The organism is Bilifractor sp. LCP21S3_F8 (assembly GCF_052117805.1).
In the GTDB taxonomy this organism is placed as follows: domain Bacteria; phylum Bacillota; class Clostridia; order Lachnospirales; family Lachnospiraceae; genus Bilifractor.
Window position 1 is genome coordinate 1 of the sequence record NZ_JBQKIK010000008.1, and the last position, 57,671, is coordinate 57,671.

General features: G+C 50.6%; 43 protein-coding genes and 2 riboswitches (1 of these 45 running past the window's edge). Of the genes, 31 read left to right on the top strand and 12 right to left on the bottom strand.

What is annotated here, in order from left to right; translation table 11 throughout:
• Window positions 1-270: 270 nt before the first annotated feature.
• Together dapB and dapA are read right to left on the bottom strand one after the other, a co-directional pair.
• Complete coding sequence (dapB, locus tag ACTQ3A_RS05510) at window positions 271-1,029, bottom strand: 4-hydroxy-tetrahydrodipicolinate reductase (protein WP_441098934.1); 759 nt, start codon at window positions 1,027-1,029, stop codon at window positions 271-273.
• A gap of 62 nt (window positions 1,030-1,091) precedes the next feature.
• The gene (gene dapA, locus ACTQ3A_RS05515) at window positions 1,092-1,985 is read right to left on the bottom strand and encodes a 4-hydroxy-tetrahydrodipicolinate synthase (RefSeq protein ID WP_441098914.1); all 894 of its coding nucleotides are present in this window, start codon (window positions 1,983-1,985) and stop codon (window positions 1,092-1,094) included.
• A gap of 419 nt (window positions 1,986-2,404) precedes the next feature.
• Window positions 2,405-2,578, bottom strand: a riboswitch (Lysine riboswitch).
• A 144-nt stretch (window positions 2,579-2,722) separates the two neighbouring features.
• On the opposite strand from dapA, the gene ACTQ3A_RS05520 reads away from it, so the two are divergent.
• Together ACTQ3A_RS05520 and typA are read left to right on the top strand one after the other, a co-directional pair.
• Window positions 2,723-2,974, top strand: a complete 252-nt coding sequence (locus ACTQ3A_RS05520) for a hypothetical protein (RefSeq protein WP_441495260.1) — start codon at window positions 2,723-2,725, stop codon at window positions 2,972-2,974.
• Entirely contained in the window at window positions 2,946-4,781 is a 1,836-nt protein-coding gene (typA, locus tag ACTQ3A_RS05525; RefSeq protein WP_441098913.1) for a translational GTPase TypA, read from the top strand. Before ACTQ3A_RS05520 ends, typA begins: the two co-directional genes overlap by 29 nt.
• 301 nt (window positions 4,782-5,082) lie before the next feature.
• Here typA and ACTQ3A_RS05530 read toward each other — a convergent pair whose 3' ends face one another.
• From ACTQ3A_RS05530 to murC, 4 genes are read right to left on the bottom strand one after another with little or no spacing between them, the layout of a single operon-like run.
• On the bottom strand, window positions 5,083-6,270 hold the full coding sequence (locus ACTQ3A_RS05530) for a ribose-phosphate pyrophosphokinase (protein ID WP_441098912.1): 1,188 nt from the start codon (window positions 6,268-6,270) through the stop codon (window positions 5,083-5,085).
• Between the two features lie 40 nt (window positions 6,271-6,310).
• Window positions 6,311-7,345 carry an ATP-binding protein gene (locus ACTQ3A_RS05535; RefSeq protein WP_441098911.1) on the bottom strand — a complete coding sequence of 345 codons (1,035 nt, stop codon included), beginning with the start codon at window positions 7,343-7,345 and terminating at the stop codon, window positions 6,311-6,313.
• A 54-nt stretch (window positions 7,346-7,399) separates the two neighbouring features.
• A complete protein-coding gene (locus ACTQ3A_RS05540; RefSeq protein WP_441098910.1) occupies window positions 7,400-8,503 on the bottom strand; it encodes a DnaD domain protein in 1,104 nt (367 codons plus the stop codon).
• Between the two features lie 15 nt (window positions 8,504-8,518).
• A complete protein-coding gene (gene murC / locus ACTQ3A_RS05545; protein ID WP_441098909.1) occupies window positions 8,519-9,898 on the bottom strand; it encodes a UDP-N-acetylmuramate--L-alanine ligase in 1,380 nt (459 codons plus the stop codon).
• 411 nt (window positions 9,899-10,309) lie between these two features.
• Here murC and ACTQ3A_RS05550 point away from each other — a divergent pair, with 411 nt between their 5' ends.
• The 4 genes from ACTQ3A_RS05550 (at window position 10,310) to ACTQ3A_RS05565 (ending at window position 14,768) form a co-directional block, all read left to right on the top strand.
• Window positions 10,310-11,587 (top strand): glucose-1-phosphate adenylyltransferase, encoded by a 1,278-nt coding sequence (locus ACTQ3A_RS05550; protein WP_441098908.1) that lies wholly within the window; start codon window positions 10,310-10,312, stop codon window positions 11,585-11,587.
• Complete coding sequence (glgD, locus tag ACTQ3A_RS05555) at window positions 11,584-12,699, top strand: glucose-1-phosphate adenylyltransferase subunit GlgD (RefSeq protein WP_441098907.1); 1,116 nt, start codon at window positions 11,584-11,586, stop codon at window positions 12,697-12,699. Before ACTQ3A_RS05550 ends, glgD begins: the two co-directional genes overlap by 4 nt.
• A 31-nt stretch (window positions 12,700-12,730) precedes the next feature.
• Complete coding sequence (spoVG, locus tag ACTQ3A_RS05560) at window positions 12,731-13,003, top strand: septation regulator SpoVG (RefSeq protein WP_441098906.1); 273 nt, start codon at window positions 12,731-12,733, stop codon at window positions 13,001-13,003.
• 157 nt (window positions 13,004-13,160) lie between these two features.
• A complete protein-coding gene (locus tag ACTQ3A_RS05565) occupies window positions 13,161-14,768 on the top strand; it encodes an RsmF rRNA methyltransferase first C-terminal domain-containing protein (protein WP_441098905.1) in 1,608 nt (535 codons plus the stop codon).
• A gap of 528 nt (window positions 14,769-15,296) precedes the next feature.
• On the opposite strand, the gene ACTQ3A_RS05570 is transcribed toward ACTQ3A_RS05565, so the two are convergent.
• Window positions 15,297-16,286, bottom strand: a complete 990-nt coding sequence (locus ACTQ3A_RS05570) for a tyrosine-type recombinase/integrase (protein WP_441098904.1) — start codon at window positions 16,284-16,286, stop codon at window positions 15,297-15,299.
• Window positions 16,287-16,960: 674 nt separating this feature from the next.
• Here ACTQ3A_RS05570 and pyk point away from each other — a divergent pair.
• From pyk to ACTQ3A_RS05595, 5 genes are all read left to right on the top strand, one after another.
• A complete protein-coding gene (gene pyk / locus ACTQ3A_RS05575; protein WP_441098903.1) occupies window positions 16,961-18,388 on the top strand; it encodes a pyruvate kinase in 1,428 nt (475 codons plus the stop codon).
• A 174-nt stretch (window positions 18,389-18,562) separates the two neighbouring features.
• Window positions 18,563-23,278 (top strand): EAL domain-containing protein, encoded by a 4,716-nt coding sequence (locus tag ACTQ3A_RS05580; protein WP_441098902.1) that lies wholly within the window; start codon window positions 18,563-18,565, stop codon window positions 23,276-23,278.
• 112 nt (window positions 23,279-23,390) lie between these two features.
• A riboswitch (cobalamin riboswitch) is annotated at window positions 23,391-23,576 on the top strand.
• A 157-nt stretch (window positions 23,577-23,733) separates the two neighbouring features.
• Window positions 23,734-24,786, top strand: a complete 1,053-nt coding sequence (locus tag ACTQ3A_RS05585) for a FecCD family ABC transporter permease (RefSeq protein WP_441495261.1) — start codon at window positions 23,734-23,736, stop codon at window positions 24,784-24,786.
• A complete protein-coding gene (locus ACTQ3A_RS05590) occupies window positions 24,787-25,920 on the top strand; it encodes an ABC transporter ATP-binding protein (protein WP_441098900.1) in 1,134 nt (377 codons plus the stop codon).
• A 123-nt stretch (window positions 25,921-26,043) separates the two neighbouring features.
• Window positions 26,044-26,691, top strand: coding sequence for a hypothetical protein (locus ACTQ3A_RS05595; protein ID WP_441098899.1), 648 nt, complete (start codon window positions 26,044-26,046; stop codon window positions 26,689-26,691).
• 350 nt (window positions 26,692-27,041) lie between these two features.
• On the opposite strand, the gene ACTQ3A_RS05600 is transcribed toward ACTQ3A_RS05595, so the two are convergent.
• A complete protein-coding gene (locus tag ACTQ3A_RS05600) occupies window positions 27,042-28,094 on the bottom strand; it encodes an aldose epimerase family protein (protein WP_441098898.1) in 1,053 nt (350 codons plus the stop codon).
• Between the two features lie 508 nt (window positions 28,095-28,602).
• Between ACTQ3A_RS05600 and ACTQ3A_RS05605 the strand changes: the two genes are divergently transcribed.
• The 8 genes from ACTQ3A_RS05605 to ACTQ3A_RS05640 all read left to right on the top strand — a co-directional run bounded on the left by ACTQ3A_RS05605 (window position 28,603) and on the right by ACTQ3A_RS05640 (window position 41,130).
• Window positions 28,603-30,084, top strand: a complete 1,482-nt coding sequence (locus ACTQ3A_RS05605; protein WP_441098897.1) for an ABC transporter substrate-binding protein — start codon at window positions 28,603-28,605, stop codon at window positions 30,082-30,084.
• 214 nt (window positions 30,085-30,298) lie between these two features.
• Window positions 30,299-31,156: a carbohydrate ABC transporter permease gene (locus tag ACTQ3A_RS05610; RefSeq protein ID WP_441098896.1), complete on the top strand. Its 858-nt coding sequence runs from the start codon at window positions 30,299-30,301 to the stop codon at window positions 31,154-31,156.
• Window positions 31,157-31,173: 17 nt separating this feature from the next.
• Window positions 31,174-32,088 (top strand): carbohydrate ABC transporter permease, encoded by a 915-nt coding sequence (locus ACTQ3A_RS05615; RefSeq protein ID WP_441098933.1) that lies wholly within the window; start codon window positions 31,174-31,176, stop codon window positions 32,086-32,088.
• A gap of 57 nt (window positions 32,089-32,145) precedes the next feature.
• Window positions 32,146-33,636, top strand: a complete 1,491-nt coding sequence (malQ, locus tag ACTQ3A_RS05620) for a 4-alpha-glucanotransferase (RefSeq protein ID WP_441098895.1) — start codon at window positions 32,146-32,148, stop codon at window positions 33,634-33,636.
• A 286-nt stretch (window positions 33,637-33,922) separates the two neighbouring features.
• A complete protein-coding gene (locus ACTQ3A_RS05625) occupies window positions 33,923-34,960 on the top strand; it encodes a LacI family DNA-binding transcriptional regulator (RefSeq protein WP_441098894.1) in 1,038 nt (345 codons plus the stop codon).
• 18 nt (window positions 34,961-34,978) lie between these two features.
• Window positions 34,979-36,595, top strand: coding sequence for a 4-alpha-glucanotransferase (malQ, locus tag ACTQ3A_RS05630; RefSeq protein WP_441098932.1), 1,617 nt, complete (start codon window positions 34,979-34,981; stop codon window positions 36,593-36,595).
• A 129-nt stretch (window positions 36,596-36,724) separates the two neighbouring features.
• The gene (locus ACTQ3A_RS05635; protein ID WP_441098931.1) at window positions 36,725-38,992 is read left to right on the top strand and encodes a glycogen/starch/alpha-glucan phosphorylase; all 2,268 of its coding nucleotides are present in this window, start codon (window positions 36,725-36,727) and stop codon (window positions 38,990-38,992) included.
• Between the two features lie 260 nt (window positions 38,993-39,252).
• Window positions 39,253-41,130 carry an LCP family glycopolymer transferase gene (locus tag ACTQ3A_RS05640; protein WP_441098893.1) on the top strand — a complete coding sequence of 626 codons (1,878 nt, stop codon included), beginning with the start codon at window positions 39,253-39,255 and terminating at the stop codon, window positions 41,128-41,130.
• Between the two features lie 170 nt (window positions 41,131-41,300).
• Here the strand turns inward: ACTQ3A_RS05640 and ACTQ3A_RS05645 are convergent, their stop codons facing one another.
• On the bottom strand, window positions 41,301-42,059 hold the full coding sequence (locus tag ACTQ3A_RS05645) for a DUF3786 domain-containing protein (RefSeq protein ID WP_441098892.1): 759 nt from the start codon (window positions 42,057-42,059) through the stop codon (window positions 41,301-41,303).
• Window positions 42,060-42,394: 335 nt separating this feature from the next.
• Between ACTQ3A_RS05645 and ACTQ3A_RS05650 the strand changes: the two genes are divergently transcribed.
• The 11 genes from ACTQ3A_RS05650 to recN all read left to right on the top strand — a co-directional run bounded on the left by ACTQ3A_RS05650 (window position 42,395) and on the right by recN (window position 53,751).
• Entirely contained in the window at window positions 42,395-43,987 is a 1,593-nt protein-coding gene (locus ACTQ3A_RS05650; protein WP_441098891.1) for a peptide chain release factor 3, read from the top strand.
• 245 nt (window positions 43,988-44,232) lie between these two features.
• Entirely contained in the window at window positions 44,233-44,622 is a 390-nt protein-coding gene (locus tag ACTQ3A_RS05655; protein ID WP_441098890.1) for an Asp23/Gls24 family envelope stress response protein, read from the top strand.
• Between the two features lie 204 nt (window positions 44,623-44,826).
• The gene (gene nusB / locus ACTQ3A_RS05660) at window positions 44,827-45,276 is read left to right on the top strand and encodes a transcription antitermination factor NusB (protein WP_441495262.1); all 450 of its coding nucleotides are present in this window, start codon (window positions 44,827-44,829) and stop codon (window positions 45,274-45,276) included.
• A 6-nt stretch (window positions 45,277-45,282) separates the two neighbouring features.
• Complete coding sequence (gene xseA, locus ACTQ3A_RS05665; RefSeq protein WP_441494319.1) at window positions 45,283-46,566, top strand: exodeoxyribonuclease VII large subunit; 1,284 nt, start codon at window positions 45,283-45,285, stop codon at window positions 46,564-46,566.
• A complete protein-coding gene (xseB, locus tag ACTQ3A_RS05670) occupies window positions 46,567-46,785 on the top strand; it encodes an exodeoxyribonuclease VII small subunit (RefSeq protein WP_441098887.1) in 219 nt (72 codons plus the stop codon).
• Window positions 46,775-47,671: a polyprenyl synthetase family protein gene (locus tag ACTQ3A_RS05675; RefSeq protein WP_441098886.1), complete on the top strand. Its 897-nt coding sequence runs from the start codon at window positions 46,775-46,777 to the stop codon at window positions 47,669-47,671. Before xseB ends, ACTQ3A_RS05675 begins: the two co-directional genes overlap by 11 nt.
• Window positions 47,672-47,759: 88 nt before the next feature.
• Complete coding sequence (dxs, locus tag ACTQ3A_RS05680) at window positions 47,760-49,613, top strand: 1-deoxy-D-xylulose-5-phosphate synthase (RefSeq protein ID WP_441098885.1); 1,854 nt, start codon at window positions 47,760-47,762, stop codon at window positions 49,611-49,613.
• Between the two features lie 159 nt (window positions 49,614-49,772).
• Window positions 49,773-50,603: a TlyA family RNA methyltransferase gene (locus ACTQ3A_RS05685; RefSeq protein WP_441494321.1), complete on the top strand. Its 831-nt coding sequence runs from the start codon at window positions 49,773-49,775 to the stop codon at window positions 50,601-50,603.
• Window positions 50,604-50,617: 14 nt separating this feature from the next.
• On the top strand, window positions 50,618-51,478 hold the full coding sequence (locus ACTQ3A_RS05690; protein ID WP_441495263.1) for an NAD(+)/NADH kinase: 861 nt from the start codon (window positions 50,618-50,620) through the stop codon (window positions 51,476-51,478).
• A gap of 79 nt (window positions 51,479-51,557) precedes the next feature.
• Window positions 51,558-52,013 (top strand): arginine repressor, encoded by a 456-nt coding sequence (gene argR / locus ACTQ3A_RS05695; RefSeq protein WP_441494318.1) that lies wholly within the window; start codon window positions 51,558-51,560, stop codon window positions 52,011-52,013.
• A 58-nt stretch (window positions 52,014-52,071) separates the two neighbouring features.
• Window positions 52,072-53,751, top strand: coding sequence for a DNA repair protein RecN (gene recN, locus ACTQ3A_RS05700; protein WP_441098882.1), 1,680 nt, complete (start codon window positions 52,072-52,074; stop codon window positions 53,749-53,751).
• Window positions 53,752-53,840: 89 nt separating this feature from the next.
• On the opposite strand, the gene ACTQ3A_RS05705 is transcribed toward recN, so the two are convergent.
• From ACTQ3A_RS05705 to ACTQ3A_RS05715, 3 genes are all read right to left on the bottom strand, one after another.
• On the bottom strand, window positions 53,841-55,478 hold the full coding sequence (locus ACTQ3A_RS05705) for an ABC1 kinase family protein (RefSeq protein WP_441494317.1): 1,638 nt from the start codon (window positions 55,476-55,478) through the stop codon (window positions 53,841-53,843).
• A gap of 251 nt (window positions 55,479-55,729) precedes the next feature.
• Window positions 55,730-56,101, bottom strand: a complete 372-nt coding sequence (locus ACTQ3A_RS05710) for a phasin family protein (protein WP_441098880.1) — start codon at window positions 56,099-56,101, stop codon at window positions 55,730-55,732.
• Window positions 56,102-56,222: 121 nt separating this feature from the next.
• On the bottom strand, window positions 56,223-56,588 hold the full coding sequence (locus ACTQ3A_RS05715) for a diacylglycerol kinase family protein (protein ID WP_441098879.1): 366 nt from the start codon (window positions 56,586-56,588) through the stop codon (window positions 56,223-56,225).
• Window positions 56,589-56,924: 336 nt separating this feature from the next.
• Here ACTQ3A_RS05715 and hcp point away from each other — a divergent pair, with 336 nt between their 5' ends.
• Window positions 56,925-57,671: the 5' portion of a hydroxylamine reductase gene (hcp, locus tag ACTQ3A_RS05720; RefSeq protein WP_441098878.1), read on the top strand. 1,116 nt of this gene lie beyond the right edge of the window; 747 of the gene's 1,863 nt are visible here — the first part of the coding sequence; it begins with the start codon at window positions 56,925-56,927; its stop codon lies beyond the right edge, outside the window.

Sequence of the window (57,671 nt, forward strand, 5' to 3'; positions counted from 1 at the left end):
CCATCCTTATCAGCCCACTATCTGAAAGTTCGTGTAAACTATTGAACCGCCGTATACCGAACGGTACGTACGGTGGTGTGGAAGGGGAGGGTAAAATCTCCCCTATCCGATCGAACAGTGAGCCGCAGCCGAATGCGAAGTATTCGTGTGCGGCGAGCGTCGCGGTAGAGAGATAAAACTCGCGCAGCGTGTTTTATCTCGTTAATCATGTAAAGAGTTATCCGATTACTTCTGACGCAGGGATTTACCGATTACGCCTGAAGTACAGACTTACCCGATTACGTCGGACATGTCATACATGCCGGCGGGCTTTCCGGCAAGGAATTTGGCTGCCTCAACCGCGCCTTTCCCGAAGATGGCACGGGAGTAGGCGGTATGCCGGAATTCAATCACCTCATCCTGCCCTGCAAACATGACGGTGTGATCGCCGACGATGGAGCCGCCTCGAACCGAAGAAATACCGATTTCCTTCGGGTCTCTCTTTTCGTGGCGGTCATGACGGCTGAATACGAAGTGATATTCATTGTCTAGAGCCTCGTTCATGCTTTCGCCGAGCGCCAAAGCTGTTCCGCTCGGAGCATCGATCTTTCGGTTGTGGTGTGCTTCCACGATTTCCATATCGTAACCCGCGGGAGCCAGAAGAGCAGCAGCCTCCTTTACAAGCTTCATCAGCAGATTGATGCCGACAGACATATTCGCGGAGCGGAGGATCGGGATGATTTTGCTGCATTCGGCCACCTTCGCGAGGGTCTCCTCCGTGAGAGCGGTGGTGCAGAGAACCAGGGGAAGTCTGCGGTCTACACAGAAATCCAGAAGGGCGTCTGTTGCCCGGAAATTTGAAAAATCAATGACAGCATCTGCTTCAACGCTGCAGTCAGCAGGACTGGAAAAAATCGGATACTCACGGACATTATTTGCCGGAGCGATATCAATACCTGCTGCTATAACAGTCTCGGAATCTGCGTTCAGGATGTCAGTCAGAACCTGTCCCATATGTCCGTTGCATCCGCTCAGAATCACCTTTACCATTTCTTTCTCCTTTTTCACAGCTTATTCTTTCAGAACTTTTCCGTTTTCAGATCCAAAGAGATTTATTTTACCTTGATTCCGAAGTCAATCAATGATTTTCTGAGCCGCTCAGTGTCCGCCTCGGATCCCATACCGTAGAGCGGTCCGCGGAGAGGACCAACCTCTTTGCCCATCATGTTCAAGGCAACCTTAACCGGGATCGGGTTCACCTCACAGAAGAGAGAGTCGATCAGGTCGATGGCATTCAGCTGCATCGCACAGGAACCCTTGGTATCGCCGTTCAGGTATTTCCAGCACATCTCATGGGTATATCCGGGCGCGACATTTGAGAGAACGGAGATTACGCCGAGGCCGCCGAGAGACATAATCGGAACAACCTGATCGTCATTTCCGGAGTAAATATCCAGAGCATCACCGGCAAGAGATTTTGTCTTCGCAATCTGGGAAAGATTGCCGCTTGCAGCCTTGATTGCCACGATGTTCTTTACATTCTTTCCAAGGTAGGCTGCTGTCTCCGGGAGAATATTGCAGCCGGTTCTGGAAGGAACGTTGTACATGATGATCGGTGTGTGTACCGATTCCGAAACCTCAGTGTAATGGCGGATCAGGCCTGCCTGCGTCGCCTTGTTGTAATATGGGGTGACGACGAGAAGCCCGTCGACTCCGGCTTTTTCAGCTTCTGTAGAAAGGTAAATCGCGGTTTTGGTGCTGTTGGATCCGGTTCCGGCAACAACCGGAATTCTGTGATTGACGGTCTCCACACAGTGGCGGATAGTGGCGATATGTTCCTCCTCAGAGAGTGTAGCAGACTCGCCGGAGGTGCCGCAGATGACGATGCAGTCGGTTCCCTCCGCGATATGCCACTCGATCAGTTCATCGAGTTTATCATAATTAACAGTTTCGTCGTCATTCATAGGGGTGACGAGAGCGACACCGGCTCCTTTAAAAATTGCCATGACAGATCCTCCTTGATTTGGGTTAGAAATTGATTCTTCACGTTGCCAGTCTGTGTACTTGTAACTGCGTACACAGTTTCGCACAGTCGTGTCTGTACATCGATGTCTGTGCATCCATATCTATGCATCTATGTCAGTGCATCGATATCTGTGCATCCATGTCAGTGTGTTGATATCTGTGCATCTATGTCAGTGCATTGCTAGCTGTGCATCAATATCTGTGCATCTATGTCAGTGCATTGATATCCGTGCATTCATATCTGTGGGATAGATGCATCAGTGTATGTGAACAATGCCTTGAGACAAAAAATATGCGCCGCCGGAATGGCGCCGCCTGACATTCTGATGAAGCAGATCCGCCCGGGGCGTAAAAACCGTTACCGGAATGCAGCCGGCGATCATGATTCATCGTATATGTATCTGCGGATAGCGCTCCATCTGACGATGACAGTCATAAACCTGTTCGATTCATGCCCAAGAAAAAGAAAGCAGAGATCCCTTCCTTTCGGCGTATGTCCCTTTCTCCGCGTCTTCCCCTGCACTCTGCTGCATCGAACCGGATACTCTTGAGATACGCAACCTCTATCACATATAAAGCGATTATATCGTCTGCATAAATGCTTGTCAAGATAACGAAAAGACGATTATCGTTCAATCTGTTCAAAAAAGTTCGTGGAAACCGCATAAAATCAGACCTTTGCAGACTACACAAAGGGAAAATGTTGTGATATAATTTCGTGGTTGCAGATAGTGAAAAAATATACAGAGTTGCCCCGTTTCAGGGGTCAGGCAGTGAGATCTGCCCGGGTTCGGCAGAAGAAAAGCTTGAATATTTGAATCCGGAGGCAGGTTTTCCCAGGAACAATGTCCGCGAGACCGGGAACGGGTTTTCCAAGGGACAATGTCCGGGAGAGCAGACGAACGTTGATGCTGCCGGCATTAGATGTGAGGTTAAAGATTATGAAAATTACCAGAAACGATATCCGTAACGTTGCCATTATTGCCCATGTCGATCACGGCAAGACAACGCTGGTAGATAAATTGCTGAGACAGAGCGGAGTATTCCGGGATAATCAGCAGGTACAGGAAAGAGTCATGGACTCCGGCGCAATCGAAAAGGAGCGGGGAATCACCATTCTGTCCAAGAATACTGCGGTTCAATATAAGGACACCAAGATCAATATCATCGACACACCCGGACATGCTGATTTCGGCGGTGAGGTAGAGCGTGTACTGAAGATGGTAAATGGCGTTATCCTTCTGGTAGATGCGTTTGAAGGGCCGATGCCGCAGACACGTTTTGTCCTTGAGAAGGCTCTGGCACTGAATCTGAAGGTTGTGGTCTGCATCAATAAGGTAGACCGTCCGAACGCGCGCCCGACTGAGGTGGTGGACGAGGTCCTCGAGCTTCTGATGGATCTCGGAGCTTCCGATGAGCAGCTCGACGCTCCCTTCCTCTATGCTTCCGCGAGAGACGGATGGTGCACCAACGAGCTCGATGACGAGAGAAAGGACATGACACCACTGTTCGAGGCAATCCTGAAATATATTCCTGCTCCGACAGGTGACCCGGATGCCGGTATTCAGATGCTGGTATCTACCATCGATTACAATGAGTATGTCGGCCGGATCGGAATCGGTAAAATCGACAATGGAACATTGTCTCTGAATCAGGAAGTCCTTCTGATGAATCATCATGATCCGGACAAGAAGGCACGGGTAAAGATCAGCAAGATGTATGTCTTCGACGGACTGAAGAGAGTTGAGGTTGAAAAGGCAACGGTAGGAGAGATCGTAGCGGTATCCGGTATCGCGGATCTGCATATCGGAGATACGCTCTGCGATCTGGAGAACCCGCAGCCGATTCCATTCCAGAAGATTGAGGAGCCCACGATTTCCATGAATTTCGTGGTCAACGATTCACCTCTTGCAGGAACCGAGGGAACCTATGTTACTTCCCGGCACCTTCGCGACCGTCTGTTCCGTGAGCTGAACACCGATGTGTCGCTCCGGGTTGAGGAGACAGATTCTGCGGACTGCTTTAAGGTATCCGGACGAGGCGAGCTTCACCTGTCGGTTCTGATCGAGGAGATGAGACGTGAGGGCTACGAATTCGCGGTCAGCAAGGCAGAGGTTATTTACAGGTACGATGAACGCGGCAGGAAGCTGGAGCCGGTGGAGCTGGCATACATCGATGTGCCGGATGAGTATTCAGGGGCTGTGATTCAGTCGCTGAGCGAGCGGAAGGGCGAGCTTCAGGGAATGAGCGTCGGCGAGAACGGTATTACCCGTCTGGAGTTCAGCATTCCTTCGAGAGGCCTGATCGGTTTCCGCGGAAACTTCATGACGATGACAAAAGGAACGGGAATCCTGAACACGATTTTTGATGATTATGCACCGTACAAGGGTGATATTGTGTTCCGTAAACAGGGATCTCTGATCGCCTTTGAGCCAGGAGTATCCGTTGCGTACGGTCTGTTTGCGGCACAGCAGAGAGGAACGCTGTTCATCGGACCGGGTGAAAAGGTTTACGCGGGAATGGTTGTCGGTATGTCTTCCAAGCCGGAGGATATTGAGCTGAACGTCTGCAAGACCAAGCACCTGACCAACACCCGTACCTCTTCATCAGACGAGGCGCTCGTGCTGACGCCTCCGATGATTCTCTCTCTCGAGCAGGCACTGGAATTCATAGACAGTGACGAGCTTTTGGAGGTAACTCCGAAGAGTCTTCGTATTCGTAAGCGTCAGCTTGATTCCAGACTCAGAAAGCGCGAGGGAATCAGAAAGAACGGATAATAAGAGCCGGCCACAGATACAGGCAGGCAGCAGCAAAGAAAAACGAGACGGCCGGAACATTTTCCCGAGCAGGAAATGTTCCGGCCGTCTCGTTCTGTTTCTGCGTTTTGGACAGAAGACTGCTTTGCGCATTGTACCATTTGACGAATCCAGGAGCATCGATTTGTTGCTGTTTTCGCGCAGCTGACAGGGCGCGGTGCAGGCAAGCAGCTCAGGCGCTGACAGGGCGCCGCATTCGCAAGCACCCCCGATGCTGTGAGCTCGCTTATGACTATAGGAATGAGATGCATCTGGCCACGGATCAGATTTTCTCGTGATTCTCGAATTTTTTCAGAACCTTCTGGATACGGTCTACCGGGTCCAGAAGACTGCTGATGGAAGCGTCGTGATTCAGTGTATCGATCAGAAGTGCTATGTATTTGCTCATATCACAGCTGATATAATATGGCCGCTGCAGAAGCTCCGGTCTCTGGTATACGAGGTTTGTTGTGACAAGCTTTGTGAACACTCCCTTGCGGTAGGCCTCATCAAAGCTGTCGAGTCCGTTCGTGAACAGACCGAAGGTGGCACACATGTAGATGTTCTTCGCCCCGCGTTCCTTGAGCAGAGAGGCAACTTCAATCATGCTGTCTCCGGAGGAGATCATGTCGTCGATGATGATCATGTCCTTGCCCTTTACGTCAGCCCCGAGAAATTCATGGGCGACGATCGGGTTCCTGCCATCGATAATGGTGGAATAATCACGGCGCTTATAGAACATACCCATATCGACACCGAGGTTATTGGCGATGTAGATTGCTCTCGCCATGCCGCCCTCATCCGGGCTGATGCACATCAGGTGATCGGAATCGATTTTCATGTCAGGTTCCGCGTGCCGGAGGATGTTCTTGATGAACTGGTAGGATGCGGAGATGGTCTCAAATCCGTGAAGCGGGATCGCGTTCTGTACACGAGGGTCGTGAGCATCGAAGGTGATGATATTTTCAACGCCCATTCCGACCAGTTCCTTGAGACCAAGGGCACAATCCAGGGACTCACGGCCGGAACGCTTGTGCTGACGGCTCTCATAGAGGAAAGGCATGATCACGTTGATTCTTCTTGCCTTTCCGCCGATTGCAGCGATCGCCCGCTTAAGATCCTGAAAGTGGTCGTCCGGAGACATGTGATTGACATAGCTGCCGAGCTTATAGGTCAGAGAGTAGTTGCAGACATCAACGAGAAGGTAGATATCGTCTCCGCGGACGGACTCGCCGATGACTCCCTTTGCTTCTCCTGAACCAAATCTGGGAATGTCGCAGGGAATAATATATGAACTTCTCTCGTATCCCTCGACAGCTGATGAGGTCTTGTGATCCGATTCCCGGTCTCTTCTCCACTGCACGAGATAATCATTCACCTTGCTGCCGATCGTTGTACAGCTTTTTAACGGAATGATCCCGAGGCGTCCGACCGGAAGGGAGTCATAGTAATTGTCGTTTCTGTTTGCCATATCTGAAATTCCTCCTTAACACTGCAGGTTTCAATTCACATTATTCTGAAGTCTGATTCTGACGCCGGTCCGGACCTTCGGTGGAAAGCCTTTTGCGGATCCGGATGTCCTCTCCGGAAATATGAATCAGACGGTACGAACCCATTATACGTGAAAAAGTACGTTCTGAGAAGGCTTCCCGGACCTTCATAATGGAAAGGTTTGTGGAGATGATCGTTGATTTTTTCTGAAGAATCCGCTCGTTGACGATGAGGAAAAGCTCGGATGTCACAAAATTATTCAGCATTTCCGTGCCGAGGTCGTCTATGATCAGAAGATCACAGGCGTACACAGTCTCATACGTCTCCTTCAGATCTTCTTCAGAATGAAATTTGTATCTGCTCATGAGATCAAAGAGATCATATGCCGTCAGATACAGGACGCTGCACCCGAGATCCAGAACCCCCTTCGCAATGGCGTGGGAGAGATGTGTTTTTCCGACCCCCACATCGCCGTAGAAGAAAAGATTTTCCGGCGTGCCCCTTCTGTGGTTCTGCCGGAAGTCCCTCACAAAATTTCGGGAAACCGCGAGAGCATTCTCTGCTTCCCAGTAGAAGGATTTCTGATTTACCTTATTAAAGGAATCTGTCGGGTAGTATTTCAGTGAAAAATTATCAAAGGTGTCGGATTCCAGAACATCCTTGAGATTTGAGGCAGAATAGAGCAGATCAATCTCAAGCTGGCGGAAACAGCTGCATTTGCGGTCCCCGACATATCCGGTGTCGTGGCAGAGAGGACAGTCGTACCGTGGCTCCAGGTAGTCCTCGGGATAGCCGTTCGAGAGGAGGAGCGCACGACGCTCCTCGGCAAGATCCTGAATAGCCCGGTCGGTATCGAGATCACTGCCCTTCGGATCCCCCAGGAGAAAGAGGGCCTTACGGACCGATACGGAGGCAACTTCGGCATCGATCTCGGGGAGACGAGGGATCTTTGCATAAACCTCCTCTTTCCGACGGTCAAGGTCGCGCCGGCTTTTCAGCTGCTTCTGGCTGTAGATACGCATAATAGCATCATATTGTGAATTGGACAGAGGCATATTCCCTCCTCTCTGTGCCTGGCTTCAGGCGCGGATGCAGAGGAAGCCCGGAGATTACTCCGGTGTTTCCGACTGCTGGTTCAAAAGAAGCTCCTGCTCAAGACGGTCGAAGTCGTAATCGCGCTGGTGGAAGTTCTCGTTGAAGCGTGTCGAAGATTTTGCGGGCTCTCTTCCCTGACGGGTTTGCGATGGAGCCGCGTTCCCGGATTCGGAAGATGCATGGGACTGGCGATAGGCGGAATCGAGCTTCTGAATATCGTCCGGCGTGTGGACGCCTGCCTTGTTCCAGTCGGAGAGAATGCGGTCTGCGTAGGAAAAAGAAGGCTGTCCGGTCTGCCGGATGGTCCGGCTGGCTGCTTCGCGGATCAGATCCATCGGCATTGCGTATTCCTTCAGCCATTTGTCCATCATCTTTATCTCATCGGGAATCGGATTGCGGTTCCGGATGCCGAAGGCACGAAAAATCGCGAAGTACCTGTCCTTCCAGGAACTGGAATATTCCTTCGCGGCCTGTACGGTCGTGAGCTTCTCATCGTTCCATGCGAGCCCGACCTTTTCAATGTAATTCATGTTCCGGCCGCCCCGCGATACGCAGTATTCCACCAGGTAGTCGATCAGATCAACCGGAAAATGAAGAACATCGTAGAAATACAAGATCCGGCGCATATCTGTTGCACTCAGGGGATGACCGATATACTGTTCAGTGAAGAAAAGAATCTGCTGTACATCCTCATTGTCTTTGATTTCCTTTGCCCGGGCAGAGGAAATCTGTGCGGGAGCCGTTTTTTTCTCAGGGGGTTCGGGTGCTTTTCTCTCTGAGGGCTCCTCCGGTACATACTGAGTCTTCTGCAGTGAAGGCTGAAGGGGGAGAAGTTCGATCTTCTCAAGCTCCCGTTCTTTCCCCCGGTAAGAGAGATTTAGAAGCCCGGCCTGCTGCCAGTAGCGGAGCGCGCGGAGAACATCCTTTTCCGTGCACGAAAAAACATCTGCAAGGGAGGAGAGCGTAGGATTGAAATCCTGCCGGTGGACACTCCGGAGCAGATACAGATAGATTTTCACAAAGTCCCCATTGGCACGGGGCATATAATAATCGATAAAGTCGTCTGCCAGAAGTGTCATTCCGGCAAGACGACTGTCCTTAATGGTTAACAAACCCATAGTATTTCACCTGCGTCAGTCGATCAGATCCTCTCCGACCTGAACAATATTTCCCGCTCCCATGGTGATCACAAGATCGCCGTCCTTGACATTCGCGCGCAGGAAGTCTTCGATCTCCTCGAAGGACGGAAAATAGTCACAGTCAGTTCCCAACTTCTGGATCTCCGCCTGAAGATCCCTGGAGGAAACACCGTAGATGTCAAGCTCGCGCGCTGCGTAGATATCCGCGAGCACCACATGATCCGCAATGGAGAGTGCCTCTGCAAACTGCGGAAGAAGTGCCTTTGTCCTTGTGTAGGTGTGGGGCTGGAATACACACCAGATCGTTTCGTGGGGAACACGCTCCGCGGTGTGCAGGGTCGCTTTGATCTCGGTCGGATGATGTGCGTAATCGTCGATGACGGTGGCTCCGCACTTCATTTTGCCCTTGTACTCAAAACGACGGTTCGTGCCGTGAAAGCTCTCGAAGCCATTCTCGATGGTAGCGGCATCGATACCGAGCTCTCTGGCGAGGGCAATGGCGGCAAGTGCGTTGCTGACATTGTGCTGTCCGGGCACCTGAAGCGAGAAATTGCCGATGGGGTTGCCCTTGTACAGAGCACGGAAAGAGGCATTCCCCCGCTTGTCATAGGTCACGAGATCTGCGGTATACTCTCCTTTGTTGCTCATGGAGTAGGTGATGATCTTGCAGGTAAGCCCCTTGGTGATCATCTTGCATGCCGGATCATCGGCATTGATGATCAGCACTCCGTCGTCCGGGAGAAGCTCCGCAAACTTCCGGAAGGAATGACGGATATCGTCCAGATCCTTGAAAAAATCCAGATGATCCGCATCAATGTCGAGAATGATGCTGATCTTCGGGAAGAAACTGAGGAAGCTGTTGGTATATTCGCATGCCTCCATCAGAAATGTATTGTTGCTTCCGATTCTGTAATTGCCTTTGATCAGAGGCAGTATACCGCCGACGGAGATCGTCGGATCCATATCGGCCGCCATGAGAATGTGTGCAGCCATGGAAGTTGTCGTGGTCTTACCATGGGTTCCGGAGACGCAGATCGGAATCTTATAGTTCTTCATCATCTGTCCTAGGAGCTGCGCCCTGGTGAGGAGCGGGATTTTCTTCGCGACCGCAGCGGCATACTCCGGATTGCTCGGATGGATTGCTGCTGTGTATACAACGACATCAATGCCATCGGTAATGTTTTCGGCTGCCTGCTGATAAGCAATTCTGGCACCAGCCGCCTGCAGACGATCGGTCAGCTCTGATTCGTGGGAATCAGAACCGGAAACGACGAAGCCCTCCTTCAGGAGAATTGCGGCAAGTCCGCTCATGCTGATTCCGCCGATGCCGATGAAGTGGACATGTGACGGTTTATCAAAATTTATTTTATACATAGTATGGAAAACTCCTTTTATATGCGAGAGACGCATCCGGGGCAGAATACACCTCAGATCGGTTCTGCTTATATGCGAAAAGTAAGACGCATCCGGCCGCAGAACATCTCACAGATGATTTCTGTATATGTGCGAAAAATGAGAAGCACCCGACCGCAGAATCTATCAGATTATTTCTGCCGATACAGCGTATCAATTATACCCTTGCGCCCTTAATATTTCAAGCAGACGCCTGAGGTGATAATGACGAATTTCGCACAGCACATACAATACTGATATGCACTGTTTTCGGCAAAAGTTATAAAAAACCGACAAATAGAATTGGAAAATTATTTAAAATGTTCACTTTTGAAAATGACTATGATATAATCTTTTTATCGATATAATCTTTTCAAGACAAGAGGTGATTCCATGGTCAAAAAAGAAATGATCGCCATGATCCTCGCGGGCGGACAGGGAAGCAGACTCGGTGTGCTTACTTCGAAGGTTGCAAAGCCTGCGGTGGAATTCGGCGGTAAATACAGAATCATTGATTTCCCTCTCAGTAACTGTATTAATTCCGGAATCGATACGGTGGGTGTACTGACACAGTATCAGCCGCTTCGGCTGAACAGTCATATCGGAATAGGAATCCCCTGGGACCTGGACCGGAATGTCGGGGGTGTCACTGTTCTTCCGCCATATGAGAAGAATACAGATACGGAGTGGTACACAGGAACCGCAAATGCAATTTTTCAGAATCTGGCATATATGGAGTCTTATAATCCGGAATATGTTCTGATTCTCGGCGGTGATCACATCTACAAGATGGATTATGAGGTCATGCTGGATTTCCATCGCGCGAACAAGGCGGATGTTACGATTGCATGTATGCCTGTTCCGATGGAGGAGGCGAGCCGTTTCGGTATCATGATAACGGACGGAAAAGGGCGGATAACCGAGTTTGAGGAAAAACCGGAGCATCCGAGGAGCAACCTTGCTTCCATGGGAATCTACATTTTTTCCTGGAAAACCTTGAAGGAATCTCTGCTTGCGCTCAGAGATCAGCCCGGGTGCGATTTCGGAAAGCATATCCTGCCTTACTGCAGGGACAGAGGGAACCGGCTGTTCGCTTACGAATTCAACGGTTACTGGAAGGATGTCGGAACGCTGGGATCCTACTGGCAGGCGAACATGGAGCTGATCGACATCATACCGGAATTCAATCTGTATGAGGAATACTGGCGGATCTACACAAAGGGCGACATCATCCGGCCGGAGTACATCTCCGAAAGCGGTGCTGCAGACCGCTGTATCATCGGCGAAGGCTCGGAGATCTACGGGGAAGTTCACAATTCCGTGATCGGTCCCGGTGTCACCATACAGAAGGGAGCCGTTGTCAGGGATTCTATTATCATGAGGCGATCCACGGTCGGTGCGGGCACGAAGATTGAGAAGGCGATTATCGCCGAGCAGGTCCGCATCGGTGAGAACTGCAGCATCGGTGTCGGAGAGGAGGCTCCAAATGTCTTCAAACCGAATATTTACGCCTTTGGCCTTGCCACAATCGGTGAGGATACAGTGATCCCGGACGGTATCACAGTAGGGAAGAATACGGTGATATCGGGCAAGACCGTTCCCGAAGATTATGAAAACGGCATTCTTCCCGGAGGAGGAGCGCTGATCAGGGAGGACGGTGATATCCTATGAGAGCATTAGGGATTATTCTTGCAGGAGGAAACAGCAACCGGATGCGGGAGCTCTCGGAGAAGAGATGCATCGCCGCTATGCCGGTCGCCGGGAGTTACCGGAGCATTGATTTTGCATTGAGCAGCATGACGAATTCGCATATCCAGAAGGTCGCCGTACTCACACAGTACAATGCGAGATCCCTGAATAATCATCTGATGTCGTCGAAGTGGTGGGATTTTGGAAGAAAGCAGGGCGGTCTGTATGTCTTCACTCCTACCGTGACATCGACGAACAACTGGTGGTACAGAGGCACGGCAGATGCTATCTACCAGAACATACAGTGGCTGAAGGAAAGCCATGAACCCTATGTCATTATTGCCTCCGGCGATGGAATTTATAAGCTGGATTTTAATAAGGTTCTGGAATACCATATTGCGAAGCGTGCGGATATCACGATTGTCTGTACAGAATGTCATGACGATGACCCGAACCGGTTCGGCGTACTGAAGATGAACGAGGACTACCGCATAGAGGAGTTCGAAGAAAAACCCATGGTTTCAGATTCGAGCTTGATTTCAACGGGAATCTATGTTATAAGAAGGAGACAGTTAATAGAGCTCCTTGAGCGTTGTGCACAAGAAGGGCGGTATGACCTGGTTAAAGATATCTTTATCCGCTACAAGAACCTGAAGCGGATTTATGGATATAAAATAAATACCTATTGGAGTAACATTGCGACGGTGGAATCCTATTATCGAACTAATATGGATTTCCTTAAACCGGAGGTAAGGGATTTCTTCTTCAATGAATATCCCGAGATCTATTCAAAGATTGATGACCTCCCGCCGGCAAAATACAATCCTGGCAACATAGTGAAAAACAGTCTGATATCGAGTGGTTGTATCATTAATGGACAAGTTGAAAATTCTATTCTTTTCAAAGACGTATATGTAGGCAACAATTGTGTGATCAAGAATTCCATCGTCCTGAACAATGTGTACCTTGGGGATAATACTCACATTGAGAATTGTATCGTCGAAAGCCGCGATACAATAAGGGCGAACTCTTATTACTGCGGCGAAGACAGAATCAAGATCGTGGTCGAAAAGAACGAGAGATACGCGATCTGAAATGCCTGCTGAACGCGGGAGAAGGAGCCTTATGCAGATCACAGATGTCAGAGTACGTAAAGTAACAAAAGAAGGGAAGATGAAGGCGGTTGTTTCCATTACCCTGGATGATGAATTCGCAGTACACGATATTAAAATTATCGAAGGCGAAAAGGGATTGTTTATCGCAATGCCGAGCAGGAAGACAACAGACGGAGAATACAGGGACATCGCTCATCCAATCAATTCCGAGACACGGGACAGGATCCAGAAGATCATTCTGGAGAAATATGGAGAAGTTCTGGATCAGGATGAAGAAGAGTGATTGGTAATACCAATCACAGCTTGCATTATAATAGGAAGAAACAGAATTCTTCATCGCTCAGAACACGGACAAGAAAACAGAGAAAATCAGAAAGCACCTGGCAGTGACTGTCAGGTGCTTTCTGTCGAAATGCGGACGGGCGCAGAGAGAGGGAAAAATGAAGCTTCCATATGAGTTTGAGGAGAGAATGAAGAAAATGCTTGGCGATGAATATGACGATTTCATGGCCAGCTATGACAGACCTAGGCTTCGGGGCCTTCGTGTGAATACCATGAAGATTACGCCGGAAGAGTTCGAAAAGGCCGCCCCCTTTCCGGTACGAAGAGTTCCGTGGGTATCCGACGGGTTTATCTATCCGAATGATGTCTTTCCTGCGCGGCATCCGTATTATGCCGCAGGCGTCTATTATCTTCAGGAGCCAAGTGCAATGACGCCGGCGAGCCGTCTGCCGGTAGAACCCGGAGACCGGGTGCTGGATCTCTGCGCCGCACCGGGAGGAAAGGCGACGGAACTGGCCGCAAGGCTCAGAGGAACAGGGGTTCTTGTGGCAAATGATGCCAGCAATTCCAGGGCGAAGGCACTTCTTCGCAATCTTGAGCTGTTTGGTACAGAGAATATGTTCGTGACGAACGAAATGCCTGACCGGCTTGCCGATGTTTTTTCCGGCTATTTTGATAAGATTCTTGTGGATGCACCCTGTTCCGGCGAAGGGATGTTCCGGAAGGATCCAGATGTCGCTGAAACCTGGAGTCCGGAGCGCGTGAGGTATTTTGCGTCTCAGCAGCGGAATATTCTGGAAAATGCCAGAAAAATGCTGAAACCGGGAGGATACCTCATGTATTCCACCTGCACGTTTTCACCGGAAGAGGATGAACAGATGATCAGCTGGTTTATCCGTACATTTCCAGATTTTTCTCTCCAGGAGATGGAGGGCTATGCGGGATTTTCGGAAGGAAGACCTGACTGGGCGGACGGCAATCCGGAGCTCCGGAAATGTGTGAGAATCTGGCCGCACAGAATGGACGGTGAGGGACATTTTCTGGCATTGATGCGAAGAAATTTATCTGTGGATCCGGAGCTTGAAGCGGAATCGGGTCAGAGACAAGGCAATATCGCAGCTTCCGCATTGTCCGCATCAAGAGGACTTGCCGATGCCGTGACGGGATTCCCTGCAGGTGAAAGGGCAGGCTGTACGGAAGCCGGTTTATCAGTATTGGGAATAGGAGACCGTGCGCGGACGGACGACCGTACGCAGAGCGATTTGCTTAGCAGAAGGAAGAAGAAGACGCGCAGAGGCGGAGCCTCGGGAAAAGGCAGAGGAAGAGAAAATATGCCATCCGACATCCGTCCGGATCCGGAGCAGATGGAGCTTCTCAGTGAGTTTCTCCCACAGGCGGATACGGAGAAAATTGAGCGACGTGCGGGGAAAGGATATTATGTACAGGAGCTGCCCGATGGCGCGGGAAGGCTGAATTTTCTGAGAAACGGTCTTTATCTCGGGGAATGGAAGAAAAAAAGATTTGAGCCGTCACAGCCTCTCGCGATGGCGCTGAATCCGGAGAAATTCGGGAGGTTTTTTTCTATGAGACCGGGGGATGAAAGAATTGCCCGCTATCTTCACGGAGAGACAATTCAGGCAGATCCGGAGAGGGAGAAGATCAGCGACGGATGGAATCTCATCTGTGTGGATCGATTCCCGATCGGATGGGGAAAATATGCGAATGGTACGATAAAGAATAAGTACGCGGCTTCCTGGAGGAAGTGAGAGACGGAAAACCGAAAGCTGCAATTTGCGGCAATACAGAAGAAAATGTCGGAACATATAAATGACATACCGGAACATTCGTACAACATGGAAATGAGAGGTACACAGAAAATTATGTGCTGACCGGAGCAGAGTGAACTCCGGAACAAAACTACGGAGCCCGCGTACCTCTTTTTGAGCATTTCACGACACGAAGAAGCCCCGGAAGTGACTCGCGAAACGATTCTCGTCCGGAATCGGACGCGTTGTGGGTTAGTATCATGAGAATACCCGAGCATGCCGGATTATCGCCGGCAGCAAAGAAGTGAAATAAAAGCGGATTGAAACGGTAAAGAGTTCCGAGTGAAGACTGGCATAGAGGTTGATAAAATATCAGCAGAATTATTGTTTTGAAAAACTAAAAAGCAGTGGCATATTTCTATATCCTGAAGTATACTGATTATATCAAAACAGCCATAGAAAATAAAAACACCCCCGGACTGCAATATAAGAAATTATTATATTGCAGTTCTGGGCAAATAATGGCCATCAGGATGGTGGGATGTAAGTGTGTGTATACACCTGTTCCATGACCCGGCGTTTATCCTCAAGGCTCGGATGCACATACATCAGCATGGTAATATTTACACTCGCATGTCCAAGTATCATGCTTACCGTTTTCGGATCGGCGCCGTCTCTGATACACGCAGTTGCAAAGGTGTGACGCAGCGTGTGAAAATTTCTGGCAGGAATGTCAAGCTTCTTCAGCAGATTTCGGAAACGCTTACTGCAGGAAGAGGGCTCCATACATTTTCTCCTGCCCGTTAACAGGTACACATCTGACGGCTGCTGCTGTTTCCTCAAAAGATCAAGGATTTCCGGCGGCAGTGGAATGGAACGGATGGAGTTTCTGGTCTTTGGCGGAGCGATCACGAGATGTGTTCTGTGTCCATCTGTATCCGCATTCGGATTTGGAAGTCTGCCGAGAGATTTTGTAATCTGCAGCACTCCCTCATCGAGATTCAGATCACCCCATGTCAGTGCGCAAAGTTCCCCGATACGGATTCCACTCACCAGAGCCAGAAGGACACCGCTGTTATATGGTGTCAGGTTCTGTGTGAGATATCGAACCATCCTGCCTGTCTCTTCCCGGTTGAATATACTGATTTCCGGCTGATGAAAAGAAATATGTACCAGATCATTCATGTCCTGCACACAATAATGATTGCACTTCGCATATTTGAAGGCGGAGTTCAGGATCGTTCTCAACTCCGAAACGGTTGTGGGAGAAAGGCCTCCGGAATTATCCAGCCTTCCGTCTGATAATTTTTGCTTCAGGTAGCTGTTCAGAATATCAGAATCCAGCTCCGACAGCTGGTATTCTCCAAGATCATGGATGAGATGTTTTTCAATGAGGTATGAATATGTTGCAGGTGTTTTGCCTGACAATGCAGGATCCTCATCCAGATAGCGACGATAACTCTCCAGGAATTCATGTACCGTGATGATTTGATTTCGGTTTTCTTCTTCCCTATTCATATTCTCCTTTCCAACGATCATGCCAGTCCAGTAGCAAATTATAGCTCACCTTCCGGGGTTCTTTCCTGTATAATTATCTGAAAAGCCATGGGAATTTTGTTGGCATTCAGTTAACAGAACAGAAAATTCAAAATGTGGCTGTCGAGCATTGCCGGATGGCGGAAACTTCATCTGCAAATTTCACTTTTCGGAGTACGGTACAAACAGTAACAATATCTTCTAGTAATTAAACATATTTTCTTGCAATAATATACAGGATAATGTATAATATGATCGAAACGGAGATATTGACCAGAATATTTATATAATATATACAATTACAAAACTGAGTCAGAACTGCAATATAATAATTTCTTATATTGCACCTGATTATACTTATTGTAATATTATTCAGACAACTGTCGATGATGCATTACGAGGGCGCCATTGGAAACGATGTTTTCAAGGGTGCTTTTTTTCGCTAACATAAGGGAACGAGGGGGAAGTTTTGTATATTGTGCATAAAGCAACGATGGATTGTTTATGTTAAAATAGGAATGCCTGATTGAGCCGGGTGTGCGTGTTTGGGGATGAACAAACATCATCGGTTCATCGGTCTGACATTTCAGGACAGGGATACAATAGGTGGACTGGTCAAAAAACCTGTCATTTGCTTATCTGTGAAAGGAATAAATATGCGAAAAACAAAAATTATCTGTACAATCGGACCTGCAAGTGCTTCTGAGGAAATACTTAGCCGCATGGTGAAGGCGGGTATGAATGTCGCGCGGCTTAACTTTTCTCACGGAACCCATGAAGAGCACCTGGAGAAGATGAAGCTGATCAAGAAGGTTCGCAATAAGCTGCACCGGCCGATTGCAATTATGCTCGATACGAAGGGACCGGAATACAGGATCGGTGTATTCAAGGATCACAAAGTCACCCTCAAGGAGGGACAGGAATTTATCTTTACGACGGAAGATCTGATCGGAGATGAAACCATTGTATCGGTCAGCTACAAGGGGTTTGCAGACGAGCTGAAACCGGGAGATAAGATCCTTGTAAATAATGGACTCGTTGTATGCATTGTCGAGAGAGTAGAGGGAACGAAGGTCTTCACAAAAGTGGAAGCTGGAGGGGTTCTCTCGGACAGAAAGAGCATGAACTTCCCCGGGAAGCTGATGAAGAATGATTTCCTCAGTGAGCAGGACAGGGAAGATCTTCTGTTCGGGATCAAGAATGATGTGGATTATATTGCCGCTTCCTTTGTATCGACAAGGGAAGATGCGCAGGAAATGAGGGATTTCCTGAACGCGAACGGTGGCCAGGATATTGATATTATCGCAAAGATCGAGAACCGGGCCGGGGTGAATAATATCCGTGAGATCTCGGAAGTGGTTGACGGCATCATGGTTGCGAGAGGAGATCTCGGAGTGGAGATCCCGTATATGGAGGTGCCGGCTGTTCAGAAGGAGATTGCGCAGGAATGCAGACTTCTCGGGCGCCGCGTCATCATCGCAACGGAGATGCTGGAATCAATGATCAATAATATCCGCCCGACCCGTGCCGAAATTTCCGATGTAGCGAATGCGGTATATGACGGTGCGTCCGCCATCATGCTCTCAGGTGAATCCGCGGCAGGAAAATATCCGGTGGAAGCGGTTCAGACAATGGCGCAGGTTGCAGAGTTTACGGAGCAGCATATCAACTACCGGAAACGTTTCAAGAACACGGAATTTGTGCAGAAGAACATTCTGGACGCGATTTCGCACTCCACATGCTCCATGGCAATCGATGTAGACGCGAAATGCATCGTGGTAAGTTCAAAATCGGGAATGACGGCGCGGATGGTCAGCCGATTCCGCTGTCCGGTACAAATCATCGGTATGACGACGTCGGAGAAGGTTTACCGCAAGCTCTCTTTGAGCTGGGGCGTCGAGCCGATTCTCTGCGAGGAATTTGAGTCGATTGATGTTCTGTTCTATCATGCAATTCGCCAGGCGGTCAATATCCTCAACCTCAAGATGGGAGACAACATCGTTCTCACCGGCGGACCGGTCGGCGGAGGAAAAGGCGGAACAAATATGATTAAGGTGGAGACCATCCACAGAAATTATCAGTAATGGTACTGCAGGATTGCAAGAGTGCGGAGCACGGACTAATTCCGTAGCTTATACAGCATGTGACGCCCCGCCTGCGGGGCATGGGGCTGCTGAAGAAGCTCTTCGAAAACGCAGACAGACCGCCTGCCGCGAAGCGTGCGTGAGAGACAGGATGCGATTTCGAAGGTAACAGGTATGAGCATGAAAGGCGAGGACAAAATGGCTGAGATGATGCTTGATGAGAGAAGACAGTATGCTCAATATTTTAATCTTCTGCAGGGAGGCGTCTGCATGATTGCAGCCGACGGGTCGGAGCGCATCGTCTTTGCCAGCAGGCAGATGGCGCTTCTCTTCGAGTGCGAGGACGAGGAGGAGTTTCTGAAGAATTATCCTTGCTATCAATATCTGATGGATGGGAGAGATTACAAGCCTCTTCAAGAGTATGGCAATTTGCATCCGGAGCACTTTTCGGTGAATTTTCATTATCAGACGAAGAAAGGACACTTCCGTGAGGCAGAGGGAACGGGTGCTTTAAGGAATACTGCTTTCGGAAAAACCTATGTTCTGCAGATCTTCTCATCGGAGCAGATTTCAAATGACCGAAAAGTGGATGGGATAACCGAATTGCCGGGGATGCATGATTTCTTAAATGAGGCGTTACGACGTGCGAAGGAGAGAAAAGCCATCCACAGATTAAGAGACTTCTGTCCGGTCTGCTTTGATGTTACAAATTTTAAGGAATATAACCGGCAATACGGTATTCATCAGGGAGATCTGTGCCTGAAGAAGATCGGAGACACGATCACGGAAGTTTTCCCGGGTGCTCTCGTCGGCCATCTCGCGGCGGACCGATTTGTTGCGCTGCCGTCGGAGAAGAATCTTGAGGTAAAGCTTGAACAGATCTGCGATGAAGTGAATCACTATATCAATGATGACGGGATTCAGATAAAGGCCGGCGTCTACCGGGCGTCAGAGAACGACTCTCTGGAGGATCTGCGGAATGCGTTTGATCTGGCAAAAATGGCCTGTGACAGCATTAAGGAGGACGGCAACCGGATTGTGGCGTTTTACGAACCCTCTATGGGGGAAAGTGCTGCGAATAAGACCTATGTTCTCCGCCATTTCAATGAGGCACTGGAAAGGCATTATATCAAGGTATATCTGCAGCCTGTGATCCGCACAATGACAGGACGGGTGAGCGGATTCGAGGCATTGGCGCGATGGGAAGACCCGGAGCTTGGGATGATATACCCGAACGTGTTTATCCCTGTTCTGGAAGAGGCCCAGCTGATCAACCGGCTCGACCGGTATATTCTGGAGCATGTTCTCTACCTCAGCCGTGACCGGATGGAGAACGGACTTCCACTGCTTCCGATATCCATGAACCTTTCCGCCTATGATTTCGAGGTGGTGAACCCGCTCGATACGATTGAGAAGCTGGTCAGCCGTTACCATGTACCGAGGAGTGTCCTCTGCTTTGAGATCACGGAACGGATCATGCTCCGCAACCGTCACAGCATGGTCAGGACGATTCAAAGGTTTCAGCAGGCAGGATATCAGATCTGGATGGATGATTTCGGAAGCGAATACTCGTCCCTGAATTCTCTTCATAATTTCCAGTTTGATGTGATCAAGATTGACATGGGATTTTTCAGTCATTTTGATGATCGAAGCCGGCAGATTATTACCTCTGTTGTAACAATGGCGAAAATGCTCGGGGTGGAGACACTGGCAGAAGGCGTGGAGACGCAGGAGCAGGTTTCCTTTCTCAAAAAAATCAACTGCGGTCGGATTCAGGGATATTATTACGGACGTCCGATGCGCTACGAGGATAGCGTGACGTATATCCATGGCAGAGGCATGCAGATAGAGAGTCCGGAGGAAGCACATCTTCTCGACGCCGCAGAAGACATCAATATAATTTCGGATTCCCCTACTTCGCTTTTTAGCTTTGATGGGAAAAATATTGTTCTTCTGATCGAAAATGATGCGTACCGGAGGGAGCTGAGAAGTGCAGGTACGCAGAGTATGGAGGAGGCGAATGCCTACCTCAGCGATGAGGGATCTCCAGTGAGAGACAGGTTTGTCCAGCTTTTGCAGAGAGCATTGAAGTCACATGCGGAAGAGAGCATGGTGTACGCGGACAACGGCCAGTATATGAAGGTAAATGTCCGGTGGATTGCGGGAGATGCGCGGCGCTGGGTCGGGGTGGCACATATCTACAATATCAGCAATAATGCCTCACTGCAATTTGCGAAAACCCTTGACCATACGCTGCGGAACATCTTCCAGCTGTACGAGGGATTTTATCTGATTGATCGTGGATCAGAAGAGGTGAAAATTCTCCGGTCCAGCCATCCGGAGATAAAATCTCGGGATGGCTTTTCTTCGATAACAGCGTTTGTCCGGTACTTCAGGGATGAATTGATCTATCCGGACGACAGAGATCGTTTTCTTGCTTTTGTTCAGGCTGAGAATGCTGAGACGGAAGGTGGAAGTACAGATAAGGGGATCAGGGCAGAGATACTGCGTGTGCGGACCGCTGACGGGACATACAGGTGGGCGGTGTTTGAAGCGCTGGTGCTCTATAAGAGTAATGCAAAAAATCTTCTTCTCTGTGAGCGGGAGGATATATGGGAGAGGAAAAGAGATAGGGATGCTCTTCTTCCTGAATTTTGTCAGTCGTTCGGAGTGCCGGGATACGGCACAGATCCGACGGAGGAGGTGAAGGATGGGGATCTGTTCCGGACACTCTGCGATGCATCTCCTTATGAATTCTTCTGGATGGACAGACAGAGAAAGCTTTTGGGCGCAAGCAGAGAATTTGTCAGGAGAATCGGGCTTTCCGACGAGAAGGACTATCTTGGCAAGACAGAATCAGAACTGGGATGGCATATCGATTCTGCCGCAGCGGAGCTGGAGGAGAAAAAAGTTCTGGAGATGGGCGTCAGGTCGACATCGGCCAATGAGCTGGTACTGACCGGAGGCAGACTCGACGGAATCGAGATTACCCGTGTTCCCTGGTACCATGAAAAGGAAATCGTGGGAATGATGGGAATGATCAGCGGTGATCGGGCAGAGGACAGAAAGAAGGAGGTGCGCCTGGGATTTGTCGACCGCGACACAGAGCTATTGAGTTTTCGCGGCGCGATAGAAGCCGGATTGATATATGCGGATCAGTATCGGCTGAAAAAAATCGATTATACAGGACTTTTAATTGATGTTGCCGCATATGCCGAGGCGATGCGGGAAAGCACCGAGAAGGCAAAGGTGATTCTGACCGAAATATCTGCGACACTGAAAAAACTGATGAATCCGGAATGGGCGATCGCGCGGATCGGGCTGTGCTGTTTTCTGTGCTTCTGCCGCAGGGATCATGCCGGAGATGTTGAAGAGAAGATTGACAGGGTATCCGGAATGCTTCCGACGCTTTGGAGAAAGCTCGGAATTCAGGCTGATCCCGTTCTGGCGCATGCGATTGTCTACGGGTCGGAGGTAACGAGCCTGGACGAGATGTTCATGCTGCTGATCCGGAGGATCAGCAGCACGGAGAAGGCGGCTCATGGGGAGAGCCCATATGTCGGGGATTACATTGACCTGAGACGTGAGGTGTTCGACAGCCTGACGGAACATGTCATTGTCAGTGATCCCAGAACATACGAGCTTGTATATATGAATCGTTCTGCCCGAAGGGATTTTGGAATAAAACCGGATGGCAGCCTGAACGGGTGCCGCTGTTATGAGGTGCTGGAAGGTCAGGATGTTCCCTGCGGCGACTGTCCGAATCTGTTGCTGCGGAAGGATTGTGCGTATGAGGCATCACACCTGAACCGGAGAAGGGGAGCAAAAGTACTGATTCGTTCTGCTCTGACAACATGGGAGAACCGGACGCTGAGGCTGACGGTCGAATTTGATATCAACAAGTATCTGCATGCAATAGCAAGGGATCACGAGCTGATCTATCAGGAGATGCGGGCAAATGAGGCAATTTCTCTTGGTATGGCGGAAGAGGATCCCGGAACAGGAATTGAGAAGACGATTGCATGTATCTCTGAAAATATGAGACCGGAGCGCTTCCTGATCTTTGAGGAACGTGATGACAATACAGTTAGTGCCACCTATGAATGGACGGCACCCGGTGTCTTCTCTCTGAAGGAGGAACTCCAGAGCATTCCTCTCTCGGAATTGCGGGCGCTATATATGCGGTTTGCGACAGAACATGTGGTGATGGTCAGTGATATGGATGCCTTTCAGAAGGAAAATCCCGATTTTTCCATGCGAATCCATGATGTTCGGAGCTTTATCTCCGGGCAGCTGAAGATCTTGAATCAGACAGAGGGCTTTACGATGGTTATCAATCCGGCGGCGGACACCTTCCGTAACACCAGCGTGCTGCTTTCCACGCTGACGGATTTCATAGCAATTATGATTCGAAACAGGAACAGCGTGCATCAGCTGGAGAAACAAAGCATGATTGACCAGATGACAGGTGCCGGAAACCGGAGGGCTCTTGAGCGGCAGATCCGCGAGTGGAAGGGTGACGGTCTGCTTGGAGTGATTTCCGTTGACCTGAACGGACTGAAGAACACAAACGATACGGCGGGACATCATGCCGGCGATGTGCTGATTTGCGAAACAGCCCGGGTTCTTCAGGAATGCGCAGGTGAAAAGTATGTGTTTCGCACGGGCGGGGATGAATTTATCGTTCTGACAGAAGATCTGGAGGAGAGAGATATCAGCCTGCTGATACGGCATATGCGTGAGAATGCAGAAAATAATGGAATCAGTATGGCAATTGGGTTTGCGGCATGCCGGGGGAAGGTTACGGACTTTGACGCGCTGCTCACCAGGGCGGATTTCAATATGTATAAGGATAAGGGACACAGTTTCCGCAGAAGAAGGGATGATTGAAGGACTGAAGGAAGTCTTATATCCGCAGTGCGGTATATTTGACACTTTTCAGCCGGTATCGTATAATCGTTGCAGATAATTGAAGAGGGGGCCTTTCAGTGCATCTGGTCTTCTTTGCCTGCCTGGCAGCAGGAGTGCAGAAGATCTGTATGAGAATAGAGAATCAGGTGAAATTCCTGAGCGATCCGGTCACTGTGAGCAGCGAACCATTCCGTTATGTCATTGTGTCCTAGAGCATGAGAAGACAGGAACCGGTGCTTGAGCTGTCAGCCAGGAGAACTGCTGAGAGGTTTTGTAGATATGCTTCCGAAGAAAGCAGATTCTGATGGCTTGGGTGTTTTGCCGGATTTCCGGCGGAACCGATTAATACAGGTTATTTTTTCAGGACGAATGCTTCGGCATTCGTCCCTTTTCATGTATAAGATCATTGAAGTTGAAAGGCATACTTGCGAATGATGAGTGACAATGAAATCAGCAGCTATCACGCTGAGAATCTGAAAAGGAGAATGCGATACACAGCGGTCTTTGCCGTTCTGGCAGCTGCGTTTCTGATCGTGACCGTGGTCAATATCAATACCGGCAATGTCGATATTCCGATTAATAAAATTTTGAGAGCTGTTTTTCTCCGAATCGGCTCAAGGGATGATATGAATATCATCTGGAAGATCCGTCTGCCGCGGATTCTGATGGCGGCTATTCTCGGAGGAGCGCTCTCTCTGTCCGGATTTCTGCTGCAGACATTTTTTGAGAATCCAATCGCGGGTCCTTTTGTGCTCGGAATATCTTCCGGCGCAAAACTGATTGTCGCGTTTCTCATGATTCTTGTGGTGGCCAGGCACGGAGCGGTGTCCTCCTGGGCCATGATCCTTGCCGCGTTCGCGGGGTCTCTTGTGTCAACCGGCTTTATCCTGCTGGTCTCCCGGAGCGTGCGGAATATGTCGGCGTTGCTGGTTGCCGGAATCATGATCGGGTATATCTGTACTGCGCTGACGAATCTTCTCGTTACATTTGCCAGTGATTCGGATATCGCCAACCTTCACAACTGGTCTCAGGGAAGCTTCTCTGGTATGACCTGGGACAATGTCCTGGTGGGCGGAATCATCATCGGAGCTGCGTCTGTCCTGGTATTCCTGCTCGCGAAGCCGATCGGTGCCTTTCAGCTTGGTGAGGCCTACGCGCAGAGCATGGGAGTTAATGTAAAGCAGTTCCGTGTGGCCCTCATCCTGCTGTCCAGCATCCTCTCTGCAACGGTGACGGCATTTGCCGGTCCGATTTCTTTCGTGGGAATCGCGGTGCCCTTCCTGATCAAGCGTGCGCTGAATACGGCAAATCCGGTCGTGGTCATCCCGGCCACTTTCCTTGGAGGCGCCGTCTTCTGCATGATCTGTGATCTGATCGCAAGGGTCGCATTTGCGCCGACTGAACTGGAAATCAGCACGGTGACCTCGATTTTCGGAGCACCGGTCGTGATCTTTATGCTGATACGGCGGCAGAAGGGAAGAAGATAAATGGAGAAGGTACAGAGCGAGGAAAAATATTATCTCCACCTGGAGGGTCTGTCGGTCGGGTATAACGGGAAGCCGGTGATCCGCGATATTGAGATCGGAATCCGGCGCGGTGAGATTGTTACACTGATCGGACCGAACGGCGCGGGAAAATCTACAATATTGAAAAGCATCACGAGACAGCTTTCTCTTGTGGAGGGAGAGGTTGTTTTTGATCTGAAGAATTTGTCGGATTATTCGTTCCGAGAATTGTCTTCGCGTATGGCTGTTGTTCTGACGGACCGTCTGCATCCGGAGCTTATGACCTGCCACGATGTGGTCGCGACCGGAAGATATCCATATACGGGGCGGTTGGGACGGCTGACGGAAGAGGATGAACGGAAGGTAGATGATGCGATGAAGGCGGTTCAGGCGCAGGAGATTGGCAACCGCGACTTTAACGCGATCAGTGACGGGCAGAAGCAGCGGGTGCTGCTCGCGAGGGCGATCTGCCAGGAACCGGATATCATCATCCTGGATGAGCCGACGAGCTTCCTGGATATCAAGCATAAGCTGAAGCTTCTGTCGATTCTCCGGGATATGGCGAAGCAGAAGAATATAACAGTTGTGATGTCGCTGCATGAGATCGATCTGGCGATGAAGATTTCTGACCGGATAATCTGCGTTCACGGCGATAAGATCTTCCGGAGCGGAACGCCGGAGAGCATTTTTCACGAGGACACGATCCGTGAGCTGTATGAAATTGACAACGGCTTTTTTGATCCGATGTTCGGAAGTATCGAGCTTCCGAAGGTCGAGGGAAATCCGGAAGTACTGGTACTGTCATCCTGTGGAACGGGGATACCGGTGTACCGCAGGCTGCAGAAAGAGAAAACGCCTTTTGCGGCGGCAATCCTGTACACGAATGATGTCGACTACCGGTTGGCGCGTCTTCTTGCTTCGCAGGTAATCACCGAAAAGCCCTTTCATGAGATTTCGGACCGCGCTGTCGCCGAGGCGCTGGAGGCGGTAAGAAACTGCGCAAGGATCATCGATGCCGGTGTGACAATCGGTCCGGGAAACCGGAGAATGCAGGAGATTCTCGATGCGGCATATGAAAGTGGAAAATGTGTGAAGTACAGGGCTTCAGATACATAGGAACATGGTTTCAGATACATAAGGGTATGTCTTCAGATACATGAATGTATGTCTTTAAATACATGACGATAGGGTTTCAGACACAGGAGTGTATGGCTCTTTTTATGACAGGAGGGAAATAAAATGAAACAGAGAACAGCAGCAATCTTATGTGCAGCAGTTATGGGAGCGTCGCTTCTGGCCGGATGCGGGACGGGAACGGGAAATTCGGCTTCTGGGACATCTTCTGCAGCGCAGATTCAGTCACAGTCAGGGGCGGAAGAGACTGCAGCCTCGTCCGGCGTTTCCACTGCATCGTCCGCGGCCGTAAGCACATCTTCATCCGATGCTGCCGGACAGTCATCGGAGACCGTTGCCGGTAGTGTTTCAACGTCTTCAACAGCTTCTGCGGGAGCAGAGGTGCCGGCTGACGGAACCTACACGGCCGAATTCACATCCGACAGTCCGATGTTTAAGGTGAATGAGGCAAACGACGGCAAGGGAACCTTGACGGTGAAGGACGGGAAAATGGTCATTCACGTAAGCCTGACCTCCGAAAATATTGTGAACCTGTTTGCCGGGACAAAGGAAGATGCTCAGAAGGACGGCGCAGAGCTTCTTCAGCCGACCGTAGATACGGTCACATACAGTGACGGAACGACAGAGGATGTGTATGGGTTTGATATTCCGGTTCCGGCACTTGACAAAGAATTTCCCGTTGCTCTGATTGGCAAAAAGGGAAAATGGTACGATCATATGGTCACCGTTACCAATCCCGTTCCAAAGGCATGACTTGTGCTTTCACTCCATTGATGTCTGGGACATGTTGAATGAACAGGGATTTTTTGCTGAGATGAACCGGAAAGCGGTTTCGGAAAAGGTTGAAAAAGAGATTTAAAAAGAGATTTAAAAAGAGGAGTAAAAAGAGGACCGCCGCACTAAGCATATTGCGTTAGTGCGGCGGTCCTCTTTTACGCGAACAGTGAGCCGCAGCCGAATGCGAAGTATTCGTGTGCGGCGAGCGTCGCGATAGCGAGATAAAACTCGCGCAGCGTGTTTTATCTCGTTTTGATAGCGGATGGGGCAGCGGGATAACACCGGAAAACGTATCCTATCTCCCGTTGGGCAGTCCGAAGAAAAAATTATTTCCGGAAGCTAAGTTTATAGGTAGTTGTGGACTCATACTTCTGACCGGCCGGGAGAATGGGACTTGCGAAGCCGTCGATGTTGATGCTGTTCGGAAAATACTGTGTTTCGAGCGCAAATCCGCATCTTCGGTCGTAGATATGTCCGGACTTTGCTGTGTGGCGCGTGACATAATTTGCCGTGTAGAGCTGCATGCCGGGAAGATCGGAGTATACATCCAGCTGAAGGCCGGTGACGGAGGAGAAGACCTCTGCCATTTTCCGCGTCTCGCCCTTGTCCATGGCAAAGACAAAGTTGTGGTCATAACCGTTACCGAAGCGCAGCTGTTCATCATCTGCCTCGATATCGGCACCGATGGACTTTCCGTTCCGGAAATCAAAGGGTGTTCCATCTACATCAAGGAGTCTGCCTGTCGGAATGGTTCCGGCGTCGATCTCCGTGATTTTGTCTGAGAACAGCTTCAGATTGTGATCCAGAATGTCTCCGTTTCCCTCGCCGTTCAGATTAAAATAAGAATGATTTGTCATGTTGCAGAGGGTGTCCTGATCAGAAATCCCTTCATAATGGATAGAGAGACAGCCATCCTTGTCAAGCTGATAGGTCACGGTTGCGGAAAAGGCGCCCGGATATCCCTGATCGCCATCAGGAGTGTCAAGTGTCAGAGAAATTGAAGCACCGTCCGCAGCGATGCCCTGCGTCTTCCACATTCTTTTATAGTAGAAATCGGGACCGCTGTGCAGGTTGTTCTCACCGTCGTTTTTTGCCAGGTGGTATGTCGTACCGTTCAGTACAAACTGTGCGCCACCGATCCGGTTGGCATTCCTCCCGACGGTTGCACCGAAGCAGGCATCGCTCTTCTCATAATCAGAAGCATGGTCATATCCGAGGACGATATCTACAGGAGTCCCATCATCATCTTTTACAGCAAAAGATACAAGAGCAGCGCCGTAATCCGATATTGACGCCGTGTATCTCCCGGCGTGTATGGTGTACAGCGTCGTCTGCTGTCCCTTAGCTGTTCTGCCGAAATCTTTAACCCAATCGCTCATAAATAAACCCACCTTTCAGAAATACCTGATACTTTTCGCGCCGGATTCATTCCGGTGCCATACTCTGTTATTTTACAGCAGTTTACCTGTGAAAAACAGATGAAATCACGATTATCGCTGTGCTTTGTGCCGCTTAAGCGTCACTTCATGCTCATACCTGTTGTCGTCGCTAATGTTCTTGCCCACTGGTGAGCAAGCTCCCCGTGGGCCAAGAACATTGCGACTGGACTTATACAGTAAAGGTGCACAAAAAGAGGTGCCTCGATTTGAGAGTATTAACGAAAAGTTGATTTGCTATTGAAAACGTTTCCAACAGGTGCTATTCTCTAAACATAGAAAACGTTTCCAATGAAATCCGAATATGATACAATCCTTTAAAATAAAGGATTTAAAGCAATTTTGATTCATGGAGAGGAAAAGTTCGAAAACGTTATCTAAAGGTAAGAAAAAGCTCGTGGGAAAATAGATTCCCGCGGCTAAAATGTGTAAATCAAAGGAGGATAAACACATGAAAAAGAAAGTTCTCAGTCTCGTACTCGGAACAGCAATGGCAGCTTCCATGTTCGCTGCCTGCGGATCTTCAACATCTTCAACAAGCTCTGCTGCTTCTTCCAGCAGTGCAGCAGACAGCAGCGTTGCATCCGCATCTGCCGGCACCACCGAAGATGTTGCATCGAGCAGCGCAACAGCATCAACCGGATCTGACGGCGGCAAGGTATACATGCTGAACTTCAAGCCGGAGACAGATGACGCCTGGCAGGATCTGGCGAAGACCTACACCAAGCAGACCGGAGTTGAGGTAAATGTACTTACCGCCGCTGACGGACAGTACGCGACCACACTTCAGTCTGAGATGGCGAAGTCCGAAGCACCGACAATCTTCAACATCGGATCTTCCACAGACGCACAGACATGGGATGATTACACATACGACCTGAAGGATAGCGAGCTCTACAAGCATGACAGCGATCACAGCCTGGATGTTGTATACAACGGCAAGGTTGCTGGTATCGCGAACTGCTACGAGGCATACGGCATCATCGTCAACAAGACAATCCTTGACACATACTGCAGTCTTGACAACGCAAAGATCTCCTCTATCGATGACATCGACAGCTTTGACAAGCTGAAAGAGGTTGCTGACGATATCCAGAGCCGTCTGGACGAGATCAACAAGGCAGGCGGATATGATCTGACCGGAGCATTCACCTCCGCAGGACTGGATGACTCCTCATCCTGGAGATTCTCCGGACACCTTGCGAATATGCCGCTGTACTACGAGTTCGTAGACGACGGACTTGAGGATCCGACAGCAGGAGAGGCTACCATCAAGGGAACATACCTGGACAACTACAAGAAGGTATGGGATATGTATGTATCTGATTCCGGTGCTGATCCGAAGACACTTGCAGGCGGCACCTACAATGCTGAGCAGGAGTTCGGTATGGAAGAGGCAGTCTTCTACCAGAACGGCGACTGGGAGTACAGCGCACTGAAGGATGCTGACGGAACAAATGGTTATCTCACAGCAGATGATGATCTTACCATGATCCCGATCTACTTCGGCGTTGACGACAAGAATGAGGGCCTCTGCGTAGGTACCGAGAACCACTGGGCAGTCAACAGCAAGGCATCTGATGCTGACATCAAGGCTTCTCTTGATTTCCTGAACTGGGTAATCACCTCTGACGAGGGACGCGAGGCTCTGAACTCAACAATGGGTCTTTCCTGCCCGTTTGATACATTTACCGGAGACTACGCACCGACCAACGAGTTCAGCGCTGTAGCACAGAAGCTCAATGATGAGGGCAAGAAGTCCGTTGCATGGGCATTCAACTCCACACCGAACGTAGATGACTGGAGAGCTGATGTTGTATCTGCGCTTACCGCTTACACAGACGGAACCGGCGACTGGGATGCAGTTAAGACCGCATTTGTAGACGGATGGGCAAATCAGTGGAAACTTCAGCAGGAATCCGCTTCTGAATAATCCTTCGGGGGATGATTAAAACAGCAAATAATCAGGTGGCACGCAGACATATGAAGAATATGCCATCATAAATAAAGTGATGACACCTTAGCAGAAAAATAAAGGGGCTGCCGGATGAAAAACAAAAGTGATCATCGCGACAGCCCTTTTGCTCGCCTGAAAAATCAGTGAGTGTGCTTATTGAAACTGTCTTTGTTCTAAAGTGAGGCTTTCTATGTCAAAACCATTAAAAAAATACTGGCCGCTTTTCGTGCTTCCCACAATGGCGGCATTCGTGATCGGATTTATCGTACCATTCGTATATGGCGTATTTCTTTCCTTCTGTAAATTCACGACAGTTACGGACTGGAAGCTGGTGGGGCTGCGCAATTACACCAGAATCTTTTTCGTCAGCGGAAAACTGGATACCACATTCATCCATTCGCTGTGGTACACCTGCCTGTTCACGGTAGTTACGGTACTGATTATCAACGTTGTCGCGTTTTTTATCGCGCTTGCACTCACAAAGGGAATCAGAGGTACCAATATTTTCCGTACCTCCTTCTTCCTTCCGAATCTGATCGGAGGCATCATCCTTTCCTACATCTGGTTGATGATCTTCAACGCGATTCTCGCAAAATATTCCAAGACGATTGTATCCACACAGTGGACAGCGTTCTGGGGCCTGGTCGTTGTCGTTTGCTGGCAGCAGATCGGATATATGATGATCATCTATGTCGCAGGTCTTCAGAATATTTCGGCGGATCTTCTCGAGGCGGCGAAAATCGACGGAGCCAATAACTGGCAGCTGATGAAGGGTGTCATCATTCCGATGCTTCGTCCGACCATCGCGACCTGTACCTTCCTGACACTGACGAACGGATTCAAGCTTTTCGATCAGAACTTTGCTTTGACCGGAGGCAATCCCGGCAAGATGTCACAGCTGCTTGCGCTGAACATTTACGATACCATGTACGGAACCACCGGATGGCAGGGGGTAGGACAGGCAAAGGCAGTTATCTTCTTTATTCTGGTTGCGATCATCGCACTCGTTCAGAATAAGCTGACAACGCGTAAGGAGGTAGAAGCATAATGGCACAGGCAAATACAATGAAAGTCAAAAAAACAAAAGAGAATGAAGTGTCTGCCGCCAGAAAATCGAAGCACGGCACAGCACTGACCGTGTTCTTCTCGGTACTTTCCTTCTTCTGGATTCTGCCGATCCTTATCGTTGTGCTGAACTCGTTTAAGAGAAAAGCATACATCTTCAAGAATCCTTTCGGAATCAGTAATGTAGAGCTGTCACAGGGCTTTGACAGATGGCGCGCGGGAATCCACAAGACCTTTGTAGGACTCACCAACTATGCAACGGCAGTCAAGAAGACGGATTTCTTCCGCTGCTTCGGATACTCGGTATTTATTACCGTGGTTTCTGTTGCACTGATCGTGCTTCTGTGTTCCATGACTGCATGGTACATCATCCGTGTAAAGAACGTGGCGACAAAAACGGTATATCTTCTGTGCATGTTCTCTATGATCGTGCCTTTCCAGATGGTTATGTTTACGCTTTCCAAGTTCGCGAACATTCTTCATCTCTCGAACCCGGTCGGCATCTGCATTGTATACCTGGGATTCGGAGCGGGACTAGCGATCTTCATGTTCACCGGATTTGTAAAGCAGATCCCGATTGAGCTGGAGGAAGCGGCAATGATCGACGGCGCCACACCGGTACAGTGCTATTTCCAGGTTATCCTCCCGGTTATGAAGCCGACGCTGATCACGGTTTCCATTCTGGACGCGATGTGGATCTGGAACGACTACCTTCTGCCTTCTCTGGTACTGAATGTCAACAAGTACAAGACGATCCAGATCGCCGTTCAGTATCTGAAGCAGTCTCACGGTCAGGTTGACTGGGGCGCTATGATGGCGGTTCTCGTTCTTGCAATCATCCCGATTGTCATCTTCTACATGGCAGTGCAGAAGTATATTATCGAGGGTGTCGTTGCCGGCGCCGTTAAAGGCTGATGAATAAATCTAAAGAATGGGCCCGGTTGTCCCGGGCCTGAGGAAAGGAAGAAAATAATGAGGGCTAGCGGAATACTGATGCCGATCTTCAGTCTTCCCGGAAAATACGGAATCGGGTGCTTCTCGGAGGAAGCGTACAGGTTCGTGGATTTTCTGAAAAAAGCAGGACAAAAATACTGGCAGATTCTGCCGGTTGGACCGACGGGATTTGGAGATTCCCCCTACCAGTCTTTTTCTACCTTTGCAGGGAATCCCTATTTTATCAGTCCGGAGGAACTCGAGAGACAGGGGCTGATCCGGAAAGAGGATATCCCGGAGCCGGAAGAGGACGCAAGGGAGGACCGTGTAGATTACGGATGGCTTTACAACACGCGATATACAGTCCTGAGAAAGGCATTTCAGAACTGGAAGGGGCAGGAGCGTCCGGATTTTGCGGAATTTCTGTCCGAGAACGGGTACTGGATTGAAGATTACGCTCTTTTTATGGCAGAGAAGGACCACTTCGGGGGAAGAAGCTTTTCCGAGTGGGATGCGGATATCCGCTTCCGGAGACCCGATGCCATGGAAAAGGCGAGACAGGAACTTGCGGATGAGATTCTGTACTATGAATATATTCAATACGAGTTCAACCGGGAATGGACAAAACTGAAGAAATATGCGAACGAGAACGGTATCCGGATTATCGGGGATATCCCGATCTATGTATCGCCGGACAGTGCGGATTTCTGGGCACACCCGGAACTGTTCCAGACAGATGAGAACAACCTGCCGACCAGTGTAGCCGGATGTCCGCCTGACGGATTTTCCGCAGATGGACAGCTCTGGGGCAATCCACTGTATGACTGGGAGTATCACAAGAAGACCGGATATGCCTGGTGGCTGAAGAGAATTACAAAATGCGCGCAGCTGTATGATGTGATCCGGATCGATCACTTCAGAGGCTTTGATGAGTATTACTCCATCAAGGCGGGAAGCCCGAACGCAATCGGGGGACACTGGTGTAAGGGACCGAACACAGACCTGTTTGATACGATCCGGGAAAAAATCGGTGATATCCGGATTATCGCGGAAGATCTCGGCTACATTACGGATACCGTGAAGAAAATGGTGAAAGAAACCGGATACCCGAATATGAAGGTGATCGAATTCGCTTTCGATTCGAGAGACTCCAGCGGCAGAGCTGCGTATTACCCGTACAATTACAACAGCAACTGTGTTGTGTATACGGGAACGCACGACAATGAAACACTGCTGGGCTGGCTCGGAAACATTATGCCCGGGGAGAGGCAGGAGCTGAAGGATTATCTGGGAACGGATACAGAGGATGACCGGGAGATTGTGGACCGAACCATTCGTCTGGTTGAGAGCAGTGTAGCGGATCTCTGTGTGGTACCGATACAGGACTGGCTTGGGCTGGACAATTCTGCCCGGATCAATCATCCGAGCACGACCGGTACAAACTGGGTGTGGAGACTGAAGGAAGGACAGATAACGGAGCAGCTTTCCGACAGAATTGATAAGATCTGCAGTATATACGGCAGAATCTGAAGACTAGTTTAACATGGAATGACCTTGACATTGATAAGCAAATAAGCCATTATTTAATGTGGACAGAACCCGCGTCGTCAGACAGACGGATGCGGGTTTTTTCAGAGCACTGATTGGAAACGTTTCCTATCAGAAAACACATGCACGAAGAGGCTTTTTCCGAAAGCATTCATATTGTGCATTGTGTGACAGACGAGCTATACTGCAGATTGCGTCGTACTGCATATTTTTGTAAATCAGCAGATATGATGACTGCAGAAGAGACATTTGAGGAGAAGTTGAGAAGTTGGCGGGGTTAACAATTAAGGATATTGCAAGAATCTGCAATGTAAGCATCAGTACTGTGTCAAGGGCAATCAATAATGACCATGGCATTAACAGCCAGACGCAGGAACGTGTGCTGCAGGTCGCTAAGCAGTTCGGGTATGTGCCGAATAACAGCGCCAGAAACCTGAAGATGGCAGAGTCAAATACGATTGCACTGATGAGCAAGGGTATGAACAATCCTTTCTTCCAGGGGATGTATCCCTACTTTCAACAGGAACTGGAGAAATACAATTATGAATTCCTCCTTCACTCGATGCCTGAGGAAATTGATGAGGGGTACGAGGCGGAGGAAATCGCGAAGGAAAAAAGACTTAAAGGTATGATCTTTCTCGGCGGAAGACTCGATTATCCCGAGGCAGTGCTCGGGAATATACAGGTTCCCTTTGTATTGTGTTCTGTCGCAAGTGCCGTGAGTGTAAATATGACGAACATGAATGTCTCTTCGGTGTCCATTGATGATGAGAAAGAGGCTTACAAGGTTGTGAAGTATCTGATCCGGATGGGCCACCGCAGAATCGCGATTATCGCAGGCAAGAAGCATGATCACACGGTAGCCTTTCTGCGTGAATCCGGCTATCGCAGGGCGATCAATGAGAGTGGAATCGAGATGGATCCGGAACTGATCCGCTATCTGGATGACAGCATTCCCGAGTATACAGAGGCAAACGGGTACGCGACCATGAAGAAGCTGCTGGAGTCCGGCACGGATTTCACCGCGGTTTTTGTGATCTCGGACCGGATGGCTACCGGGGCTTACAAGGCCATTTATGATTCCGGCAGGAAGATACCCCGGGATATTTCCGTGGTTGGATTTGACGGAATCGAGCTTTCACGGTATTTGTATCCGTCACTCACCACCGTGGTGCAGCCGGTTCAGAAGATGGTAAAGTCCAGTGTGGAACTGCTGAGAGCCCAGATCATGGGCGATACAACAAAGAAGCATCTCATCTATGATGCGGAGCTTTCCGAGGCGGACTCCGTGAGAAACCTGCTCTAATGGGCGGTTTGAGACGGAATTGCACAGGAAGTACAGGAGAACGAGGTGAAAATGAGAACAAGTGGTATTTTGCTTCCGGTTTCATCACTGCCGACCCGATATGGAATCGGCGGTTTTTCGGATGAAGCGTTTGAATTTGTGGACCGGCTAGAGGAGGCCGGGCAGAGCTGGTGGCAGGTCCTGCCACTGGGTCCGACCGGATACGGGGATTCTCCGTATCAGTCCTTTTCCACCTTTGCCGGGAACCCCTACTATATTTCGCTGGATAAGCTGAGAGAGGAGGGACTTCTTACCACTGAGGAATGCGAAGAGGCGGACTGCGGTCAGAACCCCGAATATGTAGATTATGAGAAAATCTACTTCAGCCGCTTCAAGGTCCTGAAGAAGGCCTTCGACCGGTTTGAGCGTGAATCACAGGGGCAGGATGAACTGGAGGCTTTCTGTGAGAAGAATCGGGACTGGCTTGCGGATTATGCTCTGTACATGGCAATCAAGAACAGCCGCGGCGGAGAGGAATGGAGCCGCTGGCCAGCGGAGCTGAAGGACAGAGATCCTGAGGCGTTAAAGGCGGCGGAGAGTGAGCTCCAGACAGAGGTAAAATACTACTGCTTCCTGCAGTTTGAATTCGCGAAGCAGTGGAAGGCATTGAAGGATTATGCGAACGGGAAGAAAATCGGCATTATCGGAGATATTCCGATCTATGTGGCAATGGACAGCGCGGACTGCTGGGCAGGCCGGGAGCTCTTCCAGTTCGACAGTGACGGTAAACCTTCCGGGGTCGCGGGATGTCCGCCGGATGCATTTTCCGCTGACGGACAGCTCTGGGGGAATCCGCTGTACAACTGGGATTATCACAGACAGACAGGATACCGCTGGTGGATCCGCAGAATGAAGAGATGCGCGGAGCTTTATGATTCGGTCAGAATTGATCATTTCCGTGGATTTGCGGGTTACTATTCAATTCCCTTCGGCGCGCCGAATGCCAGAAATGGTCACTGGGAGAAGGGCCCCGGCATAGAGCTGTTTCGTGCCATTCAATCTGAGCTCGGGGATCAGAATTACATTGCGGAGGATCTGGGCTTCCTGACCGATGATGTCGTAGAAATGGTAAAGGAAACCGGATATCCCGGGATGAAGGTGCTGGGCTTTGCCTTTGACGGCAGTCCGGACAATGGATACCTCCCGGATCACTACGAGAAAAACTGCGTGGTATACACGGGCACTCATGATAACGAGACGATTGTGGGATGGTTCCGCAATCTGAATCGAAGGGGAAAGGCCTTTGCAAAGAAGTATCTCGGGCACAGAGTAGTTCCGGAGGAGGATTTTGTAAGGCTTGCCTTGATGAGTGTCGCGAATCTGGCGGTTATTCCGGTTCAGGATTATCTTGGACTTGGCGATGAGGCAAGAATCAATGAGCCGTCTACCCTTGGAGACAACTGGAAGTGGAGGCTTGTCCCGGGACAGTTCGATGTGCACACGGCAGGGAAAATCCGCGAGCTGACGGAGATCAGTGACAGACTCCCGGCAAGAGAACGGAACAAACGAAACGACCGGACAAAGGACCGCACGAAGGTTAATCCGAAAGATAGTACAAAGGAAACGGAAACCGTAAACAGCTGTGCCACGAAATGAGGACACAGGGACATTGCGACTGAACTTTAGACAGAAGTTATACTTTGAGACAACAACATGTGAGAGAATAAGGAGAATCAAAGCATGGGAACAATGGAAGGAAAAAGCGTAGATACGACGGATGCTGTTATGGAGGAGAGAATCGAGAAGATTCTGACGGTGCGTTTCGGCAGAGGGCTGAGGGACTGTACAAAGGAGGAAATCTTTGAGGCTCTGATGCAGATCACGAAAGAAGAGATGGAGGGACGTCCGAAGGTAGAAGGCAAGAAGAAGCTCTACTACATCTCCGCCGAGTTTCTGATCGGAAAGCTGCTTTCCAATAACCTGATCAACCTTGGACTCTATGACAAGGTGAATGCCATCCTGAAGAAATACAAGCTCTGTGTTGCAGATATTGAGGGACTTGAGAATGAGCCGTCGCTCGGAAACGGCGGTCTCGGCCGTCTTGCCGCATGTTTCCTGGATTCAATCGCTACGCTGAATCTGTGCGGAGACGGAGTGGGTCTGAACTATCATTACGGGCTGTTCCGTCAGGAATTTCTGAACAACAAGCAGCATGAGGTCATCAATCCGTGGATTCGCAAGGACAGCTGGCTGGAGCGCCGCCCGGAATCGTTTGAGGTGCCGTTCGGCAGATTTACTCTGAAATCTACGATGTATGACATCGATATTCCGGGATATGAGACCGGGAAATGCAACCGGCTGCACTTGTTTGACCTGGATTCGGTCGATGACGGCATGGTTCAGCCGGACAGCATCAATTTTGATAAGAGAGATATCCAGAGAAATCTCACCCTGTTCCTGTATCCGGACGACAGTGACCGGGACGGAAGAATTCTGCGTGTATATCAGCAGTACTTTATGGTAAGCAATGCTGCGCAGCTGATTCTGAAGGAAGCGGACGAAAGAGGAGTAGACATTCATAAGCTGGATGAGTATGTCGCTGTGCAGATTAACGACACCCATCCGTCCATGGTAATTCCGGAGCTGATCCGTCTTCTGACCGCGCGCGGTCTGTCCATGGATGAGGCAATTGAGGTTGTCACAAAGACCTGTGCCTATACCAATCACACAATCCTCGCGGAAGCTCTCGAAAAATGGCCGATCGATTATCTGGAGGAAGCAGTACCGCATCTTCTTCCGATCATTCGGGAGCTGGACAAGAGAGTACGGGCGAAGGTGAAGGATGAGACAACCTACATCATCGACAAGGACAATCTGGTTCATATGGCATCGATGGATATCCATTACGGGCATTCGGTCAACGGTGTCGCTTCTCTTCACACGAAGATACTCGAGGAATCCGAGCTGAAGAATTTCTATAAGCTTTATCCGGAGAAATTTAACAACAAGACAAACGGTATTACGTTCCGCCGCTGGTTCATCGCCTCCAACCCGGAGCTCACGTCCTATATCGAGTCTCTGATTGGACCCGGATTCCGCAAGGATGCAATGGAGCTGGAGAAACTGATGAAATATTATGATGATGAGAAGGTGCTCAATGAGATCGGCAGAATCCGTCATCACAACAAGAAAAAGGCGGCTGAGTATCTGTATGAGACACAGAACCTCGTTCTGGATGTGGACTCGATCTTTGATGTACAGGTAAAGCGTCTGCATGAGTATAAGCGTCAGCAGATGAATGCGCTGTACGCGATCTATAAATATCTTGAGATCAAGAAGGGCAATCTCCCGAAGCGGCCGATCACAATGATCTTCGGCGCCAAGGCAGCTCCGGCCTACACCATCGCAAAGGATATCATACACCTGATTCTCTGTCTGCAGGAGCTGACGACAAAGGATCCGGAGGTAAGTCCGTACCTCAAGGTTGTCATGATTGAGAATTACAACATTACCAAGGCGGAGAAAATCATCCCGGCTGCGGATATCTCTGAGCAGATCTCTCTTGCTTCCAAGGAGGCTTCCGGCACAGGCAATATGAAGTTCATGCTGAACGGAGCCATCACCCTCGGAACCGAGGACGGCGCCAATGTAGAGATTCATGATCTTGTCGGAGATGACAACATCTACATCTTCGGAAAGAAATCGGAAGAGGTTGTGAAGCTCTATGAGACCGAAGGCTACAAGGCAAAGGACTATTACGACAACGTGCCGCTGATTCACAGACTGGTTGACTTTATCATCGGAAGTGAAGTGAAGAGTGTCGGCGATCCGGTAAGCCTTGAGAGACTCCACCATGAGCTGATTTCCAAGGACTGGTTCATGACTCTTCTCGACGTTGAGGATTATATCCGGACGAAGGAGAAGATGTTCGATGACTTCAATGACCGTAAGAGCTGGTACAAGAAGGAGCTTGTGAATATCGCGAAGGCAGGATTCTTCTCCTCCGACCGGACCATCGCTCAGTACAATAAAGACATCTGGCATCTCAGCTGAGACAGGCTCTGCAGAGTTGTTAAGGGCTGCCGCAATGCGGCGGCCTTTTTTACGCGAACAGTGATCCGCAGCCGAATGCGAAGTATTCGTGTGCGGCGAACGTCGCGATAGCGAGATAAAAATCGCGCAGCGTGTTTTATCTCGCTGCTTGACGGAAAAAATAAATTCTGCTATTGTGCACATATGCGGGTCAGAAGACCCGGAGAGTGCACGCGGAGCATGGATCAGGAATAATAGATATTATAAGAGGAAGAAAATTTATGAGCAGAGAGTCAGACGACGATCAGGAGTACAGGCGGTCCGGGAGAAGAACGGATGACGGCCGGGAGCACAGAAGCTCAGGGAGAAGAACGGATGACGGCCGGGAGTACAGAAGTTCCGGAAGAAGAGGGGACGATGACCGAGAATACCGAAGCTCCGGGAGAAGAGCGGACGATGGCCGGGAGTACCGAAGGAACGGGAGAGGGACGGACGACGACCGGGAGTACCGAAGCTCCGGAAGAAGACAGAATGACGAGATGAGGCGCAGCCGTTCCGGGAAAAGGGCAAACAGAAAAAAACGAAAGAAAACTGCTCTGACGATCTTAATCCTGGTCATCGCTGTACTTGCGGCAATTGCGATTATTTTCTTCCTGTTCCTGGAAGGAACACTAAACAGTATCAAGAGAGTTGACAAGTCCAATGAGGCCTATGTGGCAAGGAGCGATGAGACCTTTGAGGTGGATTCCAGCGCGGGAAGCGACACGATGAACGCGGACGACGTCAATTTTAATGCTGGTAATATCGATGTCATGGACAGTGATGATGTGAAGAATATTCTGCTGATCGGACAGGATAAACGTTCGAATCAGAAAACCAGAACGCGTTCCGATACGATGATTATCGCGTCGATTAATACGAAAACCAATAAGATCACGATGGTATCGCTGATGCGTGACATGTATGTGCCGATTCCCGGATATTCAGCGAACCGGATTAATGCCGCGTATGTATTCGGCGGGATGAGTCTTCTCGACCAGGTGATCAAGGAGGATTTCGGAATCACCATTGACGGCAATGTCGTTGTGGATTTTGACGGTTTCCTTGAGACTATGACGAAGATCGGCGACCTCGATATAGAACTCACCGAGGACGAAGCAAATTATATGAATGCAAACGAAGGACTCGGCTCGGCAGAGGATAATGCTTCTGTGTCAAAAGCATGGGGACTTACAGCCGGGGTGAATTCGCTGACACCGGAGCAGGCACTTACGTACAGCCGGATGCGATATGTCGGAAACTCTGACTGGGAGAGAACCGAGCGGCAGAGAAAGCTTCTGACCGCGGTATTCAAAAAAGCCAAGAAATCAAGTGTGACGAAGATCCTCAGCATGGTCAGTGATCTGATCCCGTATTTTGAGACAGATCTGAGCAACAAGGAAATCCTGAAATATGTAAAGACCGTATTCAGCGGTGACATCAAGCTGAATTCAAAGAGCTACCGTATTCCGGTGGATGGCGGCTACACTTCTCAGACGATCAGCGGAATGTCTGTCCTGGTTCCTGATCTTGAGATTAACAGCGCTTATCTTCAGCATTACCTGTACAATAAGAAGATCAGTGAATCTCTGAAGGAGGCGGCAAAAAAGGCGGAAGTTTCGACGAGCTCTGACACAACAACACCCTCCGGCAGCGGTTCCTCCGGCAATACAACAGACGGAGGCAGCACCTATTCGTACAATACGGACAGCGGGAACGCGTATTCGGGCGGATATGACAGCTCCCAGGATTCATATTACGAGGAAGAAAACGGAACCGGCGGCTCGGGTACATATGGGCAGAATGATTACAGCGGCGGAACGGCTGACGGATACAACGGTCAGGAATATGCCGGAGACGGAGATGCGGGAGACGGATCAGGTACGAATCCCGGTGCGACGAATTCTGGAACGAATCCGGGGACAACAGATCCGGGGACTACAGATTCGGGAACCGGAAACGGGGCAGTGGACAATTCCGGAAATACGGACAACAGCGGTGCTGGAACCGGGAATCCGGGTACCGGGGACAACGGGGGCACAGGTGCTGCCGGAACCGGTTCGACAGATACTGGCGCGGGAGACAGCACAATGACAGGAGCAGCCGGAACTGCCGCGTAAATAATAGACAGCGTATCAGGCGCAAAACAACTGAATCTGTCAGCAGATTTGTATAAATGGCATGCATAAGGAGACGACAGCATATACGTCACCGGACAGAACAGAAGATCACCGGTTCTTCCTGATCCACGGCCTGCAGGGGCAGATCGTGGACGGAGGAACCGGTGATCTCATTTATTCGGTGTTTCGAACGAAGAAAAGCGGCGGTCTTTTAACACATCAGGCATGTTAATAAAATCCTCGAGGCAGTCGCGGATGGTACCAATCAGATACCAGACCGTCTCATAGCGGATAAACTGGAGAGCGTTCTGCGGCAGAAGAAACTGGTAATTCACCGGAAATTCTTCATCCCCATCCCAGAACTGAAACCAGACCGGGAAGTTGTCGAATACGGGAAGGATGAAGCTTACATCTGCGTTTCCGGGAGCAGGCGTACCATGAATAGCCAGGCAGGCTTTTCGTAAAGCATCGCTTTTCCCCGCGAACAGAGACTTGTCTGAATTCGAGACGAGAGAGGTGGCATGATACGCGCCGATGATGCCTCCAAGCCTGGAAACGGATGCCCATTCACCGGAAGGAATCGGCACCTCACCGTCAAGAGAGTAGGTAAACATCTCGTAGACCGTCATGGCAATCCCCGGTGCGGCTTTACGCCAGCCGGTTTCAGAAGGGGACGCAGCCTCGGAAGAAATCATTGAAGGGCAGGGCGAATCAATCTGAACCTCACAGGTGTGTCTGAGAATACGGGCGGGAAAGGAAAGATAACGGAAAGAAATCATGGAGTCATCTGCGTCAAGGTGATAGTGCCGGATGATTTTTTCCTGGTCGAAACCCTGAAAGAGTTTCCTGCCTGATTCCGTGAAACGCTCATAGTTGCTGTGCTTTTTGTACTGTTCAATGGTGTTCTGTATCTTCTTGTTTTCTGCCATATCGGGATCCCCCTCTTTCATATCTGCAGCGGGCGTTATCTTCAGGAAGGAAGACAACCGCTTCATCAGAGCAATCGGTGTGCTTATATTCAGGATAATCAGAGAAGTGCAGGTTGTCAAATAAGCATGATCATTGTTTTTTGAACCATCATTTGGTGGGATCGCCGGTTCTTTCAACCATTGACGGAAAAACTTTCTCTGTGCTATATTTATAAGGTTTAGATAGAAGTTGTCAAAGCAGTGCAGAGAATGAACGGCGTACCGGACAGGTGCGCCCCGGATAGCGTGACAATGTTCCGGTCAAGGGCTCTGCGATCGGATTAGGAGTATAGAACGTGGCTGATTATAGAAAAGAGATTCAAAAGAGACGTACCTTTGCGATTATTTCCCACCCGGATGCAGGTAAAACGACACTGACTGAGAAATTTCTGCTGTACGGCGGCGCCATTAATCTTGCAGGCTCTGTCAAGGGAAAGGCGACGGCAAGACATGCGGTATCTGACTGGATGGAGATTGAGAAGCAGAGAGGAATTTCCGTTACATCGTCCGTTCTTCAGTTCAATTATGAGGGCTATTGCATAAACCTGCTGGATACACCGGGACACCAGGACTTCTCTGAGGACACCTACCGCACGCTGATGGCTGCGGATTCCGCGGTGATGGTGATTGACGGCGGCAAGGGTGTGGAGCCGCAGACGAGAAAGTTGTTTAAGGTATGTGCCATGCGGCATATTCCGATTTTTACCTTTATCAACAAGATGGACCGAGACGCAAGGGACACCTTTGATCTGATTGATGAGATTGAGAAGGAACTGGGGATTCCGACATGCCCGATCAACTGGCCGATCGGTTCCGGGAAAAGCTTTCGCGGTGTGTATGACCGCGATACAAAGAGAGTCCTGACGTTCTCGGATACGATGAAGGGAACAAAGGAGGGAAAGGAAGAGGAGATCTCTCTCGATGATCCGCATCTTCTGGATGTTATCACAGAGGATCAGAAGGAACAGCTGGAGGAGGAGATGGAGCTTCTGAACGGAGCAGCCGAGGAATTTGATCAGAAGAAGGTGACAGAGGGAAAACTCTCTCCGGTTTTCTTCGGATCGGCGCTTACAAACTTCGGCGTGGAGACCTTCCTGCAGCATTTCCTGAAGATGACAATGCCTCCGCTGGCAAGGATGTCGGACGAGGGTCTCATAGATCCGATGCAGGAAGATTTTTCTGCCTTTGTGTTCAAGATACAGGCAAACATGAACAAAAATCACAGGGACCGGCTTGCCTTCATGCGCATCTGCTCCGGCCGTTTTGAGGCGGACCGTGAGGTGTATTATGTGCAGGGCGACAAGAAGATGAGACTTCTGCAGCCGCAGCAGATGATGGCAGATGACCGGCATGTGGTGAATGAGGCATATGCGGGCGATATCATCGGCGTTTTTGACCCGGGTATCTTCTCAATCGGCGATACGGTGTGCGCGCCGGGCAAGAAATTCCGTTTCGAGGGAATTCCGACCTTTGCGCCGGAACATTTCGCAAGGGTTACACTGATTGACTCGATGAAGAGAAAGCAGTTTGTGAAGGGAATCCGTCAGATTGCACAGGAAGGTGCGATTCAGGTATTCCAGGAGATTCACGGCGGAATGGAGGAGATCATCGTTGGCGTGGTCGGCGTCCTTCAGTTTGATGTGCTAAAATTCCGGATTGAAAATGAGTACAATGTGGACATCCGGCTTGAGATGCTGCCTTATGAGTATATCCGATGGATCGAAAACTGGCATGATGTTGATCTGGACCATATTGTCGGGACCTCCGATATGAAGAAGGTTGAGGATATGAAGGGACAGCCGCTGCTGCTCTTTGTCAATTCCTGGTCGGTTGGGATGGTTCTGGACCGGAACGAGGGCCTCGTGCTGACCGAGTTCTCGCGGAACTGACGCAGCCGCCGGGAAGAAGAATCAGGCGCTGGCGTCCGCTGTGGCCGTTGACCGGGACTGTTTCTCAGGAAGGTGTGAACAGGAACCGGTCAGGAACTTGTCGGGTTTATCCGGGATGATTTATCGGGAAGAGTTCACAAAGACGGCGGTGTTTGGTATAATTAGGGCAAAATCGGTTATCCGAAGGAGACAGGCATCCGGGACATGCGGCAGACGGCAAAGCGGAAGCGATGAAGGAGGAAGTTATGTCACAGAAGGGATCTAAGGAAAAGCAGAATACATATATGATTTATGACGATCACACCATCGGAACCGTTCAGATTGCGGATGAGGTCATCGCAACCATTGCTGCACTCGCTGCGACGGAGAATGACGGTGTTGCGTGTCTTGGAGGAGGCATCACTCACGCGAAGGCATCCCGTGCCGGCGCGCGTGCTCTCGCCAAGGGCATACGGATTGAACTTCAGGAGAAGGTGATCCGTGTGAACATCATTATCATTATGCGGTTTGGATACAATATTCCGGAGACGACGAAGAAGGTTCAGGAGAGAGTGAAGAACGCACTGGAGACGATGACCGGCTTCGAGGTTGCGGATGTGAACGTGAGCGTCGCCGATGTGCAGGTCGAGAAATAAGTAAGCGCTTCAAAGGCTGACGGATTCATGCAGGCTGAGGAACAAGTGAGCGCGGTGAAGGCTGACGGCCTGTGCGGGGTGAGAAATAAGTAAGCGCGGCGAAGGCTGACGGTTTATGCAGTTTGTGAGACAAGAATAAGATCGGGAGATATTGAGAGAATGATACGTACCCAGCTGAGAGAGACAATTTTTCGCCTTCTTTTTATGAAACAGTTTGCCGATAAAGAGGAGATGAATGACCAGGTAACGCTGTATCTGGATGAGATGCGGGGAGGGCTCGTTGAGATTCCTTACGCTTCCTATGAGAGCAGGGAGGAAGAGCGGGAGAACAATCCCGCTTTTGCGAATGCTGAGGATGTTACGATGGAGGACGAGAAATATATCCGCGAAAAGCTTTCCCGGATACTCGAAAAGCTTCCGGAGATCGACGGGAAGCTGAACGAGGCGTCCAGGAACTGGAAGACTTCCCGTATGGCGAAGGTGGATCTCAGTGTCCTGCGGCTCGCGGTATATGAGATTCTGTATGACGCGGATATCCCGACCGGAGTGGCAATTGATGAGGCGGTGGAGATCGCGAAACATTACGGAGGAGAGGAATCCGGCTCCTTTGTGAACGGCGTTCTCGGACAGATCGCACGGGAAGAGAAGGAATGATCTGTATTGAATCATAATATATATTCGGTCGGACAGGTGAATGCATACATCCGGAATATGTTTGCGCAGGATTTTGCGCTGCGCATGATATCGGTGAAGGGTGAGATCAGCAACTGCAAATATCACCGCTCCGGCCATATTTATTTTACACTGAAGGACGCGCAGTCCGCTATATCGTGTGTTATGTTTTCGGGCGACCGGAGGGGCGGTCTGGGATTTCTGATGAAGGATGGAGACCGCGTCGTTGTGACAGGGCCGGTTGAGGTCTATACGAGAGATGGAAAATATCAGCTCTACGCCAAGAAGATTGAGCTGGAGGGAGCCGGACTTCTCTACGAGCAGTTTCTGAAGCTGAAGCAGGAACTGGAGGATATGGGGATGTTTGCGCCGGAATACAAGCGTCCGATCCCGAAGTACGTCCGTACGCTCGGGATTGTAACAGCGCCGACCGGGGCTGCCATACAGGACATCCGGAATATATCGCTCCGCAGAAATCCGTATATTCAGCTGATTCTGTATCCTGCTCTCGTACAGGGCGAGGGTGCGGTTCCGAGCATTGTGCGGGGAATCGAGACACTGGACCGGCTCGGGGTGGACTGTATCATCGTCGGACGTGGCGGCGGATCGATTGAGGATCTGTGGGCTTTCAATGAGAGAGAGGTCGCGCGGGCAGTCTTTGACTGTCAGACACCGATCATCTCCGCTGTCGGTCATGAGACAGATACCACAATCACGGATTATGTCGCGGATCTCCGCGCCCCGACACCTTCTGCTGCCGCAGAGCTTGCGGTGGCTGATGTACGGGAGATTCTCCACAGGATGGAAATGTACCGAGGCAGGATGCTCACCGGTATGGAGAGGAACATTTCCGCTGCGCGCGACCGGCTGGAGGCAGACCGGGCAAAGGTTCGGTATCTGAGTCCGGCCAATCAGCTGCGGGAGAAAAAACAGCGTCTCGCCGACCTGGAGGACCGTCTGGCGGAGCGACAGGAGCGGATTCTCATTGAGACTAAGAGACGGTGGAATGATCAGCTCCATCTGCTGCGGGAGCGTTCTGCGCAGATCACTGCGGAGCGAAGACATCGCCTGGAGCTGCTGATCCGGCAGCTGGATGGACTGTCTCCGATACGGAAGCTGAATCAGGGTTATTCGTATGCTGAGGATGAAAGCGGCAGGAATATTTTTTCCGTAGATCAGGTCAGGCCGGGAGACGAGCTGCTGCTTTCGGTCACAGACGGAGTCATCCGCAGCAGCGTCACAGACACGAGGAAGAGAAGGAGGGAGATCTGAATGGAATCTGCTGAGAAGAAGGAACTGACTCTTGAAGAATCCTTTCAAAGACTGGACGAGCTGATCGCGAAACTGGAGGATCGGGAGATTCCGCTGGAGGAGTCCTTCGCGGTTTACAAGGAGGGAATGGATCTTCTGAAATCCAGTCGGGAGAAAATTGATACCGTTGAGAAAAAAATGCTTCAGATAAGCGAAGATGGTGAATTAAGTGAATTTTGACGAGGAATTAAAGAAACGCCGGGATCGGGCGGATGCTGTTCTTGAGCGTTACCTTCCGGCGGAGGACGCAGTTCCGGGGAAATTGGCGGAGGCGATGAACTACAGTATCCGGTCCGGGGGCAAACGGATCCGTCCGATTCTGATGATGGAAAGCTATCGGATGTTCGGCGGCAGGAAAACGGTCGTGGAGCCGTTCATGGCTGCCATTGAAATGATCCACACGCATTCTCTCGTGCATGATGACCTTCCTGCCGTCGACAATGATGAGCTGCGCCGGGGCAGAAAGACGACACACGCGGTGTTTGGAGAGGCAATTGGAATTCTGGCGGGGGATGCCTTGCTGAATTATGCCTACGAGACAGCCCTTCAGGCTTTCCGGCAGACGGAGGATGCACAGTCTGTTGTGGAAGCACTTGGAATTCTGGCGCGGGAAACCGGTCTGTACGGTATGCTTGGCGGCCAGAGCGTGGACGTAGAGAATGACAAAAACGGCACCTGCGCGCTGTCGAAGGAGACGCTGGATTATATTTATCTCCACAAGACGGGCGCGCTGCTGGAGGCCCCGCTGATGATCGGGGCGGTTCTCGCCGGAGCAGGCAAGGACGAGACCGAATCGATGAGGGAGATCGGAAGACGGATCGGTCTGGCGTTCCAGATTCAGGATGATATTCTGGATGTGACCAGTACTACGGAGGAGCTGGGTAAACCGGCAGGTTCCGATACGAAGAATGACAAGACGACATACGTCACGCTTCAGGGCGTGGACGGCGCACAAAGGACCGTAAGGGAACTGACCGATGTCGCGGTGAAACTTCTTGACCGTATGCCGGGTGACAGGGAATTCCTCCGGGAGCTTCTCGTCCGCATGGCTTCCAGAAGCAGATGATAGAGCAGATGTCAGACAGAGCCGGATGCTATGACTGCCAATTGATTCTGTCGGACAGATGTCAGAAGAGAGATTGAGGGGGATGGCTATGCTGGAAAAAATCAAGAAACCGAATGATGTGAAGAAAATTCCGGCGAACCGGCTCCCGGAGCTTGCGGATGAAATCCGTCAGTTCATGATTTCATCCGTCAGCAGAACCGGCGGGCATCTTGCGTCGAATCTGGGAGCGATTGAGCTGACGATTGCCCTGCATTATGTGCTCAACCTTCCGAAGGATAAGATCCTATGGGATGTCGGACACCAGTCCTACACGCATAAGATTCTGACCGGGCGCATGGATCGCTTTTCAACGCTGCGGCAGGAGGGCGGACTTTCCGGCTTTCCGAGACGGGAGGAGAGCAGCTGTGATTCGTGGGACGCGGGACACAGCTCGAATTCCATTTCCGCCGCGCTCGGCTACGCCAGAGCGAGGGATCTGCGAAGACAGCAGTACACGGTTGTATCTGTGATCGGTGACGGTGCGCTGACCGGTGGCATGGCTTATGAGGCGCTTGATAATGCCGCGCAGATGAAGACGAATTTTATCATTGTTCTAAATGACAACAACATGTCAATTTCCGGAAATGTCGGAGGAATGCATGACTATCTGGCAACGCTCCGGACGTCTCACGCGTATACGGATCTGAAAGAACAGGTGGCCGGAAAGCTTGAGAAGCTTCATGGCGGCGATGAAGTAATCGAGCGGATCCGGAAGACGAAGAACAGCATCAAGCAGCTCGTCATTCCGGGAATGCTTTTCGAGAACATGGGACTTACCTATCTCGGACCGGTGGACGGTCACAATATATCCGCGATGATTCGTCTCTTTGAGGACGCAAAGCGGATTAACGGCCCGGTGATCGTGCATGTGAAGACCGAGAAGGGACATGGCTATGCCCCGGCTGTCCGGCATCCGTCCAGATTTCACGGGACCGGCGCGTTCGACGTTGCAACCGGAATTCCGGAGAGCAGAGGGGCCGTAACCTGGACGGATATTTTTTCTACCGTTATGGTCAAGATGGGAGAACGGAATCCGGATGTCGTGGCGGTCACCGCGGCGATGAAGGAGGGAACAGGGCTGAAGCGCTTTGCGAATCGTTTTCCAGACCGGTTCTTCGATGTGGGAATCGCCGAGGAGCACGGGGTCACGTTTTCTGCGGGCCTGGCTCTCGGAGGGCTCATTCCCGTTTTTGCGGTGTACTCCTCTTTTCTTCAGAGAGGATTTGATCAGATAATGAATGATGTCTGCATGCAGAACCTGCATGTGATCTTTGCGATTGACAGAGGCGGACTCGTCGGTGCGGACGGAAAAACACATCAGGGAGTATTCGATCTTTCCTATCTGACCATGCTTCCGGGGATGACCGTGATGGCTCCAAAGAACAAGTGGGAGCTTTCCGATATGATGAAGTTCGCCGTGGCATTTGATGGACCGGTTGCCATCCGGTATCCGAAAGGCGCAGCGTACAGCGGCCTGATGGAATGCCGTGAGGAGATTGTTCTGGGCAAGGGAGAGATCCTGCGGAAGGGAAAGAAAATCGCGCTTCTCGCCGTGGGCTCCATGGTGGCCGAGGCTGTGGAGGCTGCGCAGCGTCTTGAGGCGGACGGATGGAACCCGACAGTTGTAAATATGCGCTTTGTAAAGCCACTTGACCGGGAGCTTCTGCGGGAGCTTGCCTGTGACCATGATCTTTTCGTGACGATGGAAGAAAATGTCAGATGCGGAGGATTCGGGGAACAGGTTCTCGATGAGATGAAGAGCCTGCCGGAGGAACATCCGGTGCATGTAGAGATCATTGCCATTCCGGATACCTACATCCATCACGCCGGCAGAGATTCACAGATGCGGACGGCCGGCATCGACGCGGAGACGGTTTATCAGAGAATCTGTGAAATCCTGTAAGGGACGGGCTGGTTACTGTTCGCAAGGTGAGGCTTATGCGGCCCAATAGCTGCACAGCGCGCAGGTTGTATGAGTCTGGTTATTGTTCGTAAGGTATGGCCTTTGTGGTCCTGCTGCCATCGGGCAGCGGAGAAACCGGAGACGAGGGGAGGAAGAAGCGTGGCGAAGAAACGCCTGGATATACTGGTGACAGAGAGGGGACTTGCTCCCTCGCGGGAAAAGGCAAAGGTGCTGATCATGGCCGGTGAGATCTTTGTGGACGGGCAGAGGGAGGACAAGGCCGGAATGACGTTTGCGGAGACAGCGGAGATCACGCTGAAGGGACGGGATCTTTTTCCGTTCGTGAGCCGTGGCGGGCTGAAGCTGGACAAGGCGGTGAAGAGCTTTGGTCTGGATCTCTCGGGCAGAGTCTGCATGGATGTAGGCGCGTCCACCGGAGGTTTTACGGACTGTATGCTTCAGAACGGAGCGGTCAAGGTATATTCGGTGGATGTGGGACGGGGACAGCTGGACTGGAAGCTTCGTGAGGACCCGAGGGTTGTTGTCATGGAGAAGACAAACATCCGCTATGTGACGGCGGATGATATCCGGGAGCGGCCTTCTTTTGTTTCCGTGGATGTTTCCTTTATCTCGCTGACAAAGGTTCTACCGGCGGTAAAGGCGTTGATGGAGCCGCAGGGAGAACTGGCGTGCCTGATCAAGCCGCAGTTTGAGGCGGGCCGTGAGAAGGTCGGGAAGAAGGGCGTTGTCCGCGATCCCGCAGTGCATGAGGAGGTGATCCGGCTGATCGTTTCCTTTGCCGCCGGCATTGAGCTTTGGCCGGAGAAGATTGATTTTTCCCCGATCAAGGGCCCGGAGGGCAATATCGAGTATCTGGTATACCTGAGAAAATATTCCGATGGAAGCGGCAGCAGCCGGATTACGGAGGAGATGATTCGTGAGACCGTGGAAGCCGCGCACAGCGCCCTTGACAGGAAAGCGGAGAAATGATGCGCATGACAGCTATGAAGAATTTTTTTATCATCACGAACCTTGCCAAGGATCCGGATCGGAGTATCACGGATTCGATTGTGAGATATATAGAGAACCGTGGCGGGAAGGCTGCGGTTCACATTGACAGCGCAGCCCCGGAGGATGGGCGCCGCAGCACAGAGCCGGAGGATATACCGGAGGATACCGACGGTATCATCGTGCTCGGGGGTGACGGAACTCTGATCCGGGCTGCGGACGACGTGGTGGACAGACAGATTCCGCTTCTCGGGGTGAATCTGGGAACGCTGGGATACCTGACGGAAATAGATCGGAATTCTATCTTCCCGGCCCTGGATGCTCTGCTTGAGGGCAGATACCAGGTCGAATCCCGCATGATGCTGCGAGGGAGAGTTTATCATGAGGGAAAACTGATCAGTGAAGAAAGTGCATTGAATGACATCGTGATCGGACGGGAGAATTCCATGCATGTGATTTCAATTACAAACTATGTGAATGACGCATTTCTGAATTCCTATCGCGCAGACGGCATGATCATTTCCACACCGACCGGATCAACCGGGTACAGCCTGTCTGTGGGCGGCCCGCTGATTTCGCCGGAGGCTCATCTGTTTCTGATGACTCCGATTGCCGCACATACCCTGAACACCAGAAGCATTATCCTTCCGGAAGAAAACAGAATCACGGTAAGGCTCGGCCCCGGAAGGGACAATACCATCGAGCATGCGATGGCTTACTTCGACGGCGACCGGAAGGCACCGATGGTTACCGGAGACAGCGTCGTGATCGTCCGTGCCGACAGGGATGTGAAGATCACGAAGATACATAACGACAGCTTTCTCGGAACACTGAGACGGAAAATGAGTAACATCTGAGGATGAAAAACTGCGGGAACGGTATAAAGCGTGCGGATGCGCGCCGGCGCCGTAAACGTTTTACGGATGGAGGATTCAGGTGAAGCTTGAGAGACAGACAGAGATATTAAGACTGATCCATGAATATGAGATTGATACACAGGAGGAACTCGCCAGAAGGCTGCAGGAGAACGGCTTCGATGTGACGCAGGCAACCGTCTCGAGAGATATCCGGGATATGAAGCTCACGAAGGCTGTCGGAGAAAATGGCCATCTGCGGTATACGCTTCTTCAGAATGAGGCGAAGGATACCGCCGGGCGATACGTGCGTATGCTTCGGGATGCGGTCACGGCGATCGACGTGGCGGGAAACCTGCTGGTGGTTCACACGGGCTCCGGAATGGCTATGGCAGCAGCGGCCGTCATAGACGAGATGAGCTGGGAGGAAATCGTCGGATGTATCGCGGGAGACAATACCATTTTCTGTGCCACGAGGAGCGTTGACGAAGCCATGTGTGTGAAAGACAAGTTTCAGAAATTACTGGAAAAATTCTGAGTCCCGACGGAAAATATCGTTTTTCGTGACCTCAGCAGTAAACAGGAGGAAGAGGAGAATGCTAGCAGAGCTTCATGTCAGGAATCTGGCGCTGATCGATGAGGCGGAGGTTGCCTTCGGCCCGGGTCTGAATATTCTTACCGGTGAGACGGGAGCCGGAAAATCTATCCTGATCGGTTCCATTAATCTGGCCCTCGGCCACAAGATGCAGAAGGAAATGCTGCGCAAGGGGGCGGGAGCCTGTCTTGTGGAGCTTGTTTTTCAGATTGAGAATCCGACGATTCTGCAGCGCCTTCAGGATATGGATGTGGATACCGAAGAGGGGCAGCTGATCATTACACGGAAAATCACGGACGGCAGAAGTATCTGCCGCCTGAACGGAGAAGTAACAACCGCTGCGAGGATCCGGAAGATTTCCAGCCTTCTTCTGGACATTCACGGGCAGCATGAGCATCAGAAGCTTCTGTACCCGGACAACCAGCTGGAAATTCTGGATGAGTATGGGCAGGATATTCTTGCCCTGCCTCTCGAACGGGTGGAGGACTCGTATCAGGCGTGGCGCGCGGTATGCGAGGAGCTGAAGGAGTATGAGATTGATGAGAAAGAGAGAGAACGTGAGCTTTCTTTTCTGAAGTATGAGATCAGCGAGATTGAGGATGCCGCTCTGGTTCCCGGCGAGGAAGAGGAGCTTGAGAAAAAATACCGGCTGATGTCGAACAGCAAGAAGATCGCGGAGTCATTGGGCGAGGTACACCGTCTGACCGGGTACGAGGATGGCGCCGGAGACATGACCGGACGTGCGGTACGGGAGCTGTCGCAGGTGGCCGGATATGACGAGGCGCTCTCGGGATTTGCCGCGAGCATCGGGGACATTGATAATCTGCTGAATGATTTTAACCGGGAGATCTCGGATTATCTGTCGGAGTTTACCTTTTCCGAGGAGGAGTTCTTCGAAACGGAGAAAAGGCTGGATCTGATTAACGGTCTGAAGGCGAAGTACGGAAAAACGACGGCGGACGTTCTGGAATATCAGAAACAGCAGAAAAAAAAGCTGGAGAAAATGGAAAACTTCGACCGGCAGAAGCAGGAACTTTTACAAAAGAAGGAAGAACTCGAGAAGACCCTGGAGCGGGACTGCCGGGTGCTGTCGGAGGAAAGAAAGAGGGCAGCCGCGGACCTCTCCGCAGGAATCCGGGATGGACTCAAGGAGCTGAATTTCCTCTCGGTAGAATTTGAGATTCGTTTTGCCAGAACCGCAAATTACAGCAGAAAAGGGTATGACGCGATTGAATTCCTGATCTCGACCAATCCGGGTGAGCCGGTTAAGCCGCTGGCATCTGTCGTTTCCGGAGGTGAGCTTTCGAGAATTATGCTTGCCATCAAGACGCTTCTGGCGGACAAGGATGATACAGAGACGCTGATCTTCGATGAGATTGACACCGGAATCAGCGGAAGGACGGCACAAAAGGTGTCGGAGAAGATGGCGAGGATCGGAAGAAATCATCAGGTGATCTGCATCACGCACCTGGCGCAGATTGCGGCGATGGCGGACCATCATTTCGAGATCGCCAAAAGTGTGGAGAATGCGTCCACGATCTCCAGGATCCGTGAACTCAACAGCGAGGAGTCTGTGGAGGAGCTGGCACGTATCCTGGGAGGAGCAGAGATCACCCGCGCGGTGCGGGATAACGCAAGAGAGATGAAGCTTCTCGCAGAGGAGAAAAAGAAGGCACTCTGATCATGGTGCGCTGAATTATCCGGTGTTCCTTTGGCTTTGCCGCGAAGTCTGTAAGATCTTATGTCCTGGCATCTTTACATTATTCAATGTTATTTTGGCTTTGTCGCGAAGTGCCGGATCACGAGAAAGAGTACGATGACGCCCGCAGCGGAATATCCGAGAAAACCGAGAAGAGGCATTCCAAGTATCTTCGGGTGCATATCCGTGAGACAGAGAATGCTGGATGAGATCAGTAGTGCGACCACCCACATGCCGATGACGATGTTCTGGACGAGCTTCCGCATCAGCCACGCAAGATTTTTCGAGGTTTTCAGCTCCAGATTGACACGGCTCTGTCCGTTCAGGTATTCCTTCATGATGCGGCTCATCAGGGAGGGAAGCTTCGCGGAGTCTCTGGCGGCGTAGAAAAGGTCCTGCCCGCTGTGACTGAGAGCTTCTTTCCAGTCAAAGCTTTTCAGATAGGAGGCCTGGATTCGCTGAGAGGCGATTTCCGCCATATTGATGTCCGGACTGATCTCTGCCAGGTCACCTTCCATATGGGTCAGTCCTCTTGCCAGCATGGTGAGACCGTGCGGCATCGTAATTCTGTTTTTCTTCATGGCGTCCATGACATCCATGAAGAAATCTGCAATGTCTATTCCGGCGATGTCCGTGTCGCCGTAGCGCTGAAGGATATCACGCAGATCCTGGTACAGCTGTTCTCTGTCGGGCTTTCCCTTTCGGAAATCCGCCAGCGACAGTACCGCGTTCTCCACGCGTGACACGTCATGATCGGCAATTCCTTTCACTGCCTCTGTGAGCAGACCGCGTTCTCGCTCATTGAGGCGTCCCATCATTCCCATGTCGATCCAGATGATCTTTCCATCCCTGATTCGCAGATTCCCCGGGTGCGGGTCCGCATGGAAGAACCCGTCGTTAATGACCTGCTTGATGTAGTTGTCGACCAGCTTCGCTCCGATTTCGTGAAGATCATAGCCGTTTTTCTGAAGGGCTTCTGTATCCGTGATGGAAAATCCGTCAATGTATTCCATGACGAGAACCTGTGAGGTTGTGTACCTGCGGTATAGCGTCGGTACGTCGACGAATGCGACGTCACTGTTGCATCGGGCAAACTCTTCCATGTTGTCTGCCTCTTTCAGGAAGTTCATTTCCTCCTGTGCAACCGACCAAAGTTCATCGAGAACCTGACTGAGATCCACGACATTTTTAAGCCCGCCGATGGAAGGCAGTAATCTTACTGCCCGGTGGAGAAGCCGGATATCCCGGGACATGGTGTCGTATATGCCCTTCCGCTGCACCTTGATGATAACGTTCTCACCGGTTTTCAGACGCGCGCGGTGTACCTGGGCGATGGACGCGGAGCCAAGAGAGACAGGGTCGATGCTCTCGAAGATCTCGGACCATCTGTCACCGTAGGAGGTCTCGATAACGGAGATGACGTCGGAGAAGGGCATGGGCGTCACTTCAGAATTGAGCTTCATCAGCTCTGTGCAGTATTCCTTGGGCAGAATATCGGAGTGAAGGGACATAATCTGTCCGAGCTTGATATAGGTAGGGCCAAGTTCCTCGATGACAATCCGAAGCTTCTCCGGGGTGACGCCGCGGAAGACCTTGTTTTCGAGGAGAATCTGTGTGATCTCCTTCAGACGGGAGGAGCTGTCAGGCTTTTTTTCAGGTTTTTCCGGAACGGTATTCTTGTTGTTCACGTTCTCTTCTGCATGATTCATGACAAATTCTCACCTTCTCTGTAAAGATCTGTGGTCCGCAGGGACACCACAGGTGTGTCAGCATGCCGTGACGGAGGAGGAAAGCAGGCAGTATTGTCCGCTTACGCGTCACTTCGTGCTCATACCTGTTGTCGTCGCTAATGTTCTTGCCCACTGGTGAGCAAGCTCCCCGTGGGCCAAGAACATTGCGACTGGACTTTTCAGTAAACCTCATACGATAAGGCGTGCCACATACTGTCCGGATGGCAGGCTCAGTCGTCCGGAGTTTCCTCTGCAGCGGTATCCTTCGCGGCAAGCTGCTCCTTCAGAGCGGCAAGCTGTTCGGGAGTCAGGCTGTTGAGCATTTCGGAGAAGTCGTCTCCCTTTGGAGCGGCTGACGGCTGACTGGAATCGGCTTTTGCCGCGGTCTTCTCCTTCGCCTTTGCCTTTGCGTCAGCGACGGCATCATCCACCTTGTGCTTGAGCTCCTGATTCAGAACCTTCCCCTGCTCAACGGTAAGCTCTCCCTTTTCGACGAGGCTGTCGATGGCCGCCTTTGATTTCTCCGCGCCGAGAGCTACAGCTCCCACACCCGCGAGAAAAATTTTACGGAAAGTATCGGTCAGTTTTAAGTCGTCACTCATAATGATTCCTCCTTTTGTGCATTTATCTGATTGAAGATTGCTGTATATTTTATTCCTGAATTTCATAAGGAGCAAAATACGATATAGGTTTGGGCTGCTTCCGACTTTCAGACCCGCAGGATCAAAATACCTTCGGGACAAAGATGAGAAGCCCGATGATTGCGGCAAAAATCGCCGATATCAGAACCGCTCCGGCTGCAGCATCCTTTGCAAGCTTTGCCAGCGGCTGTCTCTCCGGGGATACCAGATCGATACAGGCTTCGATGGCGGTATTGACAATTTCCAGGCTCAGCACCTGCGCGAAGAGAATCATGCAGATCATCCATTCAGTCATGCTGATGTGCAGGACGCAGCCGGCAATGATGACAAGCGTCATAAAACCCAGATGAATCTTGATGTTGCGCTCTCTGCGGATGCAGGCCCAGATGCCCTGGAAGGCATATCCGAAGCTTTTATATAAGGGATTCTTTCTCAATTTGACGCTCATCCTCTGCTTTAAAGGTTTTCCTTTCCCGGCTTCAGTTACAGAATTTTTATAACTGAATTGTACCACTGTCGGCGCAACAATACAACTTCCAACCGTTCCCGGCAGCTGCGGGTATAACCGTCCCCGGCAGCTGCGGATGGACGGTATCGGCGTGAATGATGACCGGTATTTTAAGAGACAGGGTATATGGGATCGGGCTTTGTGTGGACGGTATCAGCGTGAAGTGCAACCGGAAACAGGAAAGAAATTAAATTTTGTAAGATTTGTTACGGCAAAATTGTATTTTTCTGTTATACTGAACTCATTCTGATGTTGAAGTTAATCCCAGGAGGTATAATGATGGATACAAATAATGCGATGTTCTGTTATCAGTGCCAGGAGACGATGGGCGGAACGGGCTGTACAAGAGTAGGAATGTGTGGCAAGAAGCCGGATCTTGCCGCGATGCAGGATCTGCTGATCTATGTGACGAAGGGACTGTCTGCGATTGCCACACAGCTTCGCAGAGAAAAGACAGAGGTCACGGCGGACGTGAACCACATGGTGACGTCAAACCTTTTCGCAACGATCACGAATGCGGATTTCGACAAGGAGGACATCATCTCCAGAATTGAAGCGACGCTGAGGAAAGAAGATGAACTTCTGGCTAAGGTGAGCAAGAAGGATGCTCTGCCGGAGGCGTCTCTGTGGAGAGGGTCTCGCGAGGAGTTTGCGGCAAAGGCCGCTGGTGTCGGAGTTCTTGCCACAAAGGATGAGGATATCCGCAGCTTCCGCGAACTGATTACCTACGGAGTGAAGGGGCTTGCCGCTTATGTGAGTCACGCGAACGCACTTGGAAAGGAAGATACCGAGATCGATATGTTCATACAGAGGGCGCTGGCACAGACCATGGATGATACGCTCACTGGTGGAACCCTTCTCGCACTTGTGATGGAGACCGGACGATATGGCGTTCGCGGCATGGATCTGCTGGATCGCGCCAACACGGAGACATACGGCAATCCGGAGATTACAAAGGTGAATATCGGCGTTCGCAGTAACCCGGCGATTCTGATTTCCGGTCATGATCTGAAAGATCTGGAG

Bases quoted from the DNA above. Each gene is read 5' to 3' on its own strand.
- ACTQ3A_RS05705 (WP_441494317.1), bottom strand. From the start codon at position 55,478: ATGAATCATGCAGAAGAGAACGTGAACAACAAGAATACCGTTCCGGAA.
- ACTQ3A_RS05540 (WP_441098910.1), bottom strand. From the start codon at position 8,503: ATGGGTTTGTTAACCATTAAGGACAGTCGTCTTGCCGGAATGACACTT.
- ACTQ3A_RS05710 (WP_441098880.1), bottom strand. From the start codon at position 56,101: ATGAGTGACGACTTAAAACTGACCGATACTTTCCGTAAAATTTTTCTC.
- ACTQ3A_RS05640 (WP_441098893.1), top strand. From the start codon at position 39,253: ATGAGCAGAGAGTCAGACGACGATCAGGAGTACAGGCGGTCCGGGAGA.
- pyk (WP_441098903.1), top strand. From the start codon at position 16,961: ATGCGAAAAACAAAAATTATCTGTACAATCGGACCTGCAAGTGCTTCT.
- glgD (WP_441098907.1), top strand. From the start codon at position 11,584: ATGAGAGCATTAGGGATTATTCTTGCAGGAGGAAACAGCAACCGGATG.
- ACTQ3A_RS05570 (WP_441098904.1), bottom strand. From the start codon at position 16,286: ATGAATAGGGAAGAAGAAAACCGAAATCAAATCATCACGGTACATGAA.
- spoVG (WP_441098906.1), top strand. From the start codon at position 12,731: ATGCAGATCACAGATGTCAGAGTACGTAAAGTAACAAAAGAAGGGAAG.
- ACTQ3A_RS05655 (WP_441098890.1), top strand. From the start codon at position 44,233: ATGTCACAGAAGGGATCTAAGGAAAAGCAGAATACATATATGATTTAT.
- ACTQ3A_RS05590 (WP_441098900.1), top strand. From the start codon at position 24,787: ATGGAGAAGGTACAGAGCGAGGAAAAATATTATCTCCACCTGGAGGGT.
- xseB (WP_441098887.1), top strand. From the start codon at position 46,567: ATGGAATCTGCTGAGAAGAAGGAACTGACTCTTGAAGAATCCTTTCAA.
- ACTQ3A_RS05605 (WP_441098897.1), top strand. From the start codon at position 28,603: ATGAAAAAGAAAGTTCTCAGTCTCGTACTCGGAACAGCAATGGCAGCT.
- ACTQ3A_RS05535 (WP_441098911.1), bottom strand. From the start codon at position 7,345: ATGCCTCTGTCCAATTCACAATATGATGCTATTATGCGTATCTACAGC.
- malQ (WP_441098895.1), top strand. From the start codon at position 32,146: ATGAGGGCTAGCGGAATACTGATGCCGATCTTCAGTCTTCCCGGAAAA.
- ACTQ3A_RS05635 (WP_441098931.1), top strand. From the start codon at position 36,725: ATGGAGGAGAGAATCGAGAAGATTCTGACGGTGCGTTTCGGCAGAGGG.
- ACTQ3A_RS05595 (WP_441098899.1), top strand. From the start codon at position 26,044: ATGAAACAGAGAACAGCAGCAATCTTATGTGCAGCAGTTATGGGAGCG.
- ACTQ3A_RS05715 (WP_441098879.1), bottom strand. From the start codon at position 56,588: ATGAGCGTCAAATTGAGAAAGAATCCCTTATATAAAAGCTTCGGATAT.
- dapB (WP_441098934.1), bottom strand. From the start codon at position 1,029: ATGGTAAAGGTGATTCTGAGCGGATGCAACGGACATATGGGACAGGTT.
- dxs (WP_441098885.1), top strand. From the start codon at position 47,760: ATGCTGGAAAAAATCAAGAAACCGAATGATGTGAAGAAAATTCCGGCG.
- ACTQ3A_RS05610 (WP_441098896.1), top strand. From the start codon at position 30,299: ATGTCAAAACCATTAAAAAAATACTGGCCGCTTTTCGTGCTTCCCACA.
- ACTQ3A_RS05550 (WP_441098908.1), top strand. From the start codon at position 10,310: ATGGTCAAAAAAGAAATGATCGCCATGATCCTCGCGGGCGGACAGGGA.
- ACTQ3A_RS05615 (WP_441098933.1), top strand. From the start codon at position 31,174: ATGAAAGTCAAAAAAACAAAAGAGAATGAAGTGTCTGCCGCCAGAAAA.
- ACTQ3A_RS05530 (WP_441098912.1), bottom strand. From the start codon at position 6,270: ATGGCAAACAGAAACGACAATTACTATGACTCCCTTCCGGTCGGACGC.
- recN (WP_441098882.1), top strand. From the start codon at position 52,072: ATGCTAGCAGAGCTTCATGTCAGGAATCTGGCGCTGATCGATGAGGCG.
- ACTQ3A_RS05645 (WP_441098892.1), bottom strand. From the start codon at position 42,059: ATGGCAGAAAACAAGAAGATACAGAACACCATTGAACAGTACAAAAAG.
- ACTQ3A_RS05690 (WP_441495263.1), top strand. From the start codon at position 50,618: ATGAAGAATTTTTTTATCATCACGAACCTTGCCAAGGATCCGGATCGG.
- nusB (WP_441495262.1), top strand. From the start codon at position 44,827: ATGAAACAGTTTGCCGATAAAGAGGAGATGAATGACCAGGTAACGCTG.
- typA (WP_441098913.1), top strand. From the start codon at position 2,946: ATGAAAATTACCAGAAACGATATCCGTAACGTTGCCATTATTGCCCAT.
- dapA (WP_441098914.1), bottom strand. From the start codon at position 1,985: ATGGCAATTTTTAAAGGAGCCGGTGTCGCTCTCGTCACCCCTATGAAT.
- murC (WP_441098909.1), bottom strand. From the start codon at position 9,898: ATGTATAAAATAAATTTTGATAAACCGTCACATGTCCACTTCATCGGC.
- ACTQ3A_RS05585 (WP_441495261.1), top strand. From the start codon at position 23,734: ATGAGTGACAATGAAATCAGCAGCTATCACGCTGAGAATCTGAAAAGG.
- ACTQ3A_RS05600 (WP_441098898.1), bottom strand. From the start codon at position 28,094: ATGAGCGATTGGGTTAAAGATTTCGGCAGAACAGCTAAGGGACAGCAG.
- ACTQ3A_RS05580 (WP_441098902.1), top strand. From the start codon at position 18,563: ATGAGCATGAAAGGCGAGGACAAAATGGCTGAGATGATGCTTGATGAG.
- ACTQ3A_RS05565 (WP_441098905.1), top strand. From the start codon at position 13,161: ATGAAGCTTCCATATGAGTTTGAGGAGAGAATGAAGAAAATGCTTGGC.